Origin of the sequence: Curtobacterium sp. 22159 (genome assembly GCF_052045775.1) — a bacterium.
In the GTDB taxonomy this organism is placed as follows: domain Bacteria; phylum Actinomycetota; class Actinomycetes; order Actinomycetales; family Microbacteriaceae; genus Curtobacterium.
On record NZ_JBQEPN010000009.1, the window covers coordinates 1 to 57,448 of the forward strand.

Here is a 57,448-nt window from a genome sequence, read left to right on the forward strand (position 1 = left end):
GATGCTCCTCGGGATTGGTGTGGAACGCTGGTCGCGTGCCAACCGCTGCCGACTTCGGGATCACCGATGACGAGGTGAACGTCCTGCGAGCGGGTGTTCGAGAGTGGGGCGGACCGGCGAGTCTCACGGAACCCGTGGCTCGTGCCATCGGCTTCACGAGCGTCCAAGACTTCTTCATCCAGAGCCAGCGCATCGAAGCGTGTCTGCGCGGTGGCGGATCGATGTCGTTCGCGGAATGGCGCAGGACGTTGCTCGCGACAGAACTGGTGTTCGTCTCCGACGTCATCGGTTCCGGGACCGACTGGGAGACGACCACAGGCATCCGTGATGCTGAGGCGCTGCGTCTTCTCCGGAGTCTGCAGCGCAAGATCGTGCCCTGACCGCACTTGCTGCCGTCCGAGTCGCAAAGGCCCGGTCGACGCTGTCCGCTAGCCGATGGGCTACCGAGAGGGCACGCTCAGTAGCGGATTGTGTAGCGCCTCACCCGGACGTCTCCGTGCTGTTCAACCGCTTCAAACTCCGCGCCGTGGTGCTCGAGTGTAGCGATTGACGTTGCGATGTTGTCGAGGCAGAAGGCCAGCACGGAGTTCATACCCAACAATTCAGCGTGACGCACGACCTCGCCAAGGACCTAGGTGGCCACGCCTCGTCCTCGGGCGGATGGGCTGACCCCGTACCCGATGCGTCCGAAGCGGTGCACGCGCTCGTCGTCGGGAGAGCGGAGCGCGATCCCGCCGAGGATTTTCCCGTCTTCGACAATTCACCACAGTTTGCATGAGCCCTGCTGCGTCGAGGCGATCCAACCTTGGAACCCCTGAAGGATGTCGACGTCGTCGTCCGCGCCGATGCCGAAGCCATCTTCATGCAGTCCCGGACCCCACTCGCGTTGCGCCTCGCTCCATGCCTCAAACAACTCGGCGCGCGGTCCCACGAGTTCGATGACAATTTATCCCCGCAGCCAGCCCGGCCAAGAACCGCGACGAGGTAGCACCTCGTCGACGACAGTGCGACAGCGGGTCGCCGAAAAGGAGGTCGTCGTCGGTGTCCGGTCACCGATCCTTCACCAAGACACGAGGCCGCGTCTGGATCTGTCCGATGCAGGTCGGTCCTCATGCAACGTATCGCTAACGCCCTTCAGCGCCGTTCTGCAGGTGCGCCTCATCCTTGAGCTCGCGGTAAGACGAGCGCAGGCGCTTGACACACATCCACACGACTGCGAAGAGATGCACGGCGACCAGCACAAGGGCGCCAGTAATCCACGGCGGTGTCGGGATGAGCACTCCCTGCTTGGAGTGCTGCTGAGTTGCCGCGGTCACCAGCGCAGCACCGGTCAACACGAACGACACCACTACCGCATAGAGGACGTTGGCGAACAACTCGTCAACGAGTTGGGGCAGGAGGGCCTGGCGCTGGACGCGCGGATCGTGGCTGAGGTTCTGCCGCATCTGGAAGACGTAGATGACAACGCCGAATAGGAAACCGGAGAGGATTGATGCGCCGCCCACGATCGCGGAGGCGTCATTGATACGCGCGCCGAACCACCAGCTCGCGGCTCCGAGCACGACTGGCAACGGCACTTGCAGCAGGAAGTCTGGCCAAAGGAGCTGATTGGTCCGGTGATGACGAAGCGTCCGGAAGTGTTCCCGGATCAGGCCGACTCGGGACGATGCGGCGCGAGCCGAGTAGCCAGTGCTTCTGCTGTCCACTGTCCGCTCTTCCACTGGTCCTGCCATGTCAGTCCCATCCCGTCGAAGTAGTCGCGTGCCTCGTCCTGAGCGCGGCGAAGGAACGCAGTCTCTGTGAGAGCGCTCTCGCCGTTGTTCGTGAGCACCGCGCGGATCGCCGGAACCCGCTCCTTTTCGAGGGCGAAGGACTTGACACGACCGTCGCGGCCCTCAACGCGGACGATAGTCTCATCGACTGACGTTCCTTCACCGAAACCCAGGAAATCAGCCGCATCGAGCTGCCGCTTGCGGAGCTTGTCCCAGAACCAACGAGGAAGGATCCGCTCGCCCTTCTCCGGAACGATGCTGTGCTGCAGCCGCCCGAGCGGCTTCGGCTGCGCGCTGGGTCCGTCAGCGATGTCTGGCGTGAAGTTGTAGGAGACGGCGGTGACTTCGATCAGCTCCGCTGCCTCACTCCACGCCGACGTCTCGAGCACCGTCTCGGTGTCGAACGCGTAGGTGGGGAAGCTTGACATCAGCGACCGCTTGAAGAGCTCGATCAGCCCGGGCCCTGACCCCTCGTTACCCTGCCTCTCAACACCGAAGAGTCCAACCTTGCCGCCTGGAGGAACGGTCAGCAGCAGACGCGTGCGGATCGTCGCGGAATCGTCAACCTTTCGGTCATGCTCCGTCGCATGGGTTCGCACGTTGATCGTCTGCCCGGTCTCTCCGTACCAGCCGGAGTTCGCCACGACGACGACGCTACGGCCATTCGCTTTGACCTCTTCGATGCGGGTGTAGCGACCGCGCTGCTCGTCGCGCAGAACGTCTTTGTCGAGTTCGACGAAGAGGCCGTAGAACAGCTCGAGCAGATCGTGTCCGTCGATGTCGTCCAGGACACCGTAGGTCTGCTTGTGGTTTCGGCCAGGCCGAGACCTGATGGTCTCGAGCCCGAGAGTACGTCGCGGCACTGGTTGCCTTTCGGATGGGCAGGGGCGTTCCCCAGCATTTCATGAAGAGTAATCGACTCTGAGTCCTGCCTGCTGCTGACGCGCGCGATCCAGAAGCTTCGCTCGGAACGCACTGAAGATCTGCAAGCGAATTGCTGACGCCGCGCTCGTGTCCCGTTGGACGGCCCCCTACCGGGGGCGGCGCCGTCGAGAACGCAGAGTCGCTTACCGCTGGCGACGTCGGTCCGTCGCCGAGGCGTCTGCTCGCACCGGCTGTCGGGAGCTCTTGTCGCAGATAGGTGATCCGGGATCCTTCGCAGTGAAGGTGCGTCACGCGGACGCGTCGCGCGGGCGGGCGACCGGGGCTCTAGGGTGCCCCCCGTACGGCGACAAGTCGTGCGCGAAGGAGACGATTTTCGTGCGCCGCGACAAAACGCCTGTGGGCGACAGGACATCTTGTCGCCGTCGCCGCTCTTTTCTAGCTGGCCAGCGTTCGACGTCGCCCGAGTCCTTCGAAAATCCTGTCGCCGTTTCGTTGCAGAGCGGATCAGGTTCACTTCACCGGGCCGTGACGTGCAACCGTTGCTGGAGCTGCTCGCGCCCCGGCGCTTGAGGTGATCGATGCGCCGAAGCGGTCAGAACTGGCTGTACCCGTTCCAGTCCTGCTCCACCTTCGACCCGTCCGCATCGAAGATGTCAGGGTCGACCGGGAAGTGCTCGTTCTTAAAGTGATCGAGCGATGACCGTGCCTGATCTCGCAGGGTCGACGTGTCCTCGTCAGGGTGCACGCGGGCAAGCATTGCGGTCCGCCGCTCAACGACTGCGTCCCACAGCTGCCGACAGCTCACCTCCGCCATCAGCTGCGCGGCAACCAGCATCGAGTGAAACTCGAGGACCCTGCGAACCGGCCCATCAACGTGATCAGGTCCCGGTCCTTCACTTCCGTGAACACGTATCGCTGCTGGTTCTGCGGCTCGCTCACCTGAAACCGACGTATTAGCGGGAACAGCAGCCTTCGATGTCCTGCGCTCATTCGGCCTTGCCTGGCCTCTTCAAGTACTCGTAAAGCATTGCCGGCAGCGCCCTCCCGAGCTCGCCGAACAGGCTGCTATCGGTGAAGAGATCGTCGATGAACGCTGGGGTCTCGTCCCGCACCCCGAGCAGTGCCTTCGTGAACGCCTTCGGCAGGGCGGGAGATTCCGCGAACTGCTGCTCCGTGTTCACCGACGCCTGACCCTTGAGATCCTCATCGAGGGCGAGCTTGCCGACGATGTGGTTCATCTGGAGGTCGATGACGCCGACGCCGTACTTGTCACCGAGGCGTTCGTTGAGTTTCTGGATGATCTCCTCGAGGGCGCTGCGGTGCTTCTCGTGGATCGCGCCCGACCCGATCGCGGTGATCGGATCCAGCCCTGGTCCCTGCTCGAGATTCAGCTTCACCGCGTCGCCGGCGCTGATCTTGTAGCCCACGAGGGACACGTCCGAGATGTCGACTGGTTCGAGGATCGTCGCGGTCGAGAGTTGCGGAAGCATGCGGCGGAAGAAGTAGTGCCGGCGGGGCAGGTCGGTGTCTTCGAGGTTGCGGGCTTGGGAGATAAAGTCGTAGAACTTCACGAAGTTCCCCACGTCCGCCTTGAAGAGCCGCAGTTCGTCCTGTTCGTCCTTGTCGTCATCGAGCACCGCCGCGACCCACCGCTTCTGGAACCGGTCCACTGCCGGCGCGGTAGCGGCCGACACCTTCGAGTTCACGTTCAGCCCGCCAGTGAGCGCGGCGTCGAATGCCTGCTCCACCTCGGTCATGTCGTAGATCCCGGCCGAGTCGAGCTTCGCGACGAGGTCGTAGATGAGGTTCGGGTCGGTTGTCGCGGTGAGGGTCGCCTTCCGGTAGTAGGGCAGGAACGCGTCCAGCACCTCTTGTGGGTCATTGACGAAGTCGAGGACGTACGTCTTGTTCTTGCCGGGATGGGTGCGGTTCAGCCGGGACAGGGTCTGCACGGCTTGCACCCCGCCGAGCTTCTTGTCGACGTACATCGCGACCAGGCGGGGCTGATCGAACCCGGTTTGGAACTTCTCCGCCACGATCATCACGTTGAACGTGGCCGGTTTGAACGCTTCCGCGAGATCCGACTGCACCCCAGGGTTCTGGGTCCGCTCCGTCAACCCCTCACCGACATCGTCGGGGTCCTCGACCGTGCCGGAGAACGCCACCAGCGACCGCACCCCCAGCACGCCCGCGTCATCGATGTAGCTGTCGAGGTACTTTTTCCACCGCACGGCCTCGACCCGCGATCCGGTGACGACCATCGCCTTCGCCTTGCCGTCCAGGAGCGGCTGCACGAAGGTGCGGAAGTGGTCGACGACGATCTTGGCCTTCTGGCTGATGTTCGTCGGGTGCAACCGCACATAGCGTACGAGCGCCTTCACCGCGGTTGACTCGTCGACCTCGCCGGCGCCGTCATAGTCGCCGTCGGGGTGTTGCAGCTTCCACGCCACCTTGTACGGCGTGTAGTTCTGCAACACGTCCAGGATGAAGCCCTCCTCGATCGCCTGCTGCATCGAGTACAGGTCGAACGCTTCAGGAGTCGCATCCTGCCCCGCACCATCCGGGATCCGCCCGAACAGCTCCAGGGTCTTCGCTTTCGGGGTGGCGGTGAACGCGAAGTAGGAGATGTTCGGCGCGGACGCGGTGACCTGCATGGCCCACTGCAGGTACGCGTCCGAGTCGATCGGGGCACCCTCCGCGACGGCGGTCTGCTCGTCCGGAGAGAGCACCTTTGTCAAGGCTCCCGCCGTTGACCCGGTCTGCGACGAATGAGCCTCGTCAGCGATTACCGCGAACTGGCGCCCCTTCAGCTCGGGCAGGGTTTGGATTGCGGTGATCAGCGCCTCGAACGATTGAATTGTCACGATCACGATGTTCTTGCCACCGGTGAGCGCGGCGGCGAGCTGCTTCGACTTCGACTCGCCTCCATCCTTGGTGACGGATTGCACCACCCCGGCCTGCTTCTCAAACTGCGCGATCGCGTCCTGCAACTGCTTGTCCAGCACGGTGCGGTCGGTGACGACGACGACCGTGTCGAACACGCGCTGGTTCTGGTCGTCGTGCAGTTGGGAGAGGCGGTGAGCGAGCCAGGAGATGGAGTTGGTCTTCCCCGAACCCGCCGAGTGCTGGACAAGGTAACGGTTCCCTGCCCCCTCGGTCCGCGCCGCCTCAACGAGCCGGGTGACGGCGCGCCACTGGTGGTAGCGGGGGAACAGCACCTTCTGCGTTCTTGTCTTCTTGCCGGTGTCCGGGTCGACATCTGTCTCGACCTGCAGGTGCACGAACGACCCCAACAGCTGCAGCCAGGTGTCGCGCTGGAGGATCTGCTCCCAGAAGTACGAGGAGGCCGACCCGTTCGGGTTCACCGGGTTCCCTGCTCCCTCGTCCGCACCCTTGTTGAACGGCAGGAACCGAGTCGCCGCGCCGGCGAGCTTGGTCGTCATCCGCACCTCGGAGTTGGACACCACGAAGTGCACCAGCGATCGCTTCGCAAACCCGAACAACGGCTCGCCCGCCGGCGACCGGTCGAAGCGATATTGCTCGACGGCGTTCTCGATCTGCTGCGTGAAGTCCGTCTTCAACTCGATCGTCGCAACCGGGATGCCGTTCACGAACAGCACCAGATCCAACGCCTTGTTCGGGTGCTTCACCGAGTAGTGCACCTGACGGACCACCCGGACCCGCATCTTTGCGTACGCCTCGAGCGTGTCCGGGTTCTGAGTAGTTGCTGGCCGGAACTGCGCCAACCGGAACTTCACTGCACCCCCGTGCAGCGGCACCATCGAGAAGCCCTCATGCAGGATGCGGATCGTCCCACCGTTCTTCAACGGATCCAGATCCAGTGACTTCGCCAGACGGGTCAGGATGCCGCGGGCCGCCGCGTCACGCTGAGCGTCCGTGTCGATTGGCCGTACGACCTTCGCGAATTCGGTCGGCTGGGAATCGTCCAACCAACCGACCACGTCCTCGGGGAACAGTGCAAGTTCTCGGTCGTAGCCAGCGTCGGTCGGCGAATACAGCCATCCGTTTGCCGCGAGATGTTCGGCTATCTCCTTCTCCAGCACCGACTCCAGATGCACCCCAGCAACGCCACTCACGCCGCCACCCCCACATCGATCTTCCCCGTCACTGCAGCCGAAATTAGCGCGGCACGGCGCTCCCGCGCCAAGGCGATGCCACGGCGGGCGATCCCGATCGCATCATCGATGGCGCCGACTTGCTCAGCGACTTGTCCGCTGATAGACCGCTGCTCCTCGAGGCTCGGTAACCAGATTGGCGCCGACCGAAGTAAGGGCAGGCGAATGTTGGTGACCGTAGATCCGTTGGCCGCTAGCTCAAAGTAGCTCTGCACTTCGCGCGAGTACAACTGCCAGAGCAGGAACTGCCCATCAGCCTTCGCTGAATCGATCCGCAAGAGCACCATCCTCTGGCCCAGACAGATCTCGCCGGACGGGACCATGCAGGCTTCGCCAGCCGGTGCTTCCCGCGTGAACAACACATCCCCTGGACGGGGGCCGAGCGAGCCATTTCGGCTTCGCCAAGTCGCTTCACTTACAGTTAGTCCCTGCCCGGGTACGTAGACGCCGTCCCGGACCGAAGCTGTTCGAACGGCTTCGAAGTCACCGTCATCGTCGATCTCGGGAGTGGTGTGCGGACAGTCGACGATTGCCTCGCATGCATGTTGTAGCCGCGTGTTCGGCCGCTGCACGGCGAAGGGTGCGTTCACAGCGGCTGCGCGGCGTTCGGTGAGGAGGGTGATGAGTTCCTCGTTCTTCGCGATGAACGCGTCTATTTGCGCCGTCTCCCGATCCAGATAGTCCACAATCGCCCGCTGCACATCCAAGTTCGGGCGAGGGACGCGGAATCGAGCGGCGTACGACTCGGGAACGCGCTTCAGTCCACCGGCCCCGCTCATGTGCGCTTCGCCAGGCGCGCGGAAGTCCGCGGATTGCAAGATCCATGCAAGGTACCGGGAGTCCAGCACGCTCGACGGGCGCATCACCGTTACCTCGGTCGTCGCGAATGCGTGGCCCCCAGGGAGAGCTGTAGCTCGCAGTCCCTTACCGTTTTCGAAGCACGGAGTGACCTTGGCGTACGCGACGTCACCGTCCGCCAGGAACGAGTAGCCCTGCGCGAGCTCGGACGTGGGCCGCATTCGTGAGAAGTCGACAGCGCCAAATTGAGAAATGGCCTCCATCGGCAGGTAGCACGACTCGTCGCTCTTCGTCGCCGTCGGGCGAGGGTTGAACCTGACCAAGTACCGCAGAGGGATCTTTGGCGCAGCGAGAAGCTCGGTATGGATGCTCAACGTTCAACCTCACCAAGCATCGCGCGGAGTTGGTCCATTACGGCGTCAAGATCGCGGTCGATCTCTGCGAGCGGGCGGGGCGGTATGTACTGGTAGAAGTAGCGGGTGAAGGGAATCTCTGCGCCCTCCTTGGTCTTGGAGGGATCGACCCATGCGTCGGGGGCGTAGGGGAGGACTTCGCGGGCGACGTAGGAGTCGACGTCCTCGTCCCATGGCACGTTCTCGGTGTCGCGGAGCGCGGCGTCCGGTTCCGGGTTTCCCTTGGTGTCGGTGCAGGGGTCGGCGGTGTCGTCCTGCTCGCCCAGCCCGGTGGTCACGGTCTTGAGTAGCGGAGCGGAGAGGGTGAGACCTTCGGCTTTCGCAGCATCCTTCAGCGCCTTGTGGAACACCGTGCGGTTCTTCCAGACCGTGTCGGTGCCGAGCCGGTCGATCGCGGCACGCAGCGCTTCGGCATCCGACTCGCTCAGCTTCCGGACGGCTTTGGCTTCGAAGACCGTATCGATGCGTTCCGGGGTGGCGCGCCAGTTGAGTTTGAGGGGGCGCTCGACGGTGATGGTGCGGTACAGAAAATCCTCGTTGCGGAAGATCTTCAAGTGCTCTCCATCCGCGAATCCGGCGTAAAGGCCAACAATCGTCTCGATGTTCTGCGGCGAGAGCTCGTTGCGCTTGGAGCCGAGGCCCTTGCGGAGCTTGGTGAACATCTCGCGGCCGTCGATGAGCTGCACCCGACCCTTGCGGTCGCCTTCCTTGCGGTTGCTGAGGATCCAAATGTAGGTGGAGATGCCAGTGTTGTAGAACATGTCCTTGGGCAGTCCGATGATCGCTTCGACGAGGTCGTTGTCGAGCAGCCACTTGCGGATGTTCGACTCGCCGCCGCCTGCTCCGCCGGAGAACAGCGGCGATCCGTTCAGGACGATCGCCATGCGGGAGCCGCCTTCTTCGGGCTTCCGCATCTTCGACACCATGTGCAGCAGGAACAGCATGGCCCCGTCGCTAACAGCGGGCGTACCGGGGCCAAATCGTCCGTTGAAGCCGAGCTTGGTGTGCTCGTCGTCGACGGAGGTGCGCTGGTCTTTCCAGTCGACGCCGAACGGGGGGTTGGACAGGCCGTAGTCGAACTTCTTGTCGTCAAAGGCGTCTTCGGTGAGGGTGTCGCCAAGGGCGATGTTGTCGACGTCCTGGCCCTTGATGACCATGTCGGCCTTGCAGATCGCGTACGAGGCGTCGTTGTAGTCCTGCCCGTACAGGCTGAGCTGGATCCCCGGGTTCATTCTGCGGAGGTACTCGTCCGCCACGGACAGCATCCCTCCTGTGCCGGCGGTTGGATCATAGATGGATCGGACCACGCCAGACTTCGAGAGGGCGTCGTCGTCGAGGGCGAACAGCAGCTGCACCATCAGCGCGATCACCTCACGGGGCGTGTAGTGGTCGCCGGCGGTCTCGTTCGACTTCTCGTTCGCGAACCGGATGAGTTCCTCGAACACGAGCCCCATCTGGATGTTGCTGACCGTGCGGGGGTGGAAGTCGGCCTGCGCGAACTTCTCCGTGACCGCGAACAGCTTGTTTTTCTCGGCCAGCTTGTTCATGGTCTTGTCGAACTCGAACCGGTCGAAGATGTCGCGCACGTTGGGCGAGAAGCCGGCCAGGTACGAGGACAGGTTTACGCGGAGGTCCTGCGGGTCGGCGACGAGCTTGCCGAGGTCGAAGGGGGACGTGTTGTAGAACTGGAGCCCCGAAGCTTCGGTGAGTGTGACTACCTGCAGGACCTCGGGCAGCGACCCGATCGCCTTCGCGGTTTGAAGGACGGCCGTCTTCGTATCGGCCAGGACAGCGTCGAGCCGGCGAAGCACCGTGAACGGGAGGACTACGGACCCGTACTCCGAGGGCTTGAAGGGGCCGCGGAGAGACTCGGCGATGTTCCAGATAAAGGCGACGTGATTCACCAAGGGGTGGGCACTCCTGCTGTAGAGCAACGAACATGCGGCGCCAACGCCGCGAACCCTCCCATCCTCGTCCATAAGAGGGGAAGCACGCGATGCCGGGCGCCGCGCTCAACAGCGCCTTACACACGCAGGATCGAGGACAACGTCGATCGGGAGGCGTGGGACCGACCAGCGCTGCGGCAGTCGCCGAGAGGAGTGATGGGCATCGTCTCAGGATCGCGAGCAGCGGTCCTGAGCGGTCCCCCTTACTGACGCTTGTACCGGCGGGGGCCGACAACGCTCCCGCTCTGAACATCACGGTGGTCAAACCAATTGGAGGGCGTCCGCCGTCGCTGCTGCCAAGCAACTTGTCCAACTCCGTATTTCAGACACGTTGTCCGGCAGTCGGACAAGTTATCTGGCGGACGACAAACGCCCTACTGCGGCATGTCCACGAACCTCGAGAACATCCCGTGGAACGCCACCGTGATCGTGTCCGTCGGCCCGTTGCGGTGCTTCGCCACGATGAGGTCCGCCTCGCCCTGCCGCGGGTTGTCCTTCTCGTACGCGGACTCGCGGTGCAGCAGGATCACCATGTCGGCGTCCTGCTCGATGGACCCGGATTCACGGAGGTCGGAGATCTGCGGCTTCTTGTCGGCACGCTGCTCGGGGCCACGGTTGAGCTGGGACAGGGCGACGACAGGGACCTGGAGTTCCTTCGCCATGAGCTTGAGCGCACGCGAGAACTCGGAGACCTCCTGCTGACGGCTCTCGACCTTCTTGCCGGAGGTCATGAGCTGGAGGTAGTCGATGACGACCATGCGGAGGCTGTGCTGCTGCTTGAGGCGCCGGCACTTCGCCCGGATCTCGACGAGGGTCATGTTGGGGGAGTCGTCGATGAAGAACGGGGCGTCGTTGATCCGGCCGCGGGTCTGTGCGATGGTCGTCCAGTCGCGGGAGTCGACGGTGCCCTTGCGCATGTTCTGCAGCGGCACGCTGGACTCGGCGGAGAGCAGACGCATGGCGATCTCGGCGCGGCCCATCTCGAGCGAGAAGAACGCGGCGGTCTCGTTGTGCTTGATCGCGGCGGCGCGGCAGAGGTCGAGCGCGAGCGTCGACTTCCCGAGCGCGGGACGCGCGGCGATGATGATGAGCTGGCCGGGGTGGAAGCCGTTCGTGAGCCCGTCGAGCTGCGCGAAGCCGGTCGGGACCCCGGTCATCTGACCGTCACGGCCCTTCGCCGCCTCGATCTCGTCGAGCGCAGCGGAGATGGCGTCGGTGAGCGGGACGTAGTCCTCGGTCTGCACACCACCGGCGACGTTGTAGACCTCGGCCTGGGCGCTGTTGACGAGGTCGGTGACCTCACCCTCAGAGGCGTAGCCCATCTGGACGATGCGTGTACCAGCGTCGACGAGCCGTCGGAGCACCGCCTTCTCGGCGACGATCGCGGCGTAGTACCCGGCGTTCGCTGCCGTCGGCACCATGCTCGTCACGCTGTGCAGGTACTCGGCGCCGCCGGCCCGGGACAGCAGACCGGTCTTGGTCAGCTCGTCGGTGACGGCGATGACGTCGGTCGGCTCGCCGTGGGAGTACAGCGACAGGATCGCGTCGAAGATGACCTCGTGCTTCGGAATGTAGAAGTCCACGCCACGAGCGGTCTCGATGACGTCCGCGACGGCGTCCTTCGACAGGAGCATGCCGCCGATCGTCGACTGTTCGGCGAGCAGGTCGTGCGGCGGGGTGCGCTCCATGCCACCGCGCTCCGCGAAGTCCTGCGGGGCGGGTTCGAGATGCGCGATCGACACACTTGCTCCTCTTGGTTGCACGACGGTCCGAGCGGACCCGACCGAGCCAGTTCTACCCCGGGCGACCGACATCGCCGAGTCGCTGGGCCAAGCTACGGGTACAGAGTTATCCCCAGCAAACGGGCCTGTGGATAACTCTGTGGACAGCCTGCGGAACACGCCGGAGCACTGTGTGGAGAACTGTGGACGAAGGTGTGGACAAGTCGCATGTAGAACACACGTTCGACGCTCTGAACTGGGGTTTTCCGTTCCACACCATGTGTGGAGAAGTGGGGTTCAAGTTCCCCTTGAAGGTTGCTTGTTCGCGTGTTTCGGCTGTGTAAAAGCAGTTGACAAACGCGAACCTGAGGACAACGTTCCCACGTTGCTCCCAGCGATCGCGACCACGTCGGAGCAGTAACCGGTCAGCGCAGGACGAGCCGCGCCTCCAGGCGGGCTCACGACCGACGACAACGCAATGACGGGCGGGCCTCCCGGAGGAGACCCGCCCGTCATCGAGCGGTACGGAACTGCTTACTTGGCAGCCACGACCTGCAGCGAGATCACCGCGGTGATGTCCTCGCGCAGACGCACGGTGGCCTCGTGGTCACCGACGGTCTTGATGGTCGCGGGGACCTCGACCTTGCGCTTGTCGAGCGTGCCGACGCCCTGCGCCTGGACCGCGTCGGCGACGTCGGCCGGACGGACCGAGCCGAACAGACGACCGTCCTTGCCGGCCTTGACGGTCAGCTTGATGGTGGCGTTCTCGAGCTTCATCTTGAGGTCCTGCGCCTCTTCGATGGTGGCGAGCTCACGCGCGGTGCGCGCGGCCCGGATCGACTCGACCTGCTTCTCGCCGCCCTTGGACCACGCGACAGCGAAGCCCTGGGGGATGAGGTAGTTGCGGGCGTAGCCGTTCTTGACGTCGACGACGTCACCGGCGGAACCGAGGCCGGAGACCTCGTGGGTGAGGATGAGCTTCGACATGTGTCGACCTCCGATCAGCGGCCGGAGCCGGCGTAGGGGAGGAGCGCCATCTCACGGGCGTTCTTCACGGCACGGGCGATGAGGCGCTGCTCCTGGACGGAGACGCCGGTGATGCGACGAGCGCGGATCTTGCCACGCTCGGAGATGAACTTGCGAAGGGTCGCGACGTCCTTGTAGTCGATGACGCCGACCTTGATCGACTTCGCGGGAGCGGCGTTCTTACCGCCCTTGCCGCGAGGCTTCCGGCGGTCGCCGGTGCTCTTTCCAGCCATTGTTTTTCCTTAAGAGAAGAAGTTGTGTCCGTTGAACCGGAGGATCAGAACGGCGTCTCGTCGTCGTACGTGCCGCCCGGGGTGCTCCACACGTCGTTCGACTGTGCGTTGCCACCCTGCTGGCCGCCCTGGGGGGACCAGGGAGCGTCCGACTGACCGCCGCCGTTCCAGCCACCGTTGCCGCCGCCCTGGCCACCGGCGTTGCCGCCGCCGACCTGGCCACGACCGCCACCGTTGCCACCCGCAGCACGGGTGACCTGGGCGGTCGCGTAACGGAGCGAGGGGCCGATCTCGTCGACCTCGAGCTCGATGCTCGTGCGCTGCTGGCCCTCACGGTCCTGGTACGAGCGCTGACGGAGGCGACCCTGCGCGATGACGCGCGAGCCCTTCGTCAGCGAGCCCGCCACGTGCTCGGCGAACTCGCGCCACACGCTCGCACGGAGGAACAGCGCGTCGCCGTCCTTCCACTCGTTCGCCTGACGGTCGAACGTACGAGGGGTCGACGCGATGGTGAAGTTCGCCACGGCGAGCCCGTTCTGCGTGTAGCGCAGCTCCGGGTCCGCGGTGAGGTTGCCCACCACCGTGATGACGGTTTCGCCGGCCACGGGTTACTCGGCGCTCGCGGTCGCGTTGGCGGCCTTGCGGGCCGCGCGGGCCTCGTCACGCTGCTTCTGGGCGGCGACCTGGGCGATCGCCTCCTCAGCGCGGAGGACCTTCGTGCGGAGCACGGCCTCGGAGAGGCCGAGCTGACGGTCCAGCTCCTTGGCGGCCTCGGGGGAGGACGTGAAGTCCACGACGGCGTAGATGCCCTCGGACTTCTTCGCGATCTCGTACGCGAGCCGGCGACGGCCCCAGACGTCCACGTTGTCGACGGATCCACCGTCGTTGCGGATGACCGCGAGGAACTTGTCCAGGCTGGGAGCGACGGTGCGCTCGTCGATCTCGGGGTCGAGGATCGCCATCAGTTCGTACTGGTGCATGCGGAACCCACCTCCTTTGGTCTCGAACGGCTCCGGGCGGTTCCCGGAGCAGGAGGGTTGATGCATGTGTCCCGCCACGCAGGAGCGTGCGGACAACCCGGCAAGCTTAGCGGACGGCCTGGAGGCGCGCCACCGGTGCTGTGGAGAACGCTGCGGCCGCCGTGTGGTCGGCCCCACTGCGCGTCGGCGTCAGGCCGTCGCGTCGCGCTCGGCCCACCACGTGCGGAGGCGCTGCTCCGCCTCGTCCTGTCCGAGAGGTCCCTCGTCCATGCGCACCTCGAGCAGGTACCGGTACGCCTCGCCCACGGCACGCCCCGGCGGGATGTCGAGGATCCGCATGATGTCATCACCCGTGAGGTCCGGACGGATGGCGTCGAGTTCCTCCTGGTCGGCGAGCGCCTTGATGCGGTCCTCGAGGTCGTCGTACGCAAAGCCCAACCGGTCGGCCTTCCGCCGGTTCCGGGTGGTGACGTCCGAGCGGGTGAGTTCGTGCAGCCGCTCGAGCAGCGGCCCGGCGTCGCGGACGTACCGGCGCACCGCGGAGTCGGTCCAGGCACCGTCGGTGTACCCGAAGAAGCGCAGGTGCAGCTCGATGAGCCGGCTGACCGCGGCGATCGTGTCGTTGTCGAACCGGAGGGCACGGAGCCGCTTCTTCGCGAGCTTCGAGCCGACGAGGTCGTGGTGGTGGAAGCTCACGGCGCCGCCCGGCTCGAGCTTCCGGGTCGCCGGCTTGCCGATGTCGTGCAGGAGCGCGGCGAGGCGCAACACCGTGTCGGGTGCCTCGCCCGGGTGTCGCTCCGCCTCGTAGCCGATCGCCTGGGTGAGCACCGTGAGGGAGTGCTCGTAGACGTCCTTGTGGTGGTGGTGCTCGTCGATCTCGAGCCGCATCGCGGGGAGTTCCGGGAGGATCCGATCGGCCAGCCCGGTGTCGACGAGCAGCCGTACGCCCGGCACCGGGTCGTCCGTGTCGAGCAACTTGACGAGCTCGTCACGCACGCGTTCGGCGGAGACGATGTCGATCGAGTCCACGAGGTAGGACATGGCCTCGCGCACCTCGTCCGACACGGTGAACCCGAGCTGGGCGGTGAACCGTGCGGCACGCATCATCCTCAGGGGGTCGTCCCGGAACGAGACCGGTGCGGCCTGGGGCGTGTGCAGTCGCCGGGCGAGCAGGTCCTCGACGCCGCCGTGCACGTCGACGAGTTCCCGCGCCGGCAGGCGGAGCGCCATCGCGTTGACGGTGAAGTCGCGACGGAGCAGGTCGTCCTCGATCGTGTCGCCGAACGCCACCTCGGGCTTCCGGGTCTCCCCGTCGTAGACGTCGCTGCGGTAGGTGGTGATCTCCACCTGTTCGCCGGCGACCCGGGCGGCGATCGTGCCGAACTGCCGTCCGACGTCCCAGGTGGCGCTCGCGATCGGTTCGACCACGCGCAGGATGTCGTCCGGACGTGCGTCGGTGGTGAAGTCGAGGTCCGTCACCGGGCGCCCCAGGAACGCGTCACGGACGGGTCCGCCGACGAGGGCCAGTTCGTGTCCGGCGTCGGCGAAGGCCCGAGCGAGGAGGGCGACGGGCTCGGTGGCGGCGAGTGCGTCGAGTCGCTCGACGGCCTGGGCAACGGACTGCATGACGGTCCTCATCCTCCCAGATCGCGTCGCCGAGTTCTCCACATCCTCCGCGCGCACGGGAGCGTCCATGCTCGCGCCTCATACACTCGTCAACGGCCCGAACCGATCCCGTGGCCATCCCGTATGCACATCTTCCGCACCTCGCTCGCCGCCGCAGCGACGGCTCTCGTCGCCCTCGGCCTCGTCATCGCGCCCGCCGCCTCCGACGGCGCCCACGCCACGACCGTGTCCGCGACGAAGACGCGCGAAGCCCACCCTGCTGCTGCGGAAGAGGGCAAGGCCACGATCTCGATCGCTCCTGCCGACCGCGGGATCGTCCGGCGCGACGAAGACCTCGAGCTCTCGGTCACGGTCACGAACGACACCGACTCCGACCTCCCGGCGGGGACGGCGAACCTCGACATCTTCCGCTCGGTGAGCACGCGGGACGTCCTCTCCGACTGGCTCCGCGACACCAGCACGACCGGTTACCTCGGCGCTCCGATGGACTCAGTGGACGTCCCGGCCGTCCCCGCGCACCGATCGGTGACCCTCGACTCGGTGAAGATCGTCCCGGGCAACGTCGGGCTCGGCGGGTACTCCTCCTTCGGAGCCCGTCGGATCGCCGCGGAGTACAAGGCGGGCGCAGCCTACGCCGTCGCCCGCTCGGCCATCACCTGGTACCCGGAGACCGACCAGACCCCCGTGAGCGTGTCGGTCGCGATGCCGATCACCATGCCCAAGACCACCGCGGGTGTCCTCGACGCCGCGGCCCTCGCCGCCGCCACGTCCGTGGACGGCACCCTCACGCAGCAGGTCGACGCGGCGGAGGACCACAACGTCGCCCTGGCCGTGGACCCCCGGATCATCGCCTCCATCCGCCTCCTCGGCGCGGATGCCCCGTCCTCGGCGATCGCCTGGCTGCACCACCTCGAGTCGCTCCGGAACGAGACCTTCGCGCTGCCCTACGCCGACGCGGACGTCACCGGCCTGCGTCAGGCAGGGTCGAACGAGATCCTGTCGCCGATCTCGCTCGACCAGGAGATCGACCCGACCCACTTCCCCGGCGCGACGACGCCCAGCCCCACCCCGACCGACGTCGCGCCCACGCCGACGGACACACCGAGCGCCACCTCGACGCCCCGAGCCGGAGCGACGGACGCCGCCGACCCCACCACGGACGCCGGCAGCACGAACGACGAGACGCCCGCGACCCTGCCGACCACCGCGTCGCTGCTCGACTTCCCCTACTCGATGGACGCGATCGCATGGCCGTCCGACGGCACGGTGACCGCCGCTGACCTGCCGGCCCTGGCGAAGGCCGGCACGAAGACCACGATCGTCTCGAGCGGCAACACCTCGGCCGGTGCCGACGCGACCGTCGCCGCCTCCGAGACCATCGGCGGCCAGCACGTCCTCGTCTCCGACCAGTCGATGTCGTCCCTGCTGCGCACCGCCGCGACGGCCTCCGACCAGCACGAGTGGACCACGGCGATGGCCGAGCTCACCGCGACGCTGGCGACCGCGGCGCGGGCCGGCACCGCGGACGGCCCGATCCTGCTCACCCTCGGGCGCGACTGGCCCACGAACTCCACGCGGCTGAGCCAGGCCCTGGACGCGATCGAGGGCACCCCGTGGGTCGCTCCGGCAGACCTCTCGACGACCGCAGCGGCGTCGGCCGGCACGCTCGCGCTGACCGCCGGATCGAACGGGGACGCCCGCATCGACCAGCTCGACCGCCTGGTCGACGGCGAGCAGGAGCTCACGGCGTTCTCGTCCGCGCTGGACACCCCGTCCGACCTCACCGCCCCGGCACGGCTCAGCCTGCTCGCACTGGCGTCGAACGCGTGGCGCTCCGACCCCGACGGCCTCGCCACCGCGGTGGCCGCTCGTGTCGCGAACTGGTCCGACAAGGTGTCGCAGGTCAGCATCCCCGACTCGAGCAGTCTCACCCTGCTCGGCGACCGGTCCTCGCTGCCCATCTCGATCCGGAACAGCTCGAAGTACCCCGTCACGGTCCGCCTGTCCGTCCAGCCGTCGAACTCCGCCCTGCGGGTCGTGCGGAACGACATCGAGGTGAAGGTCCAGCCGGAGTCCTCCACCCGCACCACCGTGCCGGTGCAGTCGGTCGCGAACGGCAAGGTCGCCCTGACCCTGACGCTCGCCAGTCCGACGGGCGTCAAGATCGCCACCCCGACCACCGTCGAGCTCAACGTGCAGGCCCAGTGGGAGACCGTCATCACGGCCGCAGCCGCGGCAGCGCTGGTCGCGATCTTCGGCTTCGGCATCTTCCGGAGCATCCGCAAGCGGATCCGCCGTCGCAACGGCGAGCTCGACGACGAGGACGACGAGGACCCGAACCGTCCGCTCGACGTCCAGCCCGTCGTCGGAGGCGCGCCCGTCGCCGCCGCGACGGCGTCCGCCGGACCCGCACCGCTCCTCCAGTCCGACCCCGCACCCCGCGACGAACCGCCCGTCGCGCCCGAGGAGCCGACCATCAGCACCACCCAGCCCCAGCCGTCCGTCGACGCGGAACCGGCCGCAGAGCGCAGCCTCGGCCGCGCGAGCGCCATGCTCGCCGCGGGGACGATGGTCTCCCGCGTGCTCGGCTTCGCCAAGACGTTCGTCCTCGCCTTCGCGATCGGCAACACCGGGTCCGACGCCGCCAACGCGTTCGCCATCTCGAACCAGCTGCCGAACAACATCTACGCGCTCATCGCGGGTGGTCTGCTGTCCGCGGTGCTCATCCCGCAGATCGTCCGGTCGATGAAGCAGCACGCCGACGGCGGCACGGCGTACGTGAACAAGATCGTCACGCTGGGCGGCTCCGCGTTCCTCGTGATCACCGTCGTGGCGACGCTGCTCGCGCCGGTGCTGGTGCGCCTCTACAGCCAGAGCGCCGGAGACGGCGGGAAGGGCTTCAGCCCGGCCACGACCGACCTGGCGGTCGCGTTCGCGTTCTGGTGCCTCCCCCAGATCCTCTTCTACGCGATGTACTCGCTGCTGGGGGAGGTCCTCAACGCGAAGCAGGTGTTCGGTCCGTTCACCTGGGCACCACTGCTCAACAACGTCATCGCGATCGCCGGCCTCATCGTCTTCATCGCGCTGTTCGGCGGACGCGGGGTCAACGCGTCGCCGGACGACTGGACACCCCTGAAGATCGCGGTGCTCGCCGGGAGCGCCTCGCTCGGCGTCCTCGTGCAGGCCGCGTTCCTCCCGCTGTTCTGGAAGCGTGCCGGGCTGAGCTTCCGACCAGACTTCCGCTGGCGCGGCGTGGGCCTGAAGTCGACCGGGACGGCCGCTGGCTGGCTCTTCGCCATGATCCTCGTCACGCAGCTCGCCGGCGTGGTGCAGGCCCGCGTCGCGTCGCTCGCCACGGGCGCCGGGAACGCCACGCTGAGCACCACCTGGCTGCTCTTCATGCTGCCGCACTCGATCATCACCGTGTCGATCGCGACCGCCTACTTCACCCGGATGAGCCACGACGCCGAACGCGGCGACCTGGACGCGGTACGGCGGAACCTGTCCCTCTCGCTCCGGATCGTCGGGCTGTTCACGGTGTTCGCCTCCGTGGCGCTCATCGTGACCGCGATGCCGTTCGCCCGCATCTGGGAGAACGAGTTCGGGCACACGCAGTCGATGGCGCTCGTGCTCGTCGCCTACATGCCGGGGCTCGTGCTGTTCAGCATGCTCTTCATCATCCAGCGGGTGTTCTGGGCGCTCCACGACCACCGCACGCCGTTCCTCATGCAGCTGGTGCAGTCCGGGCTGTTCGTGATCGGTGCGCTGTCCGTCGCCATGCTGCCGGGTTCGATCATCGGCGTCGGCATCGCGGTGTGCACGACGCTCGCCGGCTCCGCGCAGACCATCGTCGCGCTCGTGCTCGTCCGGAAGCGGCTGGGCGGCATCGAGGGTGCGGTCGTGACGCGGTCCCACGTGCAGTTCATCATCGCGGCGCTCATCGCCGGGGTCGCCGGCCTCATCGTCGCGGACTTCTTCGGCGCCTTCTCGCCGGACGGCTTCGCGATGGCCGACGTCACCGGGGCCCTCATCACGCTGGCCCTCACCGGAGCGGTGATGGTCGTCATCTACTTCGGTGCACTCGTGGTCGCGAAGAACGGCGAGATCCGGGGCGCCGTCGACATCCTGCGCAAGCGACTCGGCCGCTGAGCCCGGCGCCCAGGGCGGCGGAATGCCGCGCCGGTAGCATGTGTTGACCCGGTCAGCGATCTCTACGGAAGGGCAGCAGGCATGCGCCAGCTCATCATCATCGGTTCCGGCCCGGCCGGGTTCACCGCCGGCATCTACGCCGCGCGTGCGGAGCTCGAGCCCCTCATCGTCGCGTCGAGCGTCGAGACCGGCGGCGAGCTCACCAAGACGACCGAGGTCGAGAACTTCCCGGGCTTCCCCGAGGGGATCCAGGGCCCCGACCTCATGATCAAGATGCAGGAGCAGGCCGAGAAGTTCGGCGCCGAGGTGCTGTACGACGACGCCGTCTCCGTCGACCTGACCGGCGAGGTCAAGAAGGTCACGGTGGGCTCCGGCGAGACGTACGAAGCCCTCGCCGTCATCTACGCCACGGGTTCGGCATACCGCCACCTCGGGCTCGCCGACGAGGAACGCCTGTCCGGCCACGGCGTGAGCTGGTGCGCCACCTGCGACGGCTTCTTCTTCCGGCAGAAGAACATCGCCGTCGTCGGCGGTGGCGACTCCGCGATGGAAGAGGCGACGTTCCTCACCCGCTTCGCGGACAAGGTCACCGTCATCCACCGCAAGGACACCCTCCGCGCGTCGAAGATCATGCAGGACCGCGCCTTCAACGACCCGAAGATCGAGTTCGCCTGGAACAAGGAGGTCACCGGCATCACGGGTGACTCCGCGGTCGAGGGCGTCACGCTGAAGGACACCGTCACCGGCGAGGAGTCCGAGCTCGCGCTCGACGGGCTGTTCATCGCGATCGGCAACGACCCGCGCACCCACCTCATCCACGGCCAGATCGACATCGCGCCCGAGGGCACCATCGCCGTGCAGGGTCGGTCCTCGAAGACGAACCTCCCCGGCGTGTTCGCTGCGGGTGACGTCATCGACCCGACCTACCGCCAGGCGATCACGGCAGCGGGCTCCGGCACGATCGCCGCGCTCGACGCCGAGAAGTACCTCGCCGAGCTCGACGACGCGCTCACCGAACCGGCCGTCGGCGTGACCCCGGAAGAGCCCGTCACGATCGACGTGACCGCCCGAGCCTGACACCGCCCCGCCGGCCGCGGGAATACTCCGGCGGGCGAGCTGTTGCACCAACTGATCGACTTCTCGAAGGAGCACACATGTCCAACGCCAAGGCAGTCACCGACGCCACCTTCTCGGACGAGGTCCTCAAGTCCGACAAGACGATCCTCGTCGACTTCTGGGCCGAGTGGTGTGGCCCGTGTCGCGCGGTCTCGCCGATCCTCGACCAGATCGCGGCCGAGCACGCCGACAAGATCGAGATCGTCAAGCTCAACGTCGACGACAACCCGCAGTCGGCCATGAACTACCAGATCACGTCCATCCCGGCGATGAAGGTCTTCAAGGGCGGCGAGGTCGTCAAGACCGTCATCGGCGCCAAGCCGAAGCCGGCGCTCGAGGCCGACCTGGCCGAGTTCCTCGCGTAGGACGCTCCACCGAACGGCCCCGCTCCCCGAACCGGGAGCGGGGCCGTTCGTCGTTCCGGTCCACTGGTTCAGGATCGGCCCCGTCGCGGAGCCCTGGATTCCGGGGTCGATGTCGTAGTGTGGCGGGAATGTCCGACTGAAACGGAGCACTCATGACGAACGGCAACAGCCTCGACCCCTGGTACGACTCCTACGCCCAGCGCACCGCCGGGCTGAGCGCCTCCGAGGTCCGAGCTCTGTTCGCCGTCGCGTCGCGGCCCGAGGTGGTCTCGCTCGCCGGCGGCATGCCGTACGTCTCCGCGCTGCCCCGCGAGCTCGTCACGGGCTCCCTCGACCGCGTCATGACCGAGGACGCTGCCATGGCCCTGCAGTACGGCGGCGGCCAGGGACTGCGGTCCCTCCGTGAGCACATCGTCGACGTCATGAGCCTCGAGGGCATCCGCGCCAGTGCGGAGGACGTCGTCGTCACCACGGGCTCGCAGCACGCGCTCGACCTCGTCACGCGGCTGTTCATCGATCCGGGTGACGTCGTCCTGGCCGAGTCCCCGTCCTACGTCGGCGCGATCGGCGTCTTCCGCTCGTACCAGGCCGAGACGGTGCACGTCACGACGGACGAGAACGGTCTCGTCCCCGAGGCGCTGCGTGCGGCGATCGCGAACCTGCGGACGCAGGGCAAGCGGATCAAGTTCCTCTACACGATCCCGAACTTCCACAACCCCGCCGGCGTCACGATGAGCCGAGAGCGGCGCATCGAGATCCTCGACATCTGCCGGTCGAACAACATCCTCGTGCTCGAGGACAACCCGTACGGGCTGCTGTGGTTCGACGAGCCGGCACCGCAGGCCATCCGCTCCATCGACGAGGAGGGGGTCGTGTACCTGGGCTCCTTCTCGAAGACCCTCGCGCCCGGCTTCCGCGTCGGTTGGGCCCTCGCGCCGCACGCCATCCGCGAGAAGCTCGTGCTCGCCAACGAGTCGGCCGTCCTCGCGCCGAACTCGTTCGGTCAGTACGTCGTGAACGCCTACCTCGACGCGGCGGACTGGAAGGGCCAGGTCGACACCTTCCGTGGCCTCTACGCAGAGCGGCGGGACGCCATGCTGTCGACCCTGGGGGAGTTCCTCCCGGACCTCTCGTGGACGAAGCCGAACGGAGGCTTCTTTGTCTGGCTGACCCTGCCCGAGTCGCTCGACTCGAAGGGGATGCTGCCCCGCGCCGTGAAGGAGCTGGTCGCGTACACCCCCGGTACCGCCTTCTACGCTGACGGTCGGGGCGGCGGCCACATCCGCCTCTCCTTCTGCTACCCGACGCCGGAGCAGATCCGCGTGGGCGTGAAGCGACTCGCCAACGTCGTCAACGACGAGCTCGAGCTCATCGAGACGTTCGGACCGGCTACCCGACCGAACACGGTGGTCCGCCCCACCTCCGCGGTCAGCGCTCCGCCGCCGAACATCTCCTGACCAGGCATTTCCGCCGATAGTACGCGCACCGGAGGTCCTTCCCGCATGGCCGAGCTCACTCGCCGCCACGTCGTCGTCGTTGCCGGGGGCATCTCGCACGAACGCGACGTCTCCCTGCGATCAGGCCGTCGCGTCGCCGACTCGCTGACCGGGTACGGGTGGCAGGTCGATCTGCGGGACGCTGACGCCTCCCTCCTGCCGTCCCTCCGGGAGACCCGTCCAGACGTGGTCTGGCCCGCCCTGCACGGGGCGTCCGGTGAGGACGGCGCCCTGCGGGGCATCCTGGAGGCGCTCGACATCCCGTTCGTCGGCTCACGGTCCACCTCGGCCCGGCTCGCATGGGACAAGCCCACCGCCTCCGCGCTCGTCGCGCGGGCCGGCGTCCGCACCCCGCGCTCGGTCACACTCTCGCACGACGTGTTCCGTGAGCTCGGCGCGGTGGGTGTCCTCGAGAGCATCGCCGCCGAGCATCCGGTCCCGCTCGCCGTGAAGCCGGCCCGCGGCGGGAGCGCGCAGGGCGTGACGCTCGTGGACGACGTCAACGACCTTCCTCGCGCGATGGTGACGGCGTACACGTACTGTGACGACGTCGTCGTGGAGCAGCTCATCCGTGGGACCGAGGTAGCCATCGGGATCATCGACACCGGTGACGGCCCGGTCGCCCTCGGCGCTGTCGAGATCGTTCCGCGCAGTGGCATCTACGGCTTCGAGGCGCGCTACAACGCGGGGGAGACGACGTTCTACACGCCGGCGCGCCTGTCGGAGGAGTTCGCCGATGCAGCATCCACGGCCGCCGTCGCCGCACACGAGGCCCTGGGCCTCCGGCACATCTCCCGCGTCGACATCATCATCGATGCCGTGGGGACCCCGTGGTTCCTGGAAGCCAACGTCCTTCCCGGCCTCACGGAAACGTCGCTCGTACCTCAGGCGCTGTCCGCCTCCGGGTTCGACCTGGGCTGGACCTACGCCGAGCTGGCTGAGCAGGCGATCCGCGACCACCAAGCCTGATCGCATGCCCTGGCGTGCTCCACGTGGAACATCCTGGCGACTGCTGGTGGGTGCAGGCTCCGCTCTGCTCGCAGTCATCGGTTGGGGCGAGCTGGTCCACCTTCGGGCGGCGATACGGGAGCGCCGACTCGTGGCGCCCACGCTGGGCGGGAACCTCGTCGTCGTGATCCTGGGATTCGGGAACCGAGGAGGCCGAGCCAATGTCGTGAATCGATGGCGAGCACGCATCGGCGTGCGGACGGCGAGAGCGGCACGCGCGAGCGGATCAGCAGTCACCATCGTCTGCAGCGGGGGAGCGGTGCACGGGCCAGTCCCGGAAGCGGTGCTGCTGCGAGAGTACGTTCTCCACGACCTGGGGTGGGACGGCCCGGTCGTCATCGAGCCGCGGAGTACCTCAACGTGGGAGAACGTCCGCAACACATTGCCGTCAGTCGAGTGTGCAGAGTCGACCGCCTTCGCATCGAACGGTCTCCACGCTGAGAAGGCTCGGCTCTACCTCGCTCGTCAGCGCCCCGACTTGGCCGAGCGAATGGTTCCGGCCATGACGTACCGTCTCGGAGAGATGCCGTTCCTGAAGCCCGTGTTCGCAGCCGTCGGCCTCTGGAAACTGCGCTCAGTGTTCCACGTGAAACGCGCCCCACGACGTCGAGGCACCGACTAACACGCACCCTCCCTCAGTAGATCCTCTCATGGGCCGTTGGCCTGGCGAGCCGAGGGGCGAGAGGAGGTGCACTCGTCGGTGCCTGCGGACCAGGGCCCACAGCGGTGCCCATCGGTCCGTGGCTGAACTCCGATGACCTCACACGGCGCCGATGCGGTGCCGACGGACAACTCCGGGACTCTTGTTCGGCCTGCTCGACCCCTACGCCGCAGCCAGCACGCGATGATGGGAAGCCGGACCCCCAGTCCAATGGGCTCACCGCGGTTGACCATCCGCCCACCAGTCTCAGTTGTCTGCCGCGGGGCGGCCCGTCCCGTCGGATTCGCCGCAAGACTCACGCTACGAATGTGCACCGCCATGAAAGCGAGAGCGGTGCGCGGTGTTTCACGTGAAACGGCGAGTCGACCCGCGCCGTGATCAGCAGCGCAGCCATCTACGGCGCTCAGGAGCGTGCTGCAGCGCTTTACACGGGCGGAGCCGCATCGGTGGGCCTCCGAGCAAGGATCGGCAGTCAGCGAGCCGCGCAGCGCCTACTCGGCGACGTCCTGGATGCCGAGCTCGCTGAGGATGCGGTTGAGGTCGTCACCGTTCGCGAAGTCGATCGTCACGGAGCTCTTCCGGGCTCCGACCGCGATCTTGACCCGGGTGTTCAGACGATCGCCGATACGCTCCGCGAGGTCGTCGAAGTGGGCCTGGCGCTTGGACGGCTCCGCCTTCGGCTTCGTCGGGTTCTTCGTCGAGAGCTGCTGCGCGATGGCCTCTGCCGCCCGGACGGACAGGTCCTCGTTCACGATCTTCTCTGCCAGGTACTCCATGGCTTCGGCGTCGGGAGCGGCGAGGATCGCACGAGCGTGTCCGGCCGACAGCACGCCAGCAGCAACACGCCGCTGCACGGGGGAGGGGAGCCGGAGGAGACGGATCGTGTTGGTGATCTGAGGACGGGACCGACCGATGCGCTGGGCCAGTTGCTCCTGCGTGATGCCGAAGTCGGCGAGCAGCTGCTGGTAAGCCGATGCCTCCTCGAGCGGGTTGAGCTGGGCACGGTGGAGGTTCTCGAGCAGGGCGTCCCGCAGCATCGCGTCGTCGGGCGTGTCCTTGACGATCGCCGGGATCGTGCTGAGGCCGAGTTCCTTGGTCGCACGGAGTCGACGCTCGCCCATGATGAGTTCGTACTGGGCGTCGGTGCCGGTGGCGCCGGCGATGGGACGCACGACGATCGGCTGCAGGACGCCGATCTCCCGGATGGAGTGTACGAGCTCCTGGAGCTCCTCCTCGCGGAACTCCTTGCGGGGCTGCTGCGCGTTGGGGACGACATCGAGTGGGTTGAGGTTCGCGAGGCGCGCGCCGGGGACCGCGACGAGCTCTTCGGCGGTGGGTGCCGACTCGGGGGAGCCGCCAGTCGGGAAGAACACGTCGACGGGACGGTCCTGCTGCTCCGTCGCGGTCGGGATCAGGGCGCCGATGCCTCGGCCGAGTCCGGTTCGCTTGGGTGCCATCAGTGCTGCGCTCCTCGTGCTGCGATCTCGGCGGCCGCTTCCAGGTAGGAGAGCGATCCGGTGGAGTTGACGTCGTACGCGACCACGCTCTGGCCGTAGCTCGGTGCCTCGCTCACGCGGACCGAGCGTGGGATCACGGCGTTGAGCACCTGATCCCCGAAGTGCTCCCGTACATCTGCGGCGACCTGGTTCGACAGGTTCGTCCGGCTGTCGTACATCGTGAGCAGGATCGTGGAAACCCGCAACTTCGGGTTGAGGTGTCGCTCGATCAGCTCGATGTTGCGCAGGAGCTGGCTGAGCCCCTCGAGCGCGTAGTACTCGCACTGGATCGGGATCAGCACTTCTTGCGCGGCGACGAAGGCGTTGATCGTCAGCAGGCCCAGCGACGGCGGGCAGTCGATGAACACGTAGTGGTAGGGCTCATCGAGCGACTCGAGGTACTGGTCCAGTGCGGTCCGGAGGCGCTGCTCGCGGGCGACGAGCGACACGAGCTCGATCTCTGCGCCAGCCAGGTGGATCGTCGCTGGTACGCACCACAGCGTCTCCGACTCGGGGGACCGCTGCACGGTGTCGGCGATCGGTGCCTCATCGACGATGACGTCGTAGATGCTCGCGACCTCCGCTTGGTGGTTGACACCGAGTGCGGTGGAAGCGTTCCCCTGCGGATCGAGGTCGATCACGAGCACGCGTGCGCCGCCGTGCGCCAGCGCCGCGGCCAGGTTCACGGTCGTGGTCGTCTTTCCGACGCCACCCTTCTGGTTCGACACCGTGAACACACGGGTCTTCGTCGGCAGCGGGAACTGCTGCTTCGCGATCGCGCGTCGGCGCCGGTTCAGGTCAGCGATCTCACGAGCGAGCGGTGTCGACGCGTCGTCGTAATCGGTCGATGAACTCAACGAGTGCCTCTTCCCCGGTTCGGTGTTTCACGTGGAACGCGGAGCCACTGGCGACCGGTCGAACCGGTCCGAGCCGCAGCGTCAGTCAACTGTAGCCCGGAAGACGCGCGTGGTCTCCTCGACCACACCGACTCCGAGCTCGAGCACCTCGACGTCGGTCAGACGCTTCCGGAGGATCACCTTGCGGGCCTTCTCGATCTCTTCGTCGACGCGCGCACCCTTCATCAGGATGAGCTGGCCGCCCGAGCGAACGAGCGGCACGGTCAGAGGGATGAGCTTCGACAGCGCACTCACGGCCCGAGCAGTCACCTGGTCGACCACGATGTCGTCGGCGACGTCCTCCGCACGAGCACGGACGACATCGACGTTGTCGAGCCCGAGCCGCTCGGCCTCGGAGTTGAGCCACTCCACACGACGCTCCATCGGCTCGATGAGCGTGAGGTGCACGTCCGGACGTGCGATCGCCAGCACCAGGCCGGGGAGGCCGGCGCCGGAGCCGACGTCGGCGACGCGGCCCCGTTCCTCCAGAAGGGGCGCGAGCACCGCAGAATTGAGGATGTGTCGCGTCCAGAGGCGTGGCAACTCGAGCGGGCCGATCAGGCCCAGCTCCTCGCCTCGGCGGGCGAGCTCGTTCGTGAAGGAGCGCGCCAGCTCGATGCGCTCCCCGAAGAGCGTGACTGCGGCCGCTGGCTCGGTCTCGAGGACCGGTCCGGCCGTCTCCGTCATCGGGTGACGACCGTGTGGCGGTCCCGACCCTCACCCTCGGACTCCGAGTGGAAGCCCTTCTCGGCGACGAGGTCGTGCACCAGCTTGCGCTCGTACGACGACATCGGGGGGAGTGACGCCGACGTCGAACCGGCCTCGATGCGCTCGATCGCCGTGTCCACGAGCCGCTGCAGCTCGGAGGCTCGGGCGTCTCGGGAGCCACCGACGTCGAGGATGAGGCGGCTGAAATCGCCGGTCTCGGCCTGGACCGCGATCCGCGTGAGCTCCTGCAGCGCGGACACCGTGTCGGGCTTCGACAGCACGCGGAGCGCGTCGCCGTCGTCGGTCACCGAGAGGTACACGCGACCGGCGCGCTCCTCGATCTCGATGTCGCCGTCGAGGTCGCAGATGTCGAGGAGTTCCTCGATGTAGTCCGCAGCGATGTCCGCCTCGTCGCGGGAGTCGTCCGCACCGGGCGCCGCTGCGTCCTCGGCGGGGGTCTCGACGGCGTCCGCGATGTCCTGTTCGGTCACTTACTTCTTCCCGTTCTTCTTGGCGCGGTTCTTGCTCACCGGCTGCTGACGCTGGGTGGTCACGCGCACCGGCTCCATCTCGGTGGCACCGGCACCGGCCCCGGCCTCAGCGAGCACGGGCGTCGCGGTGCCGCGGCGCTGCGCCTTCTTCGCCAGACGGGCCTCACGGGCGAGCGCGGCCTCGGAGCCCGGCGTCGGCATGCTGCGGATGACGAAGTACTGCTGCGCCATCGTCCACACGTTCGAGGCGAGCCAGTAGAACATGACGCCCAGCGGGAAGGACAGACCCGAGATGATGAAGACCAGGGGGAGGACGTAGAGCATCATCCGCTGCTGGCGGTACATCGGGGACGCCTTGGTCTCCGGGGACATGTTCTTGGCGACGAGCTGCAGCTGGGTGATGAACTGCGAGGCCGTCATCACCACGATCATGAAGCCGGCGATCGCCCGGACCTCCCACCCGGAGGCGTTCGTGAACGTCTCGTGCAGCGGGGCCCCGAACAGCGACGCGTTGCCGAACGACGCCGCGAGGTCGTTCGTGAGCAGGCCGATGCCCGTCTTGTTGATCTGCGCCTCGTGCAGCACGGAGTACAGCGAGAAGAAGATCGGCATCTGGATGAGCAGCGGCAGGCAGGAGCTCAGCGGGTTCGTCCCGGTCTCCTTGTACAGCGCCATGGTCTCGCGGCTCATGGCCTCGCGCGAGAACTGGTCCTTCTTGCCCTTGTACTTGTCCTGGATCTTCTTGAGCTGCGGCGCCACCTCGAGCATGCGGCGCTGCGACTTGATCTGCCGGACGAAGATCGGGATGAGCGCGGCACGCACCACGAACGTCAGGAAGATGATCGAGAGCACCCAGGTGATGCCCGCGCCCGGGTCCATGCCGAGGCTCTCGAAGATCCAGTGGAAGCCGACGAGGATGGCCGCGACCACCCACTTGAGGGGCCAGAGGATGGTTCCGATGAATCCGAGGTCCATGGGGACGGTCACGCCTTTCGAGTGCGCTGGGGGAGCAGGACCGGGCGGGAGGTCCCGCCGGCGGGCTGCGGCTGCTGCTGGGTCGGCGCGAGCACGAACCCGAACCGGTTGACGTCGTAGGGGCGACGCCGTTCACGGACGTCGTCGATGCCCCCGGCTGCCCAGGGGTTGCACCGCGCGATGCGCCATGCGCCCATCGCCGATCCGCGGACGACGCCGTACTGCTGGATCGCTTCGAGGGCGTACCGGGAGCACGAGGGGTGGTACCGGCAGACGTTGCCGTAGAGCGGAGAGATCACGGCCCGGTAGGCGCGCAGCACGACGACGCACGCGTTGCGCGGGAGCAACGCGATGACCCAGGCGAGCCGGGTCCAGAGGTTGCGGTTCATGCTGCCTTCTCCACACCACGCGCGCAGGAACGCGAGACGTCTTCGAGCAGGGTAGGCCATGCGGCCTGCGCAGCGGCTGGCAGTGCGCGGATCACCACGTCGTACCCGACGGGGACATCGCTGAGCAGACCGTGCGCGATCGCCTTGAGTCGTCGCCGGACCAGGTTCCGGGTCACGGCGTTGCCCACCGTCTTGGCGACGATGAACCCGAAACGCGTGGCGCCGGAGACGACGCCCGCGTCGTCCGCGGGGTGACGGACCACCGATACGACGACGTGCGCCGTGGCGCTCCTGCGACCACGACGCACGACGGACCGGTAGTCGTCACCGCGGACGATGCGGTTGGCGCGGGCCAACACGATCGGTGCCGGGGGACGTGATCAGGCGGCGAGCCCGATCAGGCGCTGAGCTCGGTGCGGCCCTTGGCGCGGCGCGCGGCGAGGATGGCGCGGCCGGCACGGGTGCGCATGCGGGCGCGGAAGCCGTGCTTCTTGGCGCGACGACGGTTGTTCGGCTGGAAGGTGCGCTTGCTCATGATGTTCTCCACACGGCTGCTCGCGGCGAGCCGTCACGTACGTGTAGTCGCTCGGTGCCGAACGACGCAGATGGGCGCGACCGAACGGCCGCAGACAACTGGTTAACGGTACGTGACAGCGGCTGGCAGGTCAAACGCCGCACGACCGGACGGGCACAGGGCCGCCGCGCACGTTCATTATCCACATTGGGGAAAACGTGCGTTCGGTACGACCCGCCCTGGTCCTTTACAGTGGTGTGATCGATCGGCCTGCGGCCCGGCGCGACGGGGGAGTCTCCTCGTCGGGCACCGTCCGGCGGTCGTGGACAAGACTGTGGACAACCCTGTGGACCACCACGCGGGACGACACGCTGCCCGGGTCGTCGAGGAAGCCCCCCGGGAACGACGGACCGCCGAGCACCAGCACGCGGTCGACGCTGTCCCGGCACGTCCGACAGCGACACCACGCACCCGGCGGCGAGCAGCGGCCGAGAGCACGACACGAGACCAGGAGACGAGCGCGACATGACGATGCCGGCCGACCCCGTCGAGGACCTCTGGTCATCCGTCCTCGGACTCCTCTCGGAGGACGACCGCATCACGCCGCAGCTGCACGGCTTCCTCAACCTCGTCGAGCCGAAGGGCGTCCTCGCCGGCACCCTCTACCTCGAGGTGCCGAACGACCTCACCCGCGGGATGCTCGAGCAGCGGATCCGCATCCCGATCACCGAGGCCGTCTCGCGCATCGGTGACGACACCGTCGCGAACTTCGCCATCACGGTGAACCCCGACATGGCCTCCGAGCCGCGGGTCGAGGCACCGGTCGCCACCCACGTGCCGGACTACGCCGAGCCGGTGCAGGGCGCGGTGGAGCAGAGTGCCGCCCCTCGCCAGTACATCGAGGCGCCGTTCGTCCCGAGCCAGATCGACTCCCCGGGCACCGGCGGACGTCCGGACTCGCGGCTCAACCCGAAGTACAACTTCGACAACTTCGTCATCGGCTCGTCGAACCGGTTCGCGCACGCCGCTGCGGTCGCCGTCGCGGAAGCGCCGGCCAAGGCGTACAACCCGCTCTTCATCTACGGCGATTCGGGCCTCGGCAAGACGCACCTCCTGCACGCGATCGGGCACTACGCCGAGAGCCTGTACCCGGGGATCCGGGTGCGGTACGTGTCGAGCGAGGAGTTCACGAACGACTTCATCAACTCGATCGCGAACAACCGCTCGAACCAGTTCCAGCAGCGCTACCGCGACATCGACATCCTGCTGATCGACGACATCCAGTTCCTCCAGGGGAAGGACTCCACGCAGGAGGCCTTCTTCCACACCTTCAACACGCTGCACGACCACAACAAGCAGGTCGTCATCACGTCGGACGTCGCGCCGAAGCACCTCACCGGCTTCGAGGACCGGATGCGCTCGCGGTTCGAGTGGGGTCTCATCACGGACGTCCAGGCGCCCGACCTCGAGACGCGCATCGCGATCCTCCGCAAGAAGGCGCAGTCGGACCACCTGCAGGTACCGGACGACATCCTCGAGTTCATGGCCTCGAAGGTGTCGAGCAACATCCGGGAGCTCGAGGGGACGCTGATCCGCGTCACGGCGTTCGCGAGCCTCAACCGGACGGCCGTCGACATGGCCCTGGTGCAGACGGTCCTCAAGGACCTCATCACGCTCGACGACGACAACGTCATCGCGCCGACGGACATCATCAACCACACCGCGGAGTACTTCAAGCTCTCCGTCGACGACCTCTACGGGTCCTCCCGCTCGCAGGCCATCGCCACCGCCCGGCAGATCGCGATGTACCTCTGCCGGGAGATGACGAGCCTGTCCCTGCCGAAGATCGGGCAGCTGTTCGGCAACCGTGACCACACCACGGTCATGTACGCGAACAAGAAGATCACCGAGCTCATGAAGGAGCGGCGGTCGATCTACAACCAGGTGACCGAGCTCACCAGCCGCATCAAGCAGGACCGCCGCTACCGCTGATCGGGCAATGCCCCCGAACGGGAGGCGCGTCAGACACCTCGGATCGGCCCACTTCCGCGCGCATCCACCATCTGAGACGGTTCCATGCGCCGAACTCCTCACAGTGTGGAAAGCCTGTGGATAACTGTGGAGGACACGCCGCTCGGTTGTTCACAGCGAACTGGCCACCTGTGGAGACTGGGGATGGAAGTGGATAGATGAGATTCATTCATCCAGATGCTGCCCACACACTGCTCACAACTCACACGTGTGTAGTTCCCTGTGGGCAAGCGGCCTTCACAGGGTTATCCACAGTGTGCACAGGCGTTAACACGATTACTCCTGGTCAACGATGGATCTCAGCGGGCCAACCTTGTGGACGGCGGGATGACAAGAAATCCGGCCTCCGCTGCGCTGTGCCACAATGGGGCGGCCGGACAGTCCAACCGATCGACAGGGGTCCCAGCTGTGAAGTTCGAGGTCAACCGGGACGTCTTCTCCGAAGCCGTCTCCTTCGCGGTGAAGCTCCTCCCACAGCGCACGACCCTCCCGATCCTCTCGGGCGTCCTCATCCACGCCGAGGGCGATCGACTCACGCTCTCGTCGTTCGACTACGAGGTCTCGGCACAGACCTCGATCTCCGCGCAGATCGACGACCCCGGCACCGTCCTGGTCTCCGGCCGGCTCCTCAACGACATCGCGAGCCGACTGCCGAACGCCCCGGTCACGTTCACCACCGAGGAATCGAAGATCTCGGTGACCTGTGGTTCGGCGCACTTCACGCTGCTCTCGATGCCGGTCGAGGAGTACCCGACCCTCCCGGAGATCGGCGCGCAGACGGGCGTGATCCCCGGTGACGCGTTCTCCGAGGCCGTCTCCCAGGTCGCGGTCGCAGCGAGCCGCGACGACGTCACCCCGGTGATCACGGGCGTGCAGCTCGAGGTCGGCGACAACGACCTCTCGCTCATCGCCACCGACCGCTACCGCGTCGCCGTCCGCACGATCGCGTGGGACTCGGGCCGGGTCGGGTCGGACCCGCTGCACGCCCTCGTCCCGGCGCGCACGCTGCAGGAGGTCGGCCGCACGTTCGGTTCCGCGTCCACCGTCTCGGTGTCGATCAGTGGTTCCTCCGATCGCGAACTCATCGCGTTCCACGCCGACGACAAGACCGTCACGTCGCTGCTCATCAAGGGCAACTACCCGCCGGTCCGCCGGCTCTTCCCCGAGACCGTCGAAGACCACGCGGTGATCAACACCGCGGAGCTCGTCGAGGCGGTCCGACGGGTCTCCCTCGTCCTGGAACGCGAAGCGGCGCTCCGGTTCTCCTTCACGGTCGACGGGCTCACGCTCGAGGCGATCGGTTCCGAACAAGCGCAGGCGTCAGAGTCGATCAGTGCGTTGCTGACCGGTGAGGAAACGGTGGTCTCGTTGAAGCCCGCGTTCCTCCTGGACGGGTTGAACGCGGTGCACTCCGAGTTCGTCCGGATCTCCTTCACCAAGACGGAGAACCCCAACAAGCCGGGTCCGGTGCTCATCACCGGGCAGACCTCGCAAGAGGCTCCGGCGGCGGACGGATACCGGTACCTGCTGCAGCCCAATCTCCTGCTGCGGTAAGCGCAACAGCCGAACACTGCGCTGAGGCGCCACCCCTGCTCCAGCGCGACGACGAACAGAAGAGGAAATCATGCACATCGGTCTTGTCGGCCTCGGTCGCATGGGCAACAACATGCGTGCCCGTCTCCGCAACGCAGGCATCGAGGTCACCGGGTACGACGCCAACCCCGCCGTCTCCGATGTCGCCAGCCTCGCCGACCTCGCGGCCGCGCTGCCCGAGGGTCAGAAGCTCGTGTGGGTCATGGTCCCGCACGGCAAGATCACCGACGACGTGATCACCGAGCTCGCCGAGGTCCTCGGTGAGGGCGACCTCGTCATCGACGGCGGCAACTCGAAGTGGCTCGACGACACCAAGCACGCCGAGCAGCTCGGCGCGAAGGGCATCCGCTACGTCGATGCCGGTGTCTCCGGTGGCGTCTGGGGCAAGGAGAACGGCTACGGCCTCATGGTCGGCGGTGACGTCAAGGACGTCGAGTTCGCCATGCCGGTCTTCGACGCGCTCCGCCCCGAGGGCCCCCGCGAAGAGGGCTTCTCGCACGCCGGCGGCATCGGAGCGGGCCACTACGCGAAGATGGTCCACAACGGCATCGAGTACGCGATCATGCAGGCCTACGGTGAGGGCTACGAGCTCCTCGAGGCCAAGGACATCATCAACGACGTCCCCGCGGTCTTCGCCGGGTGGCAGCGTGGGACGGTCGTCCGGTCCTGGCTGCTCGACCTGCTCGTCCTCGCCATCAACGAGGACCCGAAGCTCGACGAGCTCGAGGGCTACGTCGACGACTCCGGCGAGGGCCGTTGGACCCTCGAAGAGGCGATCGAGCTCGCCGTCCCGATGCCGGCGCTGTCGGCCGCCATGTTCGCGCGCTTCGTCTCGCGTCAGGGCAGCGAGTCCCCGACGATGAAGGCCGTCGCGGCGCTCCGCAACCAGTTCGGCGGCCACGCCGTCAAGAAGGCGTAGTTCAGGTAACCACCTGAGCTCGTCTCGGCCCGCGTGCACGTCGACCACCTGCAACTCACCGACTTCCGGAACTACCGGGAGGCGGACGTCGACCTCGCACGCGGGCCGAACCTGTTCGTCGGCCGCAACGGACAGGGCAAGACGAACCTGGTCGAGGCGATCGGGTACCTCTCCACCCTCGGCTCCCACCGGGTGCCGACCGACGCGGCGCTCGTCAGGCAGGGCTGCAACGCGGCGATCGTGCGCGCCCGACTCGCCCACGAGGACCGCAGCATCCTCGCCGAGGTTCAGATCAACCGCACCGGATCGAACCGCGCGCAGGTGAACCGGGCGCCGATCAAGCCGCGCGAACTCCCGCGGTACTGCACGAGCGTGCTCTTCGCCCCCGAGGACCTCGCGCTCGTCCGTGGCGAACCGTCCGGTCGCCGTCGGATGCTCGACGAGCTCCTCGGGCAGATCGCACCGCGCATGCAGGGCGTGCTCGCCGACTACGACCGGACGCTCCGGCAGCGCAACACCCTGCTCAAGTCGGCCCGGGCGACCGGGGCGAAGGCGGGGTCGCTCGCGACGCTCGACGTCTGGGACGACCGTCTGGTGTCGTTCGGCGCCGAGATCATCGCGGCACGCGACCACTTGACCCGGCGACTCGCTCCCTTCGTGGCGGAGTCGTACGCGACCGTCGCGGGCGAGCGGCACGAGGCCTCCATCGCCGGCGTGCTCAGCGTGCGGGGCGGGGACCCGGAGGACGCCGCCGCCACGGACCCGGTGCTCGGGACGCCCGAGGAACCCGTGACCATCGCTGCTGCCGCCGAGGCGTTCCGGGCTGCCCTCGAACGACGGCGACGGGACGAGCTCGACCGCGGACTGACCCTGGTCGGACCCCATCGCGACGACGTGCTCTTCCAGCTCAACGGGTTACCCGCCCGAGGTTACGCGAGTCACGGCGAATCGTGGTCGTTCGCCCTCGCCGTCCAGCTCGCGAGCGCAGCGGTGCTCCGCGCGGAGTCGACCCTGGGTGACCCGATCATCATCCTCGACGACGTCTTCGCCGAGCTCGACGAGTCACGGCGCGAACGGTTGGCGGGGGCGGTCGCGGACTACGAGCAGGTGCTCATCACGGCCGCGGTGTTCGGCGACGTCCCGGAGCAGTTGGCCGCGCACACCGTGCGGATCGAGGCCGGAACGATCGTGACCGACGCGGCGGAGCCGAGCCGCGCCTCCAGTCCGACCGCGACCGACGCCGACGCAACCACTGAAGCCGGTGTCTGATGCCGAAGCCGTGGAAGCCCACCGAGCCGGCCCGGGTGTACCGCCACCTGCGCGCCGTCTTCGGCGATCCCTCGAAGCGCGGGGTGGACGCCCGTCGGCGCCGGGTGAACGGCCTCGACGCCGACTCCGTGCCGTACGGCCGCGGCCGGGAGCCGAAGGGTCTCGGCGACGTGGTCGGGTCCCTCGCTCAAGAGCTCGGCTGGACCGAACCCCTGGCACGCTCCGAACTCTTCGTGGACTGGCCCGCGGTGGTGGGTGAGGAGCTCGCGAAGCACTCCCGACCGATGACCATCGACGACGGCGCACTCGTCATCCGGTGCGACTCCACCGCGTGGGCGACGCAGCTCCGACTCATGCGGAGCACCATCACGACGACCATCGCGGAACGGCACCCGGAAGCAGGGGTGCAGTCGATCCGGGTTTCCGGCCCGGACGCCCCCACCTGGAAACGCGGCCCCAGGACGGTCCAGGGGCGCGGTCCTCGCGACACCTACGGTTGACCGGACCAAATCGTCCTGCGGGACGAAAAAAGCCCGTCCACGGGCCGATCTCGCCCTCAGATGAAGGGTCTCTGCGGTAGACTGGGGGGTGCAGTGCGCGGGTGTTCCGTGCGCAGGCAGGAGCACCTTCGAATGACAGCAGGATCTGAAGACGACCGTCAGGACGCGTCCGGCGAGACGACCCCGCAGAACGAACCCACGTACGGCGCAGACCAGATCCAGGTGCTCGAAGGACTCGAGGCCGTCCGGAAGCGCCCGGGCATGTACATCGGCTCCACCGGTCCCCGGGGTCTGCACCACCTCGTGCAGGAGATCGTCGACAACTCCGTCGACGAGGCCCTCGCCGGCTACTGCGACACGATCAACGTCACGATCCGTGAGGACGGCGGCGTGCGCGTGGTCGACAACGGCCGCGGCATCCCGGTCGACGTCCACGCCGCCGAAGGCGTCTCCACGCTGCAGGTGGTCCTGACGGTCCTGCACGCCGGCGGCAAGTTCGGCGGTGGCGGGTACGCGGTCTCCGGTGGTCTGCACGGCGTCGGCTCGTCGGTCGTGAACGCGCTCAGCTCCGAGCTCGACGTCGAGGTGCGCCGGCAGGGCCACGTGTGGCGCCAGAGCTACACCGACGGCGTCCCGGTGGCCCCGGTCTCGCAGGACGAAGAGACCGACGAGACCGGCACCACGATCACGTTCTGGCCGAACGCGGACATCTTCGAGACCGTCGTCTTCGACTACGAGACCCTCCGCACGCGGTTCCAGCAGATGGCGTTCCTGAACAAGGGCCTCCGCATCACGCTGCAGGACGAGCGCACCCCGGACGAAGGGGAAGAAGCCCGTCAGGACTCCTTCCTGTACGAGCGCGGTCTCGCCGACTACGTCGAGTACCTCAACGCCCAGAAGAAGGCCGACCTGGTCCACCCGGACGTCATCGGCTTCGAGGCGGAGGACCCCGGGCGCAAGATCGCGCTCGAGGTCGCGATGCAGTGGAACACCTCCTACCAGGAGAGCGTCCACACCTTCGCGAACACGATCAACACGCACGAGGGCGGCACCCACGAAGAGGGCTTCCGTGCGGCACTGACGAGCCTCGTCAACAAGTACGCGCGCGAGGCGAAGATCATCAAGGAGAAGGACGACAACCTCACGGGTGACGACATCCGCGAAGGACTGACGGCCGTCATCTCCGTGAAGCTCGGCGAGCCGCAGTTCGAGGGCCAGACCAAGACGAAGCTCGGCAACACCGAGGCGAAGTCCTTCGTCCAGCGCGTCGTCGGCACCGAGCTGACCCACTGGTTCGAGAGCAACCCGACCCAGGCACGCGACGTCGTCCGCAAGGCGATCCAGGCCTCGCAGGCGCGCCTCGCCGCCCGCAAGGCGCGCGAGACCACCCGCCGCAAGGGCCTGCTCGAGTCGGGCGGCATGCCGGGCAAGCTCAAGGACTGCCAGTCGAAGGACCCGACGGTCTCCGAGATCTTCATGGTCGAGGGTGACTCCGCCGGTGGTTCCGCCGTGCAGGGCCGGAACCCGATGACGCAGGCGATCCTGCCGCTGCGTGGCAAGATCCTCAACGTCGAGAAGGCCCGGCTCGACCGCGCCCTCGCGAACCAGGAGATCCAGTCGATGATCACCGCGTTCGGCGCGGGCATCGGCGAGGACTTCGACCCGGACAAGGCCCGGTACCACAAGATCGTGCTGATGGCCGATGCAGACGTCGACGGCCAGCACATCACCACGCTCCTGCTGACGCTGCTGTTCCGCTACATGCGTCCGCTCATCGAGCGCGGGTACGTGTACCTGGCACAGCCGCCGCTGTACCGCCTCAAGTGGTCGAACGCCGCACACGAGTACGTGTTCAGCGACCGCGAGCGCGACGCCCTCATGGCCGCCGGTCTCGCCGCCGGCAAGCGCATCCCGAAGGACAACGGGATCCAGCGCTACAAGGGTCTCGGCGAGATGGACTACAAGGAGCTGTGGGACACCACGATGAACCCGGACACCCGGACGCTCCTGCAGGTCACGCTCGAGGACGCCGCCGCGGTGGACAGCGTGTTCGCCACGCTGATGGGCGAGGACGTCGAGTCCCGGCGCCAGTTCATCCAGCAGAACGCCAAGGACGTCCGCTTCCTCGACATCTAGGCCTGGAGGCGCGGTGCGAGCCGCGTCGACCAGTCCCGACCACCTGTGGTCGCGCCCGGCGCGACGAACGGAACCAGCGCCTCCAGGCCGACCCGCCCGGAGGGCCACCAGAAAGGTGACCAAGCCACATGGCTGACGACAACGAGAACGGCGCCGACGAGCAGCCCGAGATCGTCCACGGCGACAGCGGGGACATCGTCGTCTCCGGCGACCGCATCTCGCAGGTCGACCTGCAGCTCGAGATGCAGCGCTCGTACCTCGACTACGCGATGAGCGTGATCGTCGGTCGCGCGCTGCCCGAGGTCCGCGACGGCCTCAAGCCCGTGCACCGCCGTGTGATCTACGCGATGTTCGACGGTGGCTACCGCCCGGACCGAGCGTTCTCGAAGTGCTCCCGCGTCGTCGGCGACGTCATGGGACAGTTCCACCCGCACGGTGACACCGCGATCTACGACACCCTCGTCCGCCTGGTGCAGCCGTGGTCGCTCCGGTACCCGCTCGCGCTCGGCCAGGGCAACTTCGGCTCACCCGGCAACGACGGCGCCGCGGCCCCGCGGTACACCGAGACCAAGATGGCCCCGCTCGCCATGGAGATGGTCCGGGACATCGACGAGGACACCGTCGACTTCCAGGACAACTACGACGGCCGCACCCAGGAGCCGGCGATCCTGCCGGCCCGGTTCCCGAACCTGCTGGTCAACGGGTCCGTCGGCATTGCGGTCGGCATGGCGACGAACATCCCGCCGCACAACCTGCGCGAGGTCGCGGACGGCGCGAAGTGGGCGCTCGAGCACCCGGACGCCACGCGTGAGGAGCTCCTCGGTGCGCTCATGCAGCGGATCAAGGGCCCGGACTTCCCGACCGGTGCCCAGATCCTCGGCACCAAGGGCATCCAGGACGCCTACCGCACCGGTCGTGGCTCGATCACGATGCGCGCGGTCGTCAACGTCGAGGAGATCCAGGGCCGCACCTGCCTCGTCGTCACCGAGCTGCCGTACCAGGTGAACCCCGACAACCTCGCGATCCGCATCGCCGAGGGCGTCAAGGACGGCAAGCTCGCCGGCATCGCGGACATCCGCGACGAGACGTCCGGCCGCACCGGTCAGCGCCTGGTCATCGTGCTGAAGCGCGACGCCGTCGCGAAGGTCGTGCTCAACAACCTGTACAAGCACACGCAGCTGCAGGAGAACTTCGGCGCGAACATGCTCGCGATCGTCGACGGGGTGCCCCGCACCCTTGCGCTCGACGGGTTCATCTCCGCGTGGGTCGACCACCAGATCGACGTCATCGTCCGGCGCACGCAGTTCCGTCTGCGCGAGGCCGAGAAGCGTGCCCACATCCTGCGTGGGTACCTGGCGGCGCTCGACGCCCTCGACGAGGTCATCGCCCTCATCCGTCGCTCGCCCGACGTCGAGGAAGCGCGCACCGGCCTGATGGAGCTCCTCTCCGTCGACGAGATCCAGGCGCGCGCGATCCTCGAGCTGCAGCTCCGTCGCCTGGCAGCCCTCGAACGGCAGAAGATCCACGACGAGGCCGAGGAGCTCGAGCGCAAGATCGCCGACTTCCACGACATCCTGGCGTCGGAGACCCGGCAGCGCACGATCATCGGCGAGGAGCTCGACGAGATCGTCGAGCGCTTCGGGGACGACCGTCGCACCGAGATCATGCTCGGCTTCGACGGCGACATGTCGATCGAGGACCTCATCCCCGAAGAGGAGATGGTCGTCACCATCACCCGCGGCGGGTACGTCAAGCGGACCCGGAGCGACAACTACCGCTCCCAGCACCGTGGCGGCCGCGGGGTCAAGGGCGCGCAGCTGCGTGCCGACGACATCGTCGAGCACTTCTTCGTCACGACGACGCACCACTGGCTGCTGTTCCTCACCGACCAGGGCCGGGTCTACCGGGCCAAGGCGTACGAGCTGCAGGAAGGCGGCCGCGACGCCAAGGGTCAGCACGTGGCGAACCTGCTCGCGATGCAGCCGGACGAGCAGATCCAGCAGGTCCTCGACATCCGTGACTACGAGGCGGCGCAGTACCTCGTGCTCGCCACGGCGCACGGGCTCGTGAAGAAGACCGCGCTCACCGAGTACGACACGAACCGCACGGGCGGGATCATCGCGATCAACCTCCGCGACGGCGACACCCTCGTGCAGGCGCTGCTCGTCGACGAGCACGACGACCTCCTGCTCGTTTCGAAGCACGGCATGTCGCTCCGGTTCACCGCGACGAACGACACCCTGCGGCCGATGGGTCGATCGACGTCGGGCGTGAAGGGCATGTCCTTCCGCGAGGGTGACTCGCTCCTCGCGGCGCGGGTCGTGTCGGACGACGGGTACGTCTGGGTCATGACCGAGGGCGGGTACGCCAAGCGCACCTCCGTCGACCAGTACCGCGTGCAGGGCCGTGGTGGCCTGGGCATCAAGGTCGCCAAGCTGGCCGCCGACCGCGGGGACCTTGTGGGGGCTCTCATCGTCGGTGAGGACGACGAGGTGCTCGTCGTGCTGCAATCGGGCAAGGTGGTAAGGTCTGCCGTGTCCGAGGTGCCCGCCAAGGGTCGCGACACGATGGGTGTGGTCTTCGCGAGGTTCGCGGAGAACGACCGGATCATCGCGGTGGCCCGGAACACAGAGCGGAACCTGGACGACCAGGACGACGCCGAGATCGAGCCCGCGGGCCCGGTGGAGACGGTCAGCCCTGCTGAAGCGGCGGACGACCCCACCGACCCGGAGCCCATCGACCCCGAGGTCGGAGAGGACCAGTCAACCAATGAGTAGTGTCGCCGAGAAGCTCCAGAAGAAGGCGAAGCGACCCGTCGGCACCCGCCAGGTGCGGCTGCGGCTGGTCTACGTCGACTTCTGGTCGATGGTGAAGCTCAGCTTCCTCATCGCCCTGGCCGGGTCGATCGTGATCGTCGTCGCCACCGCACTGGTCTGGGTGATCCTGAACCAGACGGGCGTCTTCACCCAGATCGACGCGCTGCTGAAGGACGTCACCGGGCAGAACAACTACTCGATCATGGACCAGTTCTCGCTGGGGCAGGTGCTCGGGTTCTCGATCGTGGTGGGCATCCTCAACGTGGTCGTCGGCACCGTGCTCGGCGCGATCGTGAGCGTGCTCTACAACCTCAGTGTCCGGATCACCGGCGGCCTGCTCGTCGGCTTCACGAACAACTGACACACCCGGGCCGGACGGGTCCGCCGCTCGATTTCGTTCTCCGGGATCGGTACGGTAGGCTTTCATCCGGTCTGAGGGGCTATAGCTCAGGCGGTTAGAGCGCTTCGCTGATAACGAAGAGGTCCAAGGTTCAAGTCCTTGTAGCCCCACCATCTCCCTCCGACACCAGTACGCTGGCTGTCACGGGGCCTTAGCTCAGTTGGTAGAGCGCCTGCTTTGCAAGCAGGATGTCAGGAGTTCGATTCTCCTAGGCTCCACTCCGTGTCTCTGCGCGGCGGTCTGATCGCGCGACGACTTCTGCGCTGCGGTCCTGGTCGCGGGACGACTTCTGCGTGGCGGTCCTGGTCGCGCAACGTGCCGCTCATGTTCCGCTTCGACGGCATGTCCTGCGACGGCAACGCACGCACGCGGCATGTCGTGCGACCTCAGCCTTCTTCGGGGGATCCGCGCGCAGCTCAGGGACGACGAAGGGCCCCGGCGCATCGCCGGGGCCCTTCGTACGAACCGGGGAGGTCAGGCGGCGGGCTTCTTCTCCGCCGTGTCAGCGTCGTCGGCGACCCAGAGGTCGTCGTCCGCGCGGAGCGTCTGGTAGGCGGCGTACGCGGCACCCGCGACGGCGACGACACCGACCACGATCAGCGCGACACCGCCGAAGCCGATGCCCTTCTTCTTCTGCGCGGCGGCCGGGACGTACTTGCCCGCGGCCTTCTTCGCCTTCTTGCCCTTCTTCTGGGCGTCCTTCACGATCTTCTGGACCCGCGGGTCCTTCGCGAGGTCGACCACGCTCAGCACCGAACCGGCGGTGGACACGAGGCCCGGCACCACCTCGGACTGGAAGCGGTGCGAGGCGTTCTGCGCAGCACTCGTCGCAGCGTGCACACCCGTGGCGACAGCCGGCCGGATGCCGTTGTCGATCGCGTTCTGCACTCGCGGTGCGATGTCCTTGCGGGCGGCGTCCGCGGCGTTGGACCGGGCCTCCGCCAAGATCGCGTTCGCGTGCTCGAGGACCTTGCGCTGCTCGCCGAGGAGCGAGGCGGTCTGGCCCTTGAGCTTCTTGATCTGCTTCCGACGCTTGCGCGGGATCTCGATCGTCGTCATCTGGTACCTCCATCGGATCGGCGTGGGTCCCATCCTGCCACCCGAGTCCCTGACAGGTCACGGAGTCGCAGCTGTGGGATCCGTCTGACCGTCAGCAGTACATGCGAGAATCGGAACATGTCTCTGCACACCGCTGTCGCAACGATCCACACGAACAAGGGCGACATCCGCGTCAACCTGTTCGGCAACCACGCTCCCAAGACCGTCAAGAACTTCGTCGACCTCGCCACGGGCAAGCAGGAGTGGACGCACCCCGGTACCGGCAAGGTGTCGACCGACAAGCTGTACGACGGTGTGATCTTCCACCGCATCATCAAGGACTTCATGATCCAGGGCGGTGACCCGCTCGGTCAGGGAATCGGCGGCCCGGGCTACCGCTTCGACGACGAGATCCACCCGGAGCTCACCTTCCAGAACCCGTACATCTTCGCGATGGCCAACGCCGGCATCCAGGGCGGCAAGGGCACGAACGGCTCGCAGTTCTTCATCACCACGGTGGCGACGCCGTGGCTGCAGGGCAAGCACACGATCTTCGGTGAGGTCGCGGACGACGAGTCGCGCGCCGTCGTCGACGCGATCGAGGGCGTGCCGACCGATGGCCGCGACAAGCCCCTCGAGGACGTCGTCATCCAGAGCATCGACGTCGAGGACGTCTGAGCCACCACGTGACCGACCAGGCGTACAACCCGACCAACTTCTGCTACCGGCACCCCGACCGGCAGAGCTTCATCCTCTGCCAGCGGTGCGGCCGGACGATCTGCACCGAGTGCCAGACGCCGGCGGCGGTCGGGGTGCACTGCCCTGAGTGCGTGCGTGAGCAGCGCGCACAGTTCTCGGCGAACCGTCGGGCGTCCGGAGCCCCCAGTGGGATCACGGTCGCCCGGCGGCGCTTCGCCATGCTCGACCAGAAGGCCACCGTCATCATCATCGCCGTCTCGGTGGTGATCTGGTTGCTGGACCAGGTGACCGGTGGGTTCTTCACGAACTTGCTGGCCTACTGGACGCCGCTGATCGGCAGTCAGCCGTGGCGCCTGGTCACCGGCCTCTTCGTGCACTCCTCGATCCTCCACATCGGGTTCAACATGTTCGCGGTGTTCGTCTTCGGGCGGATCCTCGAGAACCTGCTCGGTTCGTGGCGATTCCTGGCGCTGTACTTCCTGGCCGGCCTCGGCGGGGACCTCGCCGTCTCGCTGCTGACGCCGGGCACACCCGTGGTCGGAGCGTCCGGTGCGATCTTCGGATTGTTCGCGGCGTTCTTCGTCATCCAGCGCAGCCTCGGGTACAACGCCGTCCAGCTCCTCATCGTGATGGGCCTGAACCTGATCGTCGGGTTCCTGCCCGGCTCGCAGATCTCGTGGCAGGCGCACCTCGGCGGGATCGTCCTCGGCTTCGTCACCGGGTTCGTGTTCGCACGGACGCGGAGCATCCGGCGGCGGGGTCTGCAGATCGGGCTCCTGGCTGCCGAAGCCGTCGTCCTCATCGCTGGGATCTACGCCGCGTACTCCGGCCTCGCCGTCGGCGTCTGGAGCTGACACCGGAGCACTCCCCACAACGCCCCGTCGCTCTCGAGCGGCGGGGTGTTCTTCGTTAGCGGCCGCCCGTCCACAGGAGAACGGCCGAGTTATCCCCAGGTGTGGACAACCCGGTGAGTTACACGGGTGTGATTATCCCCACTGTGGATTGGGCTGTGGATAACTCCGGGACGAGTATGTGGATGAGCGTGTGAAGAGTGTGGACAGCTGTGGAAAACCCGTTGTCAGCTGGGGAGAGTTCCGGAGCGCGGCCGATGGGCTGTGGAGAACGACGACGCCCGCCGCACCGGAGTGGCGCGACGGGCGTCGAGGGAGCAGAAGAGCCGGGCTACCGCCAGCGCGTGGTCATGAGGAAGCCGACGAACATGATGCCGAAGCCGATGAGGATGTTCCACGACCCGAGGGACGGCACGGGCAGCGTGGTGTTCGACACGTAGAAGACGATCACCCAGGCGAGCCCGATGAGCATGAAGCCGAACATGACCGGCTTGAACCAGACGGGGTTCGGCTGATCCCCCGCGGTGTCGACCGAGTCGGCTCGGGTCCTCCGGGCGGGCTTGGTGCGGTCCTTGTCCTTGGCCATGGCCGGTATCCTACCGTGACCACGTGTGTGGGAGGACTCTCAGCCCGCCGCACACATCCCCCACGAGTACGGTGAACCGACCATGACCAAGATCCTCGTCGTCGACAACTACGACAGCTTCGTCTACACGCTGAACGGCTACGTCCAGCAGCTCGGTGCTGACACCGACGTGGTCCGGAACGACGCCTTCCCCGAGTCGGAGATCGCCGACCGGATCGCCGAGTACGACGGCGTGCTGCTGTCGCCCGGCCCCGGGACTCCTGCTGAAGCCGGCGTGTCCATCGCCACCGTCCACGCGGCGATCGCCGCCGACAAGCCCCTGCTCGGCGTGTGCCTCGGGCACCAGGCCATCGCCGAAGCCCTCGGCGCGACGGTCACCCACGCCGAGGAACTCATGCACGGCAAGACGTCACAGGTCGACCACGACGACAGCGTGCTCTTCACGGGCGTCCCCCATCCCTTCACCGCGACGCGGTACCACTCCCTCGCCATCGTCGACGGCACCGTCCCTGACGAACTCGCCGTGACGGCACGTACCGGCGGGGGCGTCATCATGGGCGTCGAGCACCGCGACCACCCCGTGTACGGCGTGCAGTTCCACCCGGAGTCCGTGCTGACCGAGGGTGGTTACCGCATGGTCGGCAACTGGCTCGAGACGACGGGCCTCGCCGGCGCCGCGGAGCGCGCGGCGGGTCTCAACCCGCTCATCGCGGCACCGCGTTCCTGATCCCGGCGGAGCGGAGGCCGGCGCTGGGCCGGTGAACCGGCCTTGGCGCGCACCACGCGCCTCCTGGCCCACCCTCCGTGCGACCGGCCGGCACCCTGGAGGCGCGTGGCGGCTCGGTCAGTGACCGTGGTGGTCCGACCCACCCGAGTTGCTGTTGTCGCCACTGCTGCCGCCGGAAGCCGGCGGCGTGGCCGGGGACGAGGGCTGGTTCGAACCCGCGCAGTACGTCAGCACGACCGTGCTGCCCTGAGCGATGTCGCCTTCCGGAGCGCTCTGTTGCGTCACCGTTCCGCCCGTGCACGAGTAGGACGGTGACGGCGTGACCGTGAGCCCGAGCCCGGCGAGGGTGGCGTTCGCGGTCGAGAACGGCTGCTGCGTGACGTTCGGCAGCTGCACCTTGCCGTTCGAGACGGTGAGGTTCACCACGGTGCCCTTGGTGTGCTGCGACGACGCGGCCGGGTCGGAACTCATGACCGTGCCCTCGGGGACGTCCGGGGAGTAGTCGGAGTTGATCGCTCCCACCGCGAAGCCGGCGGTCTGGAGTGCCTTCTCGGCGGCGTCCTGCGTCTGCCCGGCGAGGTCGGGGACGGCCAGCTGCTGTGGCCCGAGCGACACGACGACCCGGATGTTCTGCTTCCGGCCGACGTTCGTGCCGGAGCCGGGTTCGGTACGGATCACCATGCCCCGGTCGACGTCGTCGGAGTTCTCCTCCACCTTGACCGGGACGAGATCACGCTTGTCCAACGCCGCGGCAGCGGAGTCGTAGGTGGCACCCACCACGTTCGGCACGCTCACCGACGACGTGACGGGGGGCTTGCCGGGTCCGAGGTTGGCGACGAAGAAGACGACGGCGACGATGACGGCCGCGGTCAGGAGGATCCCAACCCAGATCCACGCCACGGGCGGGCGGTTCTGGGTGCGCTGCGGTCGGTGCTCGGCGGTGTCGTCGTCGAGTTCGCGGAACGCGACCGCCGGGTTCGAGGTGGTGCGCGGGTTGACGCCGAACAGGACCGTCGACGCGTCGTGCGCGGCCTGCTGCTGGAGCTTGCGGGTGGACGCCGGCACGCGTCCGGCCGCCGCCTGCTGGAGCTCCGTGCGGAACTCGGCAGCGTTCTGGTACCGACGCGTCCGGTCCTTGACGAGGGCGTGGAGCGTCACCGCGTCGAGCGCCGGTGAGACCGCGGGCGAGATGGTCGACGGGGCGACCGGCTGCTCGCTGACGTGCTGGTACGCGACCGCCACCGGGGAGTCGCCGATGAACGGAGGACGTCCGGTCAGGAGTTCGAAGAGCACCACGCCGGTGGAGTAGACGTCCGTGCGGGCGTCGACGGTCTCGCCGCGCGCCTGCTCCGGGGAGAAGTACGACGCGGTGCCGAGGATCGACGTCGTCTGCGCGACCGTGGCCGAGGTGTCGGTGATCGCGCGGGCGATGCCGAAGTCCATGACCTTGACCTGGCCGGAGTGCGTGACCATGACGTTCGCGGGCTTGATGTCGCGGTGCACGACGCCCGCTCGGTGCGAGTACTCGAGTGCGGTGAGGATGCCCTCGGTGATCCGCACGGCTTCGTCGGGCGCGACCGGGCCGTCGCCGATGATGTCGGAGAGCGGACGGCCCTCGACGCACTCCATCACGATGAAGGGCACCTGCACCTCGGCGCCGGAGGTCTCGGTGACGGTCTCCTCGCCGGCGTCGTAGACGCGGACGATCGTCGGGTGCGCCATGCGCGCGGCCGCCTGGGCTTCCTGCCGGAAGCGGGTGCGGAAGGCGGGGTCGTTCGCGAGGCTCGGCTTCAACAGCTTCACCGCGACCTTGCGCCCGAGCCGCGTGTCGTTGCCCAGGTGCACAGTGGCCATGCCGCCACGACCGATGACGTCACCGATCTCGTAGCGGTTGGCGAGGAGGGTGATCCCCGCGGTCACACCTTCTGGCACGTACTCCTCCGAATGTCCGTCCGGGCCAGTGTACGGCAGGCGTTGCTGGTGAGACGCTGGCGACGGGGGCTCGGACCGAACCGTTACGCAACGGTGTCGCGAGCCCCCGTGCGGGGGTCAGTCCTGGGGGCCCTGGCTCGGGTTGGTGCCCGCCGTCGGGTTGTCGGACGGCTGGTCGGAAGCCTGCCACGGGTCGCTGGTGGCCGGGTCCGACGCCGCCGAGGCCGCCAGGTTGCCGCAGGTCACGGTGTAGCTCAGCGTCGCCGACTTGCCCACGGCGTCGATCTGCACGGTGACCGAGCGGTGGTCGGCGTCGAGCGTCCCCGAGGTCTTGCTCGAGGTGTCCTTGCCGCCCGTGATCGTGTACGCGTACGACGCGACGGTGTAGCCCGTCGGGCACGTCGCCGCGGCCCACGTGAAGGTGACCTGGCCGGCGTCGGACACCGTGCCCGGCGTGGCCGAGTTGGGCTGGTTCACCGTCGGCTGCTCGGTGTACCGCTGCAGCACGACGACCGACCCGACCGCCAGACTGCCGGTGGGGCTGACCGACTGCACGGTGTTCGCCTTGTCCGCGCTCGGGGCCGGATCGCCGTCCTGCACCTGGGGCGTCAGGCCTGCCTGGGACAGCTTCGCCGAGGCGTCGCTGACCGAGAGCCCGACGTAGTCGGCGGCGTTGACGAGGACCCGGGTCTCGGTGGGCGACGTGCTCGGGGTCGGGGTGTCCGACGGGGTGGACTTGACCGTCGAGCGCGTCGGACTCGGCGCCGGTGCACTGTTGCCGGTGAGGGCGAACGCAGCGATGAGGGCGGCGATGACCAGGACGGCGATGCCACCGACCAGCCACCAGATCCACGCCCGGCGCTTCTTCGGTTCGTCGTCCTCGTCGTCGATCGGCGACCCCGGGGTGCGCGGTCCGCCGGTCACGGCTCCGGCCTGCGTGCCGATGAGCGCGGTGGCGGCGTCGTTCCCCTGGGCCTGCGGCGGGTTGAACGCCACGGTGCCGTCCGCCGCCGCGATGGCGGGCACCGCGACGGTGGCCGCGGCGACGTCACCACGACGGAGTGCCTGGGCCGCGCGGGCCAGGTTCGCCGCGGTCGCGGGTCGGTCGGCCGGCTTCTTCGCGATGCACGACATCACGAGGGCGGACACCGGCTCCGGGACGTCCGACGGGAGCGCCGGGGGCTGCTCGTTGATGTGCGCCATCGCGATCGCGACCTGCGACTCGCCCGTGAACGGACGACGTCCGGCCAGGCACTCGTACGCCACGATGCCGAGGGAGTAGATGTCCGTCGACGGCGACGCCGGGTGCCCGCTCGCCTGCTCCGGCGACAGGTACTGCACGGTGCCCATGACCTGACCGGTCGCGGTGAGCGGGACCTGGTCGGCGATGCGTGCGATGCCGAAGTCGGTGATCTTGACCCGGCCGTCCGGGGTGATGAGCAGGTTGCCCGGCTTGATGTCACGGTGCACCAGCCCCACGGCGTGCGCTGCCTGCAGGGCGTTCGCGGTCTGCGCGACGATGTCGAGGACCTTGTCGACCGGCAGCGTGTGCTCGCGCTCGATCATGGTCGAGAGCGCCTCGCCGGGGACGAGCTCCATCACGAGGTAGGCGCTGCCGTCCTCCTCGCCGTAGTCGAACACGTTGGCGATGCCCTCGTGGTTGACGAGCGCAGCGTGACGGGCCTCGGCGCGGAAGCGCTCGAGGAAACCCGGGTCACCGAGGTACTCGTCCTTGAGGATCTTGAGTGCGACGGTCCGGCCGATGACGAGGTCGGTGGCCTGCCACACCTCACCCATGCCGCCGATCGCGACGCGGGACGAGAGCTGGTACCGCCCACCGAAGGTGAGTCCGCTGGTGGGTCTCATTTGTTCAGCACCGCCTCCATGACTTTCTTCGCGACCGGAGCCGCGACCGTGTTGCCGACTCCGGACTGCCCGAGTCCGCCGCCGTTCCCGACGACGACCGCGACGGCCACCTCGGGGTCCTTCGCCGGGGCGAAGCCCGTGAACCAGAGTGTGTAGGGATCGCCCGTGCCGCCCTCGGCCGTGCCCGTCTTCCCTGCGACGTCGACACCGTCGATCTTGGCATTCGTGCCGGTCCCGGAGCTGACGACGCTCTGCATGGCCTCGGTGAGGTCACTCGACTCGGACGGCGACAGCGGGTCGCTGTACTGCTTCGGGGAGAAGGACTCGACCGTCTTCAGGTCGCTCGTGGTGATCGAGTCGACGAGCGACGGCTGCATGACCTTGCCACCGTTCGCGATGCCGGCGGAGACCATCGCGATCTGCAGCGGCGAGACGCGGACGCTCGCCTGACCGAACGAACTGAGCATGAGCTGCGCGGTCGAGTCGACGTCCGGGTACTGGCTCGCCGTCGCCCGCATCGGCACCTCGATCGCGTCCCCGAACCCGTACTTGTCCGCCATGCTCTTGATCGCGTCGTAGCCGAGCTTCTGCCCGAGTTCGGCGAAGGGGATGTTGCACGAGTACTGGATCGCCGTGCGGAGCTTGACCTTGTCCCCGCCGCCGCAGGAGCCGCCCTCGGCGTTGTTGATGAACGTGCTTGTGCCCGGCAGCTGCAGGCGCGACGGGTTCGGGAACTCCGAGTCGAGGTTGTACTTGCCGCCCTCGAGCGCTGCCGACGCGACGATGAGCTTGAAGACCGAGCCCGGCGTGTAGAGGTCGCCGCCGATCGCCCGGTTCTGCAGTGGCTTCGCGGCGTTCGACTCGAGCGCCTTGTACTGCGCGATGACGTCCTTGGTGTCGTGGGACGTCAGCGTGTTCGGGTCGTAGCCCGGCTTCGACACCATCGCGAGGATCTTGCCGGTCTTCGGTTGGATCGCGACGACCGCTCCGGTGTTGTTCCCGAGTGCGTCGTACGCGGCCTTCTGGACGTCCGGGTCGATCGTCAGGTTCACGTTGTCGCCCTGGACGTCCTGGCCGGTGAGGATCGCGTTGAGGTTCTGGAAGAACGAGGCGTCCGAGTTGCCGGACAGCACGGTGTTCTCGGCGCTCTCGATCCCCGAGTTGCCCTGCCCGATCGTGAAGTACCCGGTCACCGCGGAGTAGAGGTCGCCGTTCGTGTACTTCCGCTGGTACTGGTACTGGTCGTCCACCGGGGTGGACTCGGCGATCGGGCTGCCGTTGACCAGGATCGCGCCGCGCTTCGTCGAGTAACTGGCGAGGATGGTTCGGGAGTTCCGGGAGTCGGCGCGGAGCGAGTCTGCCGAGAAGAACTGGATCGAGGTCGTCGACACGAAGAGCGCGACGAACATGAGCACGATGACGGTGGAGACACCGCGGAGCTGACGGTTCACCGGCTGCGCTCCTTCCTGGTCGTACCGCGACCGCGTGCGGCGGGGACGGCGCCCTGCTGCACGCGCTGTTCGGGCGGGATGGCATCGGTCAGGCGCAGCAGCATCGCGGCGATGATCCAGTTCGCGATGAGGGACGAACCACCCGCGGCCATGAACGGCGTGGTGAGTCCGGTGACCGGGATGACGCGGGTGATGCCGCCGACGACGACGAACACCTGCAGGGCGATGACGAAGCCGAAACCGACGCCGAGCAGCTTGCCGAAGTCGTCCTGCGCCATGAACCCGACCCGCAGGCCCCGGGACGCCAGGATGATGAACAGGGCCAGGATCGCGAAGACGCCGATGAGCCCGAGTTCCTCGCCGAGCGACGCGATGATGTAGTCCGCGTTCGCGACGGGGGTGATGTACGGGCGCCCCTGACCGAGCCCCGTCCCGGTGATCCCGCCGTTCGCGAACCCGAAGAGCCCCTGCACGAGCTGGTAGCTGCCCTGGGTCTGGCGGGCGAAGATCTCCTGGTTGAACGGGTCGAGCCACTGCTCGAAGCGTCCGTGCACGTAGACGAGCGCATTGGCCGCGATGACCGCGCCGCCGACGAAGAGCACGAGCCCGATCAGGACCCAGCTGAGCCGGCCGGTCGCGACGTAGAGCATCACGAGGAACAGCCCGAAGTACAGCAGCGCCGTGCCGAGGTCGCGCTGGAACACGAGCACGCTCATCGCCGCGCCCCACATCACGAGGATCGGGCCGAGGTCGCGAGCGCGGGGGAACGTCATCCCGAGGACCTTGCGCCCGACGATCGACAGCGAGTCACGGGCGGTGACGAGGTACCCGGCGAAGAACAGCGCCATGGTGATCTTCGCGAGTTCGCCGGGCTGGAACGAGAACGGCCCGATCTTGATCCACACCCGGGCCCCGCCGACGTTCTCGCCGATGCCGGGCAACATCGGGAGCAGCAACAGCGCGATCGTCAGGAACATGAAGATGTACCGGTAGCGCTGCAGGAAGCGGTGGTTCCGGACGACGGAGACCGTGATGATCGCCAGGACCATCGCGAGCATGGTCCAGACGATCTGCTTCACGCCGATCGCCGACCACCCGGTCAGGCCGTTGTGGATGTCGATCCGGTAGATCTCGGCGATGCCGATGCCGTTCAACGCGAGCGCCACCGGCAGGACGAACGGGTCGGCGTTCTTCGCGACGATGCGGAGCACCACGTGCATCACGAGCGCGAGGCCGAGGATCCCCGACCCCACCCAGAGCACGGACGTGTCGAACACGCGCCCCTTCGTGCCGAGCTGGACGAGCACCATCGCCCCGGCGCAGATGCCACACGCGATGACGAGGAGCACCAGCTCGAGGTTCCGGGCACGCGCCGGCTCACGCAGCTTGATGGTGATGGCCTGCGTGAAGGACTGGGCGGTCGCGCTGCTCATCGCTTCGCTCCGGGCGACGACGAGGGCGAGCCGGTCGCGGTGGGCGACGGCGACCCGCCGTCACCGCCCGTGCCGGCTTGGTCCTGCCCGGTCTCGGCGGCCTTGCGCAGTCGGTCGACGATGGCGCGCGCATCGTCGAGGGACTGCGCGTTGATCGTCGACCGGACGTTCTCGCGTGTGTAGTCGGGCAGCGACGACACCGAGATGTCGGTGTCCTCGTAGACGTCGGACAGCGCGATCGGTCCGATCGACTGCTGGACGCCCTTGTAGATCGCGACGGTGCCGCGGTCGGTGCCGACGTAGTAGTGGTCCTGGATGATCCGCCAGCCGAGGAACACGGCACCGACGAGGGCGGCGATCGCCACGACGAGGGCGACCGTCCACGAGATGCGGCGGCGGATCCGGCGGCGGCGGTCCTCGGCGATGAGCTCGGCGAAGAACTGGTCGGACTCGGGCTCGAAGTGGGAGTCCTCGGGGGCCGTCGTGACCTTGAGCGGGTGGAGCAGGATCGTGGGGAGGCGGATCGGCTTGCGGCCGGTCGACGCCTCGAAGGTCAGCGGTGCTGCGGCCGAGCCGACGGTGGTGGCCGCGTCGTCGTCGTCCTCGGGCTCGGTGTCCGTGACGTCCATCACGACGACCGTGACGTTGTCGGGAGCGCCGTGATCGAGCGTCTCCTTCACGAGCCGCTGCGTGACCTGGTTGGCGTCCATGTTCGACGCGAGCGCGTGCCGGATGCGCTCCTCGGCGAGGTACGACGAGAGTCCGTCGGAGCAGAGCAACCAACGGTCACCCGGCTTGATGTCCATGATGGCCGTGTCCACCTCGGGTGCCGCGTCCACGTCGCCGAGGACGCGCATGAGCACGGAACGCCGAGGGTGTACGGCCGCTTCCTCCGGCGTGATGCGGCCGCTGTCCACGAGTCGCTGCACGAACGTGTGGTCGGACGTGATCTGCTGCAGCTCGCCGTCGCGGTGCAGGTAGATCCGGGAGTCGCCGATGTGCGCGATGGCGACCTGGTCGCCGACCCGGATCATCGCGGACACCGTGGTGCCCATGCCCGTGAGTTCCTGGTGCTCGAAGACCGTCTCGGTGATGAGCTGGTTCGCCGCGATGAGCGCCGACTGCAGCGCGAACTCGGCGTCGTGCGCGGACGGGAACTCGCGGTCGACCTCGCGGATGCGACGGATCGCGATCGCCGAGGCCACGTCACCGCCGGCGTGCCCGCCCATGCCGTCCGCGACCGCGAACAGGTGCTGGCCGGCGTAGCCGGAGTCCTGGTTGTTCGCGCGGATGCGCCCGACGTGGGACACAGCGGCGCTCAGCGTGCGAGCCGTCATCCGGGGTTACCGCCGCAGCTCGAACGTCGTCGTCCCGATCGTGATCGGCGTCCGCTCCGCGACGGTCACGGGAGCGGTCACCTTCTGACCGTTGACGAACGTGCCGTTCGTGGACTCGAGGTCGGTGAGGAGCCAGCCGTCGGCCCGAAGGTCGAGGCGGGCGTGGTTGGTCGAGGTGTAGTCGTCGCGGATGACCACGTTCGACTCGCTGGAGCGCCCGATCGTGATCGGTCCGCCGCCGAGCGGCATCTCCATGCCCTCGCGCGAGCCCTCGGTGATGACGAGGCGGGTCGCGACCGGCGTGGCGGGCTGCTGCGCGCCTCCTGGCTGTCCGATGAGGTCGGTGAACGCGCTCGCCGACGTCGCGGACGGCGCCGCTGCCGGGACCGCTGGGGTGGTCGGGCCGGAGGCGCCGGCCTTCGGGTCGGTCGGGATGGTGCGCACGCGCTGGCCGAACAGGTCGCTCCGCAGGGCGAAGACGATCACGAACACGAACAGCCACAGCACCGCGAGGAACGCGAAGCGCAGGACGAGCAGGGTCAGCCCTGTGGTCACCTGGCACCTCCGTCGTTCTCGGGGATCACCCGGAACACCATACGGGTACGACCGATCTCGATCGTGGAATCCGGCTCGACGATGGCCTGCTGGAAGCGCTCGCCGTTCAGTTTCGACCCGTTCGTGGACCCGAGGTCGTTGGCCTGGGCGTGCTTGCCGTCCCAGATCACCTCGACGTGCTTCCGGCTCGTGCCGGTGTCCGCGACGGTGATGTCCGCGTCCGTCCCCCGGCCGATCACCGTGCGCCCGCGGCGCAGCTTGTGCCGCTGTGATCCGATGTCGAGCACGGCGATCCAGTCGACGTCGCGCTGCACGGTCGTCGAGTCGATCTGCAGGATGCCCGTCGAGAGCGTGCCGTCCTGTCGGAGGCGGATCGTGACGGGCCCGGAGAAGGAGTAGTTCTGCGCGACGGCGTGTTGCTGCACCCGCTGGGACAGTTCGTCGATGAGCGGACGGCCGACGTCGTTCATGCGCGTGAAGTCCGGCGGAGCGAGCCGCACCGTGAACTCGTTCGGCACGAGGATGCGCTCGCGGGACACGACGGCGGCCTTCGTGTCGAGTTCCCGGCGGAGGGCGCTCGAGATCTCGACGGGCTGCACGCCGGAGCGGAAGGTCTTCGCGAACGCACCGTTCACGGCGCGCTCCAGCCCTCGCTCGAAGCTGTCCAACAGGCCCATGGGTCTCCAGTGTTCTCGGTCGTCGACCACTGCATGGTAGTGGGTGGCGTCTGGCAGCGTCTGTGCATGGTAGTGTTCCAGGGCTGGCGCGAGTGGCGGAATTGGTAGACGCGCACGGTTCAGGTCCGTGTGCTGGAAACGGCGTGGGGGTTCAAGTCCCCCCTCGCGCACCAGGCAAGACGAAGAGGCCCCCGGAGGAATCCGGGGGCCTCTCCGCGTTCGGGCGACGGTCGAGCCGGGGTCAGTCCTGGTCGGGCCTGGAGGCGCGGCTCGGCTCCGTCGGGTCGACGCGCCGGAAGAACGGACGCGCGCTGGGCACGAAGAGCAGCACGGCTGCGGCGACCGAGATCGCGATCAACACCAGGGAGACGCCGCCCTCGGTGATGCTCAGCACGGCACGCAGGGCGGCGACCGCGACGAGGACGATGCGGGCGACGGCCGATCCGCGGAGCAGCAGCACCACCGCCGCGGCGACCACGGCCCAGACCACGAACGACAGCACGACGACGAGGACGCCGCCGATCCCGGTGAGGCCGTCGGACGTCGAGACGAGGACGGTGGCGAGCACGCCCACCACCAGCCAGATCGCCCAGAGCACGATCGCGACGGTGACCGCGCGTGGCCGTCGTGCTCGGCGGAGGTCGTCGGTCGTCGTCATGTGCTCCCCGTCCCGCTGCTCACGGCGTGCTGCTGCCGTGGTCCCGAGCGTACCGATCGGTCCGCGGGCGGTCAGGACGTGGTGAGCGCGTCGTCGTCGACGTGGACCGACCGCGCGATGGTCGTGCGGACCAGGGCCTCGCGGGTGGCCCGGTCGAGGTAGTCCACGAGGGCGTACCCGTTGGTGGCGTCGACGAGCGCGAACAGCAGGCGACCGACCGCGTCGGGGTCCTCGGCGCGCATGACGCCGGCGCGGACACCGTCGCGGACCACCTCGGTCGCCAGTGCCTGCCAGTCGTCCATGACCCCACGTGCTGCGGCCGCGAGCCCGGGGTTGGTCCGTCCGATGCTCCAGGCGTCCGCCCAGAGGGTCGCGACGTCGTCGCGTGCGGGGTCCGCGATGCAGGCGAGGAGCGTCCGGAGGCGGGCGACCGGGTCCGGTTCGGTGGCGACGATCGCCCGGACCTCGTCGACCTCGGCGCTCGCGACGGTGCGGAAGGTGTCGCCGACGAGGTCGTCCATGCTCGGTCGGTAGTGCGCGACGAGGGACGGTGCCACCCCGACGGCCGCGGCGACGCCGCGGAGCGTGACGGCCGCGAGTCCGTCCGCGCGGGCGACGGCGATCGCCGCGGCGGCGATCTGCGCCTCGCGCTCGGCCGGACTGCGGCGCCGGCGGGCCGGTGTCGTCGGCACGACTCCAGGGTAGGTGCCGTTCACGCGTCCTCGACGACGAACGCCGCCCACAGGTCGGCCCGGGTCGCGAACACCGACAGGTCCCGCTCGAGCAGCCGGCCGGCGTGCTCGACACGGGCTCGGGCGGTGTGCCGGTGGATGCCGAGTGCCTGCGCGGTCCGGTCGTACTCGCAGTTCTGCGCGAGCCACTCCCGGACGGTGCGGGTGAGCTCCGTGCCCGCGGTGCGGTCGTGCTCGAGGATCGGGGCGAGGAACGCCCGGGCCACGGCGCCGGCGTCGACGTCCACGTGGGCGAGGTGCGCGAGGACGCCTTCGCGGGCGAGGTCGCCGAACTCGGTCGTGCCCGGCCGTCCTTCCCGCCGGCGGTCGAGCGCCTGCACCGCCTCAGTCCGCGCGCGGCCGAAGTACCGGTAGGAGGCGCCGTCGGAGAGCCCGGCGTGCAGGTCGTACCGTGCGACGAGTTCCTCCACGATCCCGGTGTCGTCGGCACCGACGCAGAGGAACAGTGCGTCGTCGACGGCGAAGAAGAGGTGTCCCGGGCGGTCCTGGACCCACAGCTCGAGCAGGTCGACGACGGTGTCGATGTCCTGGTCGGGCACGTCGACCGCGGCGATGCGGACCGGCTCGGCGGGGAGCGGTCCCCAGACCTCGCGCGAGGTCGAGTCGACGACGGCGGGGTCGCCGACGGAGAGCATGGTGAGCAGGCCGGTGCGCAGGAGACCACGTGCTCGCGCGAGTTCGCGGTTCTGCTGCAGCGCGAGACCGGCGAGGGCGATCACGGAGGTGACGACCTCCCGGCCGGCGCGGTCGAGGGCGCCACCGTTGGCGATGGCGAGGACACCGATGAGGTGCCCACCGCTGCCGAGGGTCTGCAACGTGAACCCGGTGCCGTGCTCGGTCGTCACCGGCAGGCTGGCCCGTTGCCCCGCACGCAGCAGGCGCAGCGACTCGCTGCGGAGCAGCTCCAGGTCCCCCGAGGGGACCCCGTCGTCCGGGTGGACACGGTCGAGCCGTCCGGAGACGTCGAACAGCCCCACCCACCCGTCGAGCTGCCGGGACAGCTCCGCGATCGTGGCGCCGAGCCCGTCCGGGCGCATGGCGGCGAGGGAGATCGCGCGCTGCGCGGCGAGGGCCCAGGCGTTCCGGGCGTTGGCCTCGCGCGCGACGGCGTCGGCGTTCGCCTGGGCGACGGCGATGAACGAGGTCTCGTACGGCACCTCGAACAGCAGCAGGCCGAGTCGCTCGCACGCGTCGACGAGCTGGGACGGTGTGCCCGCGCGCACCACCTCGGTGCCGAACCCGAGCGCCACGACCCCTCGCCGCCGCAACCGTGTGACGTAGTCCGTGGCGACCGCGTCGGTCACCTCGGTGTCGACCCCGAACTGGGTGCCCGTCGTGAGGAGGCCCTGCCCGCCGGTCAGGAACGGCGTCGGGTCCTCGAGGTCCGAGCTGTGCAGCCACGACAGCGGTTCGTCGAGCGCT

At 67.8% G+C, this 57,448-nt stretch carries 51 protein-coding genes and 3 tRNA genes (1 of these 54 cut by a window edge); 21 read left to right on the forward strand and 33 right to left on the reverse strand.

The window, feature by feature from the left end; genetic code table 11:
• Window positions 1–380, forward strand: a 380-nt coding sequence (locus tag ACTJKO_RS11420) for a hypothetical protein (RefSeq protein WP_440685933.1), incomplete at its 5' end; no start/stop codon positions are given.
• A gap of 251 nt (window positions 381–631) precedes the next feature.
• Here the strand turns inward: ACTJKO_RS11420 and ACTJKO_RS11425 are convergent.
• The 13 genes from ACTJKO_RS11425 to ACTJKO_RS11485 all read right to left on the reverse strand — a co-directional run bounded on the left by ACTJKO_RS11425 (window position 632) and on the right by ACTJKO_RS11485 (window position 15,536).
• Complete coding sequence (locus ACTJKO_RS11425) at window positions 632–760, reverse strand: GNAT family N-acetyltransferase (protein ID WP_440689057.1); 129 nt, start codon at window positions 758–760, stop codon at window positions 632–634.
• Between the two features lie 364 nt (window positions 761–1,124).
• Complete coding sequence (locus tag ACTJKO_RS11430) at window positions 1,125–1,706, reverse strand: hypothetical protein (protein ID WP_440688746.1); 582 nt, start codon at window positions 1,704–1,706, stop codon at window positions 1,125–1,127.
• Window positions 1,649–2,635, reverse strand: coding sequence for a hypothetical protein (locus ACTJKO_RS11435; protein ID WP_440688748.1), 987 nt, complete (start codon window positions 2,633–2,635; stop codon window positions 1,649–1,651). The genes ACTJKO_RS11430 and ACTJKO_RS11435 overlap by 58 nt, the downstream gene beginning before the upstream one ends.
• 614 nt (window positions 2,636–3,249) lie before the next feature.
• Window positions 3,250–3,492: a hypothetical protein gene (locus ACTJKO_RS11440; protein WP_440688750.1), complete on the reverse strand. Its 243-nt coding sequence runs from the start codon at window positions 3,490–3,492 to the stop codon at window positions 3,250–3,252.
• A 151-nt stretch (window positions 3,493–3,643) separates the two neighbouring features.
• Complete coding sequence (locus tag ACTJKO_RS11445) at window positions 3,644–6,754, reverse strand: type I restriction endonuclease subunit R (RefSeq protein ID WP_440688752.1); 3,111 nt, start codon at window positions 6,752–6,754, stop codon at window positions 3,644–3,646.
• Window positions 6,751–7,965, reverse strand: a complete 1,215-nt coding sequence (locus ACTJKO_RS11450) for a hypothetical protein (protein WP_440688754.1) — start codon at window positions 7,963–7,965, stop codon at window positions 6,751–6,753. Before ACTJKO_RS11450 ends, ACTJKO_RS11445 begins: the two co-directional genes overlap by 4 nt.
• Window positions 7,962–9,908: a type I restriction-modification system subunit M gene (locus tag ACTJKO_RS11455; RefSeq protein ID WP_440688755.1), complete on the reverse strand. Its 1,947-nt coding sequence runs from the start codon at window positions 9,906–9,908 to the stop codon at window positions 7,962–7,964. The genes ACTJKO_RS11450 and ACTJKO_RS11455 overlap by 4 nt, the downstream gene beginning before the upstream one ends.
• Window positions 9,909–10,324: 416 nt before the next feature.
• Window positions 10,325–11,692, reverse strand: a complete 1,368-nt coding sequence (gene dnaB / locus ACTJKO_RS11460; RefSeq protein ID WP_440688757.1) for a replicative DNA helicase — start codon at window positions 11,690–11,692, stop codon at window positions 10,325–10,327.
• Window positions 11,693–12,205: 513 nt separating this feature from the next.
• Window positions 12,206–12,658, reverse strand: a complete 453-nt coding sequence (gene rplI, locus ACTJKO_RS11465; RefSeq protein ID WP_440688759.1) for a 50S ribosomal protein L9 — start codon at window positions 12,656–12,658, stop codon at window positions 12,206–12,208.
• A gap of 14 nt (window positions 12,659–12,672) precedes the next feature.
• Window positions 12,673–12,930, reverse strand: coding sequence for a 30S ribosomal protein S18 (gene rpsR, locus ACTJKO_RS11470; protein WP_017887834.1), 258 nt, complete (start codon window positions 12,928–12,930; stop codon window positions 12,673–12,675).
• A gap of 44 nt (window positions 12,931–12,974) precedes the next feature.
• On the reverse strand, window positions 12,975–13,535 hold the full coding sequence (locus tag ACTJKO_RS11475) for a single-stranded DNA-binding protein (protein WP_440688761.1): 561 nt from the start codon (window positions 13,533–13,535) through the stop codon (window positions 12,975–12,977).
• Between the two features lie 3 nt (window positions 13,536–13,538).
• On the reverse strand, window positions 13,539–13,910 hold the full coding sequence (rpsF, locus tag ACTJKO_RS11480; RefSeq protein WP_440688763.1) for a 30S ribosomal protein S6: 372 nt from the start codon (window positions 13,908–13,910) through the stop codon (window positions 13,539–13,541).
• A gap of 189 nt (window positions 13,911–14,099) precedes the next feature.
• Entirely contained in the window at window positions 14,100–15,536 is a 1,437-nt protein-coding gene (locus ACTJKO_RS11485) for a CCA tRNA nucleotidyltransferase (protein WP_440688765.1), read from the reverse strand.
• 123 nt (window positions 15,537–15,659) lie between these two features.
• On the opposite strand from ACTJKO_RS11485, the gene ACTJKO_RS11490 reads away from it, so the two are divergent.
• The 6 genes from ACTJKO_RS11490 to ACTJKO_RS11515 all read left to right on the forward strand — a co-directional run bounded on the left by ACTJKO_RS11490 (window position 15,660) and on the right by ACTJKO_RS11515 (window position 24,292).
• Entirely contained in the window at window positions 15,660–19,685 is a 4,026-nt protein-coding gene (locus tag ACTJKO_RS11490) for a DUF6049 family protein (protein ID WP_440688767.1), read from the forward strand.
• 81 nt (window positions 19,686–19,766) lie between these two features.
• The gene (gene trxB, locus ACTJKO_RS11495) at window positions 19,767–20,762 is read left to right on the forward strand and encodes a thioredoxin-disulfide reductase (protein ID WP_440688769.1); all 996 of its coding nucleotides are present in this window, start codon (window positions 19,767–19,769) and stop codon (window positions 20,760–20,762) included.
• Between the two features lie 77 nt (window positions 20,763–20,839).
• Window positions 20,840–21,166 carry a thioredoxin gene (gene trxA / locus ACTJKO_RS11500; RefSeq protein WP_022832611.1) on the forward strand — a complete coding sequence of 109 codons (327 nt, stop codon included), beginning with the start codon at window positions 20,840–20,842 and terminating at the stop codon, window positions 21,164–21,166.
• Between the two features lie 152 nt (window positions 21,167–21,318).
• Window positions 21,319–22,623, forward strand: a complete 1,305-nt coding sequence (locus ACTJKO_RS11505) for a PLP-dependent aminotransferase family protein (RefSeq protein WP_440688771.1) — start codon at window positions 21,319–21,321, stop codon at window positions 22,621–22,623.
• A 45-nt stretch (window positions 22,624–22,668) separates the two neighbouring features.
• A complete protein-coding gene (locus tag ACTJKO_RS11510) occupies window positions 22,669–23,631 on the forward strand; it encodes a D-alanine--D-alanine ligase family protein (protein WP_440688772.1) in 963 nt (320 codons plus the stop codon).
• Between the two features lie 4 nt (window positions 23,632–23,635).
• Window positions 23,636–24,292, forward strand: coding sequence for an ElyC/SanA/YdcF family protein (locus ACTJKO_RS11515; RefSeq protein ID WP_440688774.1), 657 nt, complete (start codon window positions 23,636–23,638; stop codon window positions 24,290–24,292).
• Window positions 24,293–24,822: 530 nt separating this feature from the next.
• On the opposite strand, the gene ACTJKO_RS11520 is transcribed toward ACTJKO_RS11515, so the two are convergent.
• The 8 genes from ACTJKO_RS11520 to rpmH form a co-directional block, all read right to left on the reverse strand.
• On the reverse strand, window positions 24,823–25,788 hold the full coding sequence (locus tag ACTJKO_RS11520; RefSeq protein WP_440688775.1) for a ParB/RepB/Spo0J family partition protein: 966 nt from the start codon (window positions 25,786–25,788) through the stop codon (window positions 24,823–24,825).
• Window positions 25,788–26,684, reverse strand: a complete 897-nt coding sequence (locus ACTJKO_RS11525; protein ID WP_440688777.1) for a ParA family protein — start codon at window positions 26,682–26,684, stop codon at window positions 25,788–25,790. Before ACTJKO_RS11525 ends, ACTJKO_RS11520 begins: the two co-directional genes overlap by 1 nt.
• Before the next feature lie 81 nt (window positions 26,685–26,765).
• On the reverse strand, window positions 26,766–27,410 hold the full coding sequence (gene rsmG, locus ACTJKO_RS11530; protein WP_440688779.1) for a 16S rRNA (guanine(527)-N(7))-methyltransferase RsmG: 645 nt from the start codon (window positions 27,408–27,410) through the stop codon (window positions 26,766–26,768).
• Window positions 27,407–27,922 (reverse strand): Jag family protein, encoded by a 516-nt coding sequence (locus tag ACTJKO_RS11535; RefSeq protein WP_440688781.1) that lies wholly within the window; start codon window positions 27,920–27,922, stop codon window positions 27,407–27,409. Before ACTJKO_RS11535 ends, rsmG begins: the two co-directional genes overlap by 4 nt.
• A complete protein-coding gene (gene yidC, locus ACTJKO_RS11540; protein WP_440688783.1) occupies window positions 27,923–28,897 on the reverse strand; it encodes a membrane protein insertase YidC in 975 nt (324 codons plus the stop codon). It lies immediately after the preceding gene.
• A gap of 8 nt (window positions 28,898–28,905) precedes the next feature.
• Complete coding sequence (gene yidD / locus ACTJKO_RS11545; RefSeq protein ID WP_440688784.1) at window positions 28,906–29,286, reverse strand: membrane protein insertion efficiency factor YidD; 381 nt, start codon at window positions 29,284–29,286, stop codon at window positions 28,906–28,908.
• Window positions 29,283–29,645, reverse strand: coding sequence for a ribonuclease P protein component (gene rnpA / locus ACTJKO_RS11550; RefSeq protein WP_440688786.1), 363 nt, complete (start codon window positions 29,643–29,645; stop codon window positions 29,283–29,285). Before rnpA ends, yidD begins: the two co-directional genes overlap by 4 nt.
• 38 nt (window positions 29,646–29,683) lie before the next feature.
• Entirely contained in the window at window positions 29,684–29,821 is a 138-nt protein-coding gene (rpmH, locus tag ACTJKO_RS11555) for a 50S ribosomal protein L34 (RefSeq protein WP_058724833.1), read from the reverse strand.
• Window positions 29,822–30,331: 510 nt separating this feature from the next.
• Between rpmH and dnaA the strand changes: the two genes are divergently transcribed.
• From dnaA to ACTJKO_RS11605, 10 genes are all read left to right on the forward strand, one after another.
• A complete protein-coding gene (dnaA, locus tag ACTJKO_RS11560) occupies window positions 30,332–31,792 on the forward strand; it encodes a chromosomal replication initiator protein DnaA (protein ID WP_440689059.1) in 1,461 nt (486 codons plus the stop codon).
• Between the two features lie 447 nt (window positions 31,793–32,239).
• Window positions 32,240–33,385, forward strand: coding sequence for a DNA polymerase III subunit beta (gene dnaN / locus ACTJKO_RS11565; protein WP_440688788.1), 1,146 nt, complete (start codon window positions 32,240–32,242; stop codon window positions 33,383–33,385).
• Between the two features lie 70 nt (window positions 33,386–33,455).
• Window positions 33,456–34,343 carry a phosphogluconate dehydrogenase (NAD(+)-dependent, decarboxylating) gene (gene gnd / locus ACTJKO_RS11570; protein WP_440688790.1) on the forward strand — a complete coding sequence of 296 codons (888 nt, stop codon included), beginning with the start codon at window positions 33,456–33,458 and terminating at the stop codon, window positions 34,341–34,343.
• Between the two features lie 33 nt (window positions 34,344–34,376).
• Window positions 34,377–35,612: a DNA replication/repair protein RecF gene (gene recF, locus ACTJKO_RS11575; protein ID WP_440688792.1), complete on the forward strand. Its 1,236-nt coding sequence runs from the start codon at window positions 34,377–34,379 to the stop codon at window positions 35,610–35,612.
• Window positions 35,612–36,112 carry a DUF721 domain-containing protein gene (locus tag ACTJKO_RS11580; RefSeq protein WP_440688794.1) on the forward strand — a complete coding sequence of 167 codons (501 nt, stop codon included), beginning with the start codon at window positions 35,612–35,614 and terminating at the stop codon, window positions 36,110–36,112. Before recF ends, ACTJKO_RS11580 begins: the two co-directional genes overlap by 1 nt.
• Window positions 36,113–36,244: 132 nt before the next feature.
• Window positions 36,245–38,248: a DNA topoisomerase (ATP-hydrolyzing) subunit B gene (gene gyrB, locus ACTJKO_RS11585; RefSeq protein WP_440688795.1), complete on the forward strand. Its 2,004-nt coding sequence runs from the start codon at window positions 36,245–36,247 to the stop codon at window positions 38,246–38,248.
• Between the two features lie 128 nt (window positions 38,249–38,376).
• Entirely contained in the window at window positions 38,377–41,025 is a 2,649-nt protein-coding gene (gyrA, locus tag ACTJKO_RS11590) for a DNA gyrase subunit A (protein ID WP_440688797.1), read from the forward strand.
• A complete protein-coding gene (locus tag ACTJKO_RS11595; protein WP_070417462.1) occupies window positions 41,018–41,425 on the forward strand; it encodes a DUF3566 domain-containing protein in 408 nt (135 codons plus the stop codon). Before gyrA ends, ACTJKO_RS11595 begins: the two co-directional genes overlap by 8 nt.
• Before the next feature lie 75 nt (window positions 41,426–41,500).
• A tRNA-Ile gene (locus ACTJKO_RS11600) sits at window positions 41,501–41,577 on the forward strand.
• 32 nt (window positions 41,578–41,609) lie between these two features.
• Window positions 41,610–41,682, forward strand: a tRNA-Ala gene (locus ACTJKO_RS11605).
• A 256-nt stretch (window positions 41,683–41,938) separates the two neighbouring features.
• On the opposite strand, the gene ACTJKO_RS11610 is transcribed toward ACTJKO_RS11605, so the two are convergent.
• Window positions 41,939–42,523: a hypothetical protein gene (locus ACTJKO_RS11610; RefSeq protein ID WP_440688798.1), complete on the reverse strand. Its 585-nt coding sequence runs from the start codon at window positions 42,521–42,523 to the stop codon at window positions 41,939–41,941.
• Window positions 42,524–42,640: 117 nt separating this feature from the next.
• Between ACTJKO_RS11610 and ACTJKO_RS11615 the strand changes: the two genes are divergently transcribed.
• Window positions 42,641–43,180 (forward strand): peptidylprolyl isomerase, encoded by a 540-nt coding sequence (locus ACTJKO_RS11615; protein WP_440688800.1) that lies wholly within the window; start codon window positions 42,641–42,643, stop codon window positions 43,178–43,180.
• Between the two features lie 8 nt (window positions 43,181–43,188).
• The gene (locus tag ACTJKO_RS11620) at window positions 43,189–44,055 is read left to right on the forward strand and encodes a rhomboid family intramembrane serine protease (protein ID WP_440688802.1); all 867 of its coding nucleotides are present in this window, start codon (window positions 43,189–43,191) and stop codon (window positions 44,053–44,055) included.
• A gap of 328 nt (window positions 44,056–44,383) precedes the next feature.
• Here ACTJKO_RS11620 and ACTJKO_RS11625 read toward each other — a convergent pair whose 3' ends face one another.
• Complete coding sequence (locus ACTJKO_RS11625) at window positions 44,384–44,638, reverse strand: cell division protein CrgA (protein ID WP_440688804.1); 255 nt, start codon at window positions 44,636–44,638, stop codon at window positions 44,384–44,386.
• Window positions 44,639–44,720: 82 nt separating this feature from the next.
• Here ACTJKO_RS11625 and ACTJKO_RS11630 point away from each other — a divergent pair, with 82 nt between their 5' ends.
• The gene (locus ACTJKO_RS11630; RefSeq protein WP_440688806.1) at window positions 44,721–45,365 is read left to right on the forward strand and encodes an anthranilate synthase component II; all 645 of its coding nucleotides are present in this window, start codon (window positions 44,721–44,723) and stop codon (window positions 45,363–45,365) included.
• Window positions 45,366–45,482: 117 nt separating this feature from the next.
• Here the strand turns inward: ACTJKO_RS11630 and pknB are convergent, their stop codons facing one another.
• The 7 genes from pknB to ACTJKO_RS11665 all read right to left on the reverse strand — a co-directional run bounded on the left by pknB (window position 45,483) and on the right by ACTJKO_RS11665 (window position 54,616).
• On the reverse strand, window positions 45,483–47,297 hold the full coding sequence (gene pknB, locus ACTJKO_RS11635; RefSeq protein ID WP_440688808.1) for a Stk1 family PASTA domain-containing Ser/Thr kinase: 1,815 nt from the start codon (window positions 47,295–47,297) through the stop codon (window positions 45,483–45,485).
• Window positions 47,298–47,414: 117 nt separating this feature from the next.
• Window positions 47,415–49,163 (reverse strand): protein kinase domain-containing protein, encoded by a 1,749-nt coding sequence (locus ACTJKO_RS11640; RefSeq protein WP_440688810.1) that lies wholly within the window; start codon window positions 49,161–49,163, stop codon window positions 47,415–47,417.
• A complete protein-coding gene (locus ACTJKO_RS11645; protein ID WP_440688812.1) occupies window positions 49,160–50,614 on the reverse strand; it encodes a peptidoglycan D,D-transpeptidase FtsI family protein in 1,455 nt (484 codons plus the stop codon). The genes ACTJKO_RS11640 and ACTJKO_RS11645 overlap by 4 nt, the downstream gene beginning before the upstream one ends.
• Complete coding sequence (locus tag ACTJKO_RS11650; protein ID WP_440688814.1) at window positions 50,611–52,047, reverse strand: FtsW/RodA/SpoVE family cell cycle protein; 1,437 nt, start codon at window positions 52,045–52,047, stop codon at window positions 50,611–50,613. The genes ACTJKO_RS11645 and ACTJKO_RS11650 overlap by 4 nt, the downstream gene beginning before the upstream one ends.
• Window positions 52,044–53,384 carry a Stp1/IreP family PP2C-type Ser/Thr phosphatase gene (locus ACTJKO_RS11655; RefSeq protein WP_440688816.1) on the reverse strand — a complete coding sequence of 447 codons (1,341 nt, stop codon included), beginning with the start codon at window positions 53,382–53,384 and terminating at the stop codon, window positions 52,044–52,046. The genes ACTJKO_RS11650 and ACTJKO_RS11655 overlap by 4 nt, the downstream gene beginning before the upstream one ends.
• Before the next feature lie 6 nt (window positions 53,385–53,390).
• A complete protein-coding gene (locus ACTJKO_RS11660; RefSeq protein ID WP_440688818.1) occupies window positions 53,391–53,939 on the reverse strand; it encodes an FHA domain-containing protein FhaB/FipA in 549 nt (182 codons plus the stop codon).
• The gene (locus ACTJKO_RS11665; protein ID WP_440688820.1) at window positions 53,936–54,616 is read right to left on the reverse strand and encodes an FhaA domain-containing protein; all 681 of its coding nucleotides are present in this window, start codon (window positions 54,614–54,616) and stop codon (window positions 53,936–53,938) included. The genes ACTJKO_RS11660 and ACTJKO_RS11665 overlap by 4 nt, the downstream gene beginning before the upstream one ends.
• A gap of 86 nt (window positions 54,617–54,702) precedes the next feature.
• Here ACTJKO_RS11665 and ACTJKO_RS11670 point away from each other — a divergent pair.
• Window positions 54,703–54,789, forward strand: a tRNA-Leu gene (locus ACTJKO_RS11670).
• Window positions 54,790–54,857: 68 nt separating this feature from the next.
• On the opposite strand, the gene ACTJKO_RS11675 is transcribed toward ACTJKO_RS11670, so the two are convergent.
• The 3 genes from ACTJKO_RS11675 to ACTJKO_RS11685 all read right to left on the reverse strand — a co-directional run.
• Window positions 54,858–55,274, reverse strand: a complete 417-nt coding sequence (locus tag ACTJKO_RS11675) for a hypothetical protein (RefSeq protein ID WP_440688822.1) — start codon at window positions 55,272–55,274, stop codon at window positions 54,858–54,860.
• Between the two features lie 71 nt (window positions 55,275–55,345).
• Window positions 55,346–55,966, reverse strand: a complete 621-nt coding sequence (locus ACTJKO_RS11680; protein ID WP_440688824.1) for a TetR family transcriptional regulator C-terminal domain-containing protein — start codon at window positions 55,964–55,966, stop codon at window positions 55,346–55,348.
• Between the two features lie 20 nt (window positions 55,967–55,986).
• On the reverse strand, window positions 55,987–57,448 hold the 3' portion of the coding sequence (locus ACTJKO_RS11685) for a PucR family transcriptional regulator (protein WP_440688826.1). It continues 74 nt past the right edge of the window; only the last 1,462 of its 1,536 coding nucleotides appear in the window; its start codon lies off the right edge, out of view; it ends in the stop codon at window positions 55,987–55,989.

What these genes read in the sequence shown, in the direction of transcription:
- gyrB (WP_440688795.1), top strand. Translation starts at nt 36,245, where the DNA reads ATGACAGCAGGATCTGAAGACGACCGTCAGGACGCGTCCGGCGAGACG.
- rpmH (WP_058724833.1), bottom strand. Translation starts at nt 29,821, where the DNA reads ATGAGCAAGCGCACCTTCCAGCCGAACAACCGTCGTCGCGCCAAGAAG.
- ACTJKO_RS11520 (WP_440688775.1), bottom strand. Translation starts at nt 25,788, where the DNA reads ATGGCACCCAAGCGAACCGGACTCGGCCGAGGCATCGGCGCCCTGATC.
- ACTJKO_RS11580 (WP_440688794.1), top strand. Translation starts at nt 35,612, where the DNA reads ATGCCGAAGCCGTGGAAGCCCACCGAGCCGGCCCGGGTGTACCGCCAC.
- ACTJKO_RS11610 (WP_440688798.1), bottom strand. Translation starts at nt 42,523, where the DNA reads ATGACGACGATCGAGATCCCGCGCAAGCGTCGGAAGCAGATCAAGAAG.
- ACTJKO_RS11675 (WP_440688822.1), bottom strand. Translation starts at nt 55,274, where the DNA reads ATGACGACGACCGACGACCTCCGCCGAGCACGACGGCCACGCGCGGTC.
- ACTJKO_RS11650 (WP_440688814.1), bottom strand. Translation starts at nt 52,047, where the DNA reads ATGAGCAGCGCGACCGCCCAGTCCTTCACGCAGGCCATCACCATCAAG.
- rsmG (WP_440688779.1), bottom strand. Translation starts at nt 27,410, where the DNA reads ATGACGGAGACGGCCGGACCGGTCCTCGAGACCGAGCCAGCGGCCGCA.
- rpsR (WP_017887834.1), bottom strand. Translation starts at nt 12,930, where the DNA reads ATGGCTGGAAAGAGCACCGGCGACCGCCGGAAGCCTCGCGGCAAGGGC.
- yidD (WP_440688784.1), bottom strand. Translation starts at nt 29,286, where the DNA reads ATGAACCGCAACCTCTGGACCCGGCTCGCCTGGGTCATCGCGTTGCTC.
- gyrA (WP_440688797.1), top strand. Translation starts at nt 38,377, where the DNA reads ATGGCTGACGACAACGAGAACGGCGCCGACGAGCAGCCCGAGATCGTC.
- ACTJKO_RS11440 (WP_440688750.1), bottom strand. Translation starts at nt 3,492, where the DNA reads ATGCTGGTTGCCGCGCAGCTGATGGCGGAGGTGAGCTGTCGGCAGCTG.
- yidC (WP_440688783.1), bottom strand. Translation starts at nt 28,897, where the DNA reads ATGGACCTCGGATTCATCGGAACCATCCTCTGGCCCCTCAAGTGGGTG.
- ACTJKO_RS11595 (WP_070417462.1), top strand. Translation starts at nt 41,018, where the DNA reads ATGAGTAGTGTCGCCGAGAAGCTCCAGAAGAAGGCGAAGCGACCCGTC.
- rplI (WP_440688759.1), bottom strand. Translation starts at nt 12,658, where the DNA reads ATGTCGAAGCTCATCCTCACCCACGAGGTCTCCGGCCTCGGTTCCGCC.
- ACTJKO_RS11490 (WP_440688767.1), top strand. Translation starts at nt 15,660, where the DNA reads ATGCACATCTTCCGCACCTCGCTCGCCGCCGCAGCGACGGCTCTCGTC.
- ACTJKO_RS11515 (WP_440688774.1), top strand. Translation starts at nt 23,636, where the DNA reads ATGCCCTGGCGTGCTCCACGTGGAACATCCTGGCGACTGCTGGTGGGT.
- ACTJKO_RS11615 (WP_440688800.1), top strand. Translation starts at nt 42,641, where the DNA reads ATGTCTCTGCACACCGCTGTCGCAACGATCCACACGAACAAGGGCGAC.
- gnd (WP_440688790.1), top strand. Translation starts at nt 33,456, where the DNA reads ATGCACATCGGTCTTGTCGGCCTCGGTCGCATGGGCAACAACATGCGT.
- ACTJKO_RS11485 (WP_440688765.1), bottom strand. Translation starts at nt 15,536, where the DNA reads ATGCAGTCCGTTGCCCAGGCCGTCGAGCGACTCGACGCACTCGCCGCC.
- ACTJKO_RS11625 (WP_440688804.1), bottom strand. Translation starts at nt 44,638, where the DNA reads ATGGCCAAGGACAAGGACCGCACCAAGCCCGCCCGGAGGACCCGAGCC.
- trxA (WP_022832611.1), top strand. Translation starts at nt 20,840, where the DNA reads ATGTCCAACGCCAAGGCAGTCACCGACGCCACCTTCTCGGACGAGGTC.
- ACTJKO_RS11630 (WP_440688806.1), top strand. Translation starts at nt 44,721, where the DNA reads ATGACCAAGATCCTCGTCGTCGACAACTACGACAGCTTCGTCTACACG.
- ACTJKO_RS11655 (WP_440688816.1), bottom strand. Translation starts at nt 53,384, where the DNA reads ATGACGGCTCGCACGCTGAGCGCCGCTGTGTCCCACGTCGGGCGCATC.
- ACTJKO_RS11640 (WP_440688810.1), bottom strand. Translation starts at nt 49,163, where the DNA reads ATGAGACCCACCAGCGGACTCACCTTCGGTGGGCGGTACCAGCTCTCG.
- trxB (WP_440688769.1), top strand. Translation starts at nt 19,767, where the DNA reads ATGCGCCAGCTCATCATCATCGGTTCCGGCCCGGCCGGGTTCACCGCC.
- rpsF (WP_440688763.1), bottom strand. Translation starts at nt 13,910, where the DNA reads ATGCACCAGTACGAACTGATGGCGATCCTCGACCCCGAGATCGACGAG.
- ACTJKO_RS11505 (WP_440688771.1), top strand. Translation starts at nt 21,319, where the DNA reads ATGACGAACGGCAACAGCCTCGACCCCTGGTACGACTCCTACGCCCAG.
- ACTJKO_RS11510 (WP_440688772.1), top strand. Translation starts at nt 22,669, where the DNA reads ATGGCCGAGCTCACTCGCCGCCACGTCGTCGTCGTTGCCGGGGGCATC.
- dnaA (WP_440689059.1), top strand. Translation starts at nt 30,332, where the DNA reads ATGCCGGCCGACCCCGTCGAGGACCTCTGGTCATCCGTCCTCGGACTC.
- ACTJKO_RS11665 (WP_440688820.1), bottom strand. Translation starts at nt 54,616, where the DNA reads ATGGGCCTGTTGGACAGCTTCGAGCGAGGGCTGGAGCGCGCCGTGAAC.